We start from the raw sequence: 55,204 nt of genomic DNA, 5'->3' as shown, positions 1-55,204 counted from the left end.
TGCACATCGGCCAGCAGCGGCCCGCCATCGGCGGTAGCGCGACGCTGCTCGAGGTAGGCCGGCAGGCTGGCACCTGGCTGCAAGGCCGGCACCGGGCAGGCGATTTCTTCGCCAACCGCCAGCAGCAGCTCTTCCAGGCGCTTGCGAAGAGTTTCCAGGTTCAGCGGCTTGCTCAGGTAGGCAGTGGGGTGCAGGGGCAACGCCTCATGCACACTGGCACTGTCAATGCGGTTGCTCATGAGGATGAACGGCAACCTCGAGCCTTTGGCGCGTACCTTGCGCAACAGGTCGAGCCCATCGACACCTGCCAGTTCGCGCGCGGCGATGATCAGGTCAGGCTTGCTCGACAGCGCGCTCAAGGCCTGCGAGCCGTCGGCGCAGAGCTGCAGGCGGGCATCACAGCGCACGCTCAGCAGCATTTCGCTGAGCATGTCACGTACCCAGGGGTCGCCCTCGACAATAAGTACGCTTGGTGGGGTGGGGTCTGCAGCGTTCATCGCCAACTCCTGAATAGCCCTGCCACACAGTCCGTCGCAGCTTCCTGAGCAAATCCTCCGACAACGATAGCGCCCCAAGGCTTTCCTGGGCACAAAAAAAACCCGCCGAAGCGGGTTTTTTCTGAAGCACGTCACATCAGGCGAGTTCAGCGAAGCACTCTTCGATGATAGCCAGGCCTTTGTCCAGCAGAGCATCTTCTGCGGTCAGCGGAACCAGGATACGCAGAACGTTGCCGTAGGTACCGCAGGACAGCAGGATCAGGCCCTTCTCGCGAGCCTTGGCGACAACCTGGCCAACGGCAGCTGCGTTCGGGGTGTGAGTGCCTTTCTCGAAGACTTCGACAGCGATCATCGAGCCCAGACCACGGACGTCGCCGATGATCGGGTACTTCTTCTGAATTTCGCGCAGGCCGGTGGTCAGGCGCTCACCCACAGCTTTGCTGCGGTCCAGCAGTTTCTCTTCTTCGAACACTTCGATCACGGCCAGGGCCGCGGCGCAAGCGATCGGCGAACCGGCGTAGGTGCCACCCAGGCCGCCAGGAGCAATGGCGTCCATGTATTCGGCCTTGCCGCACACACCGGCCAGCGGGAAGCCGCCAGCGATGGATTTGGCGAAGGTGGTCAGGTCAGGCGCAACGCCCATCTGTTCCATGGCGAAGAAGGTGCCAGTACGGCCAGCGCCGGTCTGTACTTCGTCGGCGATCAGCAGGATGCCGTGCTGGTCGCACAGGGCGCGCAGGCGCTTCATCAGCTCTTTCGGCGCTGGCAGGAAGCCGCCTTCGCCTTGTACCGGCTCGAGGATGATCGCGGCGATGTCGCGCGGCTCGGCGTCGTTCTTGAAGATGCGCTCGACCGAGGCGATGGCGTCGTCAACGCTGATACCGTGCAGTTCGCTAGGGAACAGAGCGCGGAAGATGCCACCTGGCATCAGGCCCATGCCAGCGGAGTACGGCACGACCTTGCCGGTCAGGCCCAGGGTCATCATGGTACGGCCGTGGTAGCCGCCGGTGAAGGCGATTACGCCAGCGCGGCCAGTGGCGGCACGGGCGATCTTGACGGCGTTCTCAACGGCTTCGGAACCGGTGGTGACCAGCAGGGTCTTCTTGTCGAAGTCGCCTGGGACCAGCTTGTTGATCTTTTCGCACAGCTCTACATAGGGTTCGTAGGCCAGCACCTGGAAGCAGGTGTGGCTGACCTTGGTCAGCTGCTCTTGCACGGCCGCAACCACTTTCGGGTGCAGGTGGCCGGTGTTCAGTACTGCGATGCCGCCGGCGAAGTCGATCAGTTCGCGGCCTTCAACGTCGATCACGGTCGAGTTCTTCGCGGTATCGACGAAGATCGGGTGGATCTGGCCAACGCCACGTGGGACGGCGGCTACACGACGTTGCATCAAGGATTCGTTGGTCTTGCTCATAATGCCCTCATTGCGCCGGTCTGGAGTGGCGCTTTTATTCGGGGGTGGCTGGGAGTGCTCGCGAACAGTATTCGTTGATCGACTGCCGTGAACGCCCTGGCCACCAGGTACTGCGATGTAAAAAAGGCCAGCGAGACGTCGCTCTCGCGCCCCGCTGGCAGAGGTAAAGCCTTTACCGTGCTATCAGACGCTGATGCACAGGTATTTGATTTCGAGGTAGTCCTCGATACCGTACTTGGAACCTTCGCGGCCCAGGCCCGAAGCCTTGATGCCACCGAACGGTGCCACTTCGTTGGAGATCAGGCCGGTGTTGATACCTACCATGCCGTATTCCAGGGCTTCGGCAACACGGAACACACGGCTCATGTCGCGGGCGTAGAAGTACGAGGCCAGGCCGAACTCGGTGTCGTTGGACATGGCGATCACTTCGGCCTCGTCCTTGAAGCGGAACAGCGGCGCCAGCGGGCCGAAGGTCTCTTCCTTGGCGACGGCAGCGGTCTTCGGTACGTCGACCAGAATGGTCGGCTCGAAGAAGTTGCCTTCGATGATCTTGCCACCGGACAGTACCTTGGCGCCTTTGCCAACGGCGTCTTCGATGTGTTCCTGGACCTTGGCGACAGCCTTGCCGTCGATCAGCGGGCCAGTGGTGGTGCCTTCTTCCAGGCCGTTACCGATCTTCAGCTTGGCAACAGCGGCGGCCAGCTTCTGGGCGAACGCGTCGTAGACGCCGTCCTGCACGTAGATACGGTTGGCGCAGACGCAGGTCTGGCCGTTGTTGCGGTACTTGGAGATGATCGCGCCCTCGACCGCCTTGTCCAGGTCGGCGTCGTCGAACACGATGAACGGGGCGTTGCCACCCAGCTCCAGGGAAACCTTCTTGATGTCCTTGGCGCATTCTTCCATCAGCTGGCGACCGATTTCGGTCGAGCCGGTGAAGGACAGCTTGCGGACCAGGGAGTTGCCGGTCAGTTCACCGCCAACTTCGCCAGCGCTGCCGGTAACCACGCTCAGCACGCCAGCCGGGATGCCGGCACGGTGGGCCAGCTCGACCAGGGCAAGGGCGGAGTATGGGGTCTGCGAGGCAGGCTTGAGCACCATGGTGCAGCCGGCGGCCAGGGCCGGGCCGGCTTTACGGGTGATCATGGCGGCCGGGAAGTTCCACGGGGTGATGGCCGCGGTAACACCGATTGGCTGCTTGATGACGATCAGGCGCTTGTCTGGCTGGTGGCCCGGGATGGTGTCACCGTAGACACGCTTGGCTTCCTCGGCGAACCACTCGATGAACGAGGCAGCATAGGCGATTTCGCCCTTGGCTTCGGCCAGCGGCTTGCCTTGTTCGGTGGTCATCAGGCGAGCCAGGTCGTCCTGGTTCTCGATCATCAGTTCGAACCAGCGACGCAGCTTGGCCGAACGCTCCTTGGCGGTCAGGGCACGCCAGGCCGGCAGAGCCTTGTCGGCGGCTTCGATGGCGCGGCGGGTTTCCGCGGTGCCCATCTTCGGCACGGTACCGATGACTTCACCAGTGGCCGGGTTGGTGACCTTGATGGTCTGGCCGTTGTCCGCATCCAGCCACTCACCATTGATGTAGGCTTGCTGGCGGAACAACTGAGCGTCTTTGAGCTGCATGTCGGCTTCCCGAATTGTTGATTGTTGAAAAGCGCCCAAGGCAGGGCATCGAGCGTTTGAAATCTCAAACGAATGCTAAGCGGCTGCTGGGGTGTTGGACAATAGGCTGTTCGAAAAAAAGAACGAATGGTTGAACACCCTGGCGGAAATTTCACATTTCTGTGCCGTAGCAACCGGCCCTATCGCCGGCAAGCCAGCTCCACAGGGACCCCACAAAATTCAGCACCTGTGGGGTCCCTGTGGAGCTGGCTTGCCGGCGATAGGGCCAGTACAGGTTAGACGAACGAGCTGAAGGAAATGTGATGGGAGGACCGACGGCCCTCCCGGAGGGATGGGTCAGAAGGCCTTGGCCAGGTCGATCACCAAGGCTCGGTAACCCACGCTGCCCGGCTGCCGGCTGTGCACCTTCAGCTCCACCAGCACCTCCTGGGTCCCGCGCCGCACCTCGTTGAGCACGGTGGTGGTCAGTTTCTCCGGGGTCAGGAAGTTCACCGACGCCGAGTAAATGAACTGGGTGTCGGTCTCCGGCCGGTAGGCCACCACCGAGGTCACCGGGCTGTACCACTCGTCGCCGCGCTCCTTGCCGTATTCCCACACCTGCTCGACCGTGCCCATGGCCTCGTCGATGCGGTATTCCACCGCCCGACTGTAGTTGCCCGTCAGCCTGGTCGGCGCAAAGTCGCGGCCCCAGCCGTTGTCGAACACGGTCAGCGTGCCTTTGCCGGTCAGCCAGGCGGTGTGCTGTGTCCACGACCAGTCGAAGCCTTCGCTCGCCACCGGCGTCAGCACCTTCTCGCGCAGACGCTCAGGCCAGCCTTGAGGCGAGGCGAGAATCCACTTCACCTGCTTGTCGCGGCCTATCTTCACCACGCCCTGGTGCCGTGCTGAAACGATGATGCTGTCGTCATCGGCGTCGTAGTCGATGGCATTGACGTGTGCCCAGTTACGGCCTGTGCCCACGCCCGGGGTGTCACCAAAGGGCAGGTCACCTTCGGCCAGTTCGTTGGCCAGCCGCTCGTCCTGTTTCTGCACCCCGGCCGGCAATTGGATGGCTGCCTTGCCCAGGGTTTCCAGCAGGTCGCCACGGTACGGGTCGAGAATCTGGTTGAGGTCCCAGAAGTCCAGCACATCACCGGCCTCGTTGACCTCGATGATGTGATCACGGATCGAGCGCACGCGCTTGCCGTCGGGCCGGCGATAGTCGCTGGTGCCCACCCGCAGCAGGTAGGTGCCATTGGCGGTCTCGCGGATTTCATGGGAGAAGTCGGCAAACTTGTCGGGCAGGCTGCGCTGCCAGATGCGCCGGCCCAGCAGGTCGTACTTGGAGTAGGTCTGGCCCTGGCCCCAGATCAGCTTGCCGTCGCGGGTCTGCTGGAAGCCCATGGTGCCGCCCAGGCCATCGCGGCGGTTGGAGTCGTGGATCTGCTCGATGTCCAGGTACCAGCGCACGTCGCCATTGCTGTCGGCGATCCAGTTGTTACCCACCTGGTCCCATTCCGCCGCGCCGCCCAGGGCATTCCACTTGAAGGCGCGCCCGCCCGGGATGTCCCCCTGCAGGTGGTTGAACAGGTACAGGCGCTGTTCAAAACCTGGCGCTACCTTGACTGGCTGCACTTCAGGCAAGGCAGCGGTCTGCCTGGCCACCACCGGCAGGCGCACGGCCGGAGCGTAGATCTGGTACTGCTCGCGGATGCGCTCGCCGTCGAGCTTGTAGGTCACTTCCACCTGGTTGACGTGGTCCGGGTACAGGCCGAATACCGGGATGCCGCCATAGGTCCACAACGAACGGTCGGACACCTCGTAGGCGATGTCCACACCGCGCTCACCCCGGCCCAGCACGCGCACGTGCGCGGCACTCAGGCTGCGCCCACCGTCGCGAATGATCGCGGTCAGCGGCGCCAGGCGATAAGGGTTGACCACCACGTCGCCGAGCAGCGCCTCGTCACGTTCGGGGACCTTGGCGGTCAGGCAGGCGCCCTCAGGCAATACAGGGGTTTCGGTCTTGGCATTCATGGCAAAGCTCCTTGTGCTCAGAAGTCGTAACGGGCGGTGGCGCCGAAAGTGCGCGGGGTACCGAGCACGCCGGCATAGCCACCGTTGGCGGAGTTCCACAGGCTGGTGAAGTAGGTCTTGTCACCGGCGTTCTTCACCCACAGCGACAGGTCCACCACGCCGTCGCCCTGGTCCAGGCGCACACCGGCGGAGAGGTTGACCAGCGCGTAGCTGGGGATCTGGCCGAAATCGGAGTCGTCGATGGTGCCCACCGCCTTGGAGCGGAAGGCGTAGCTGGCGGTGACGTAGGGTTCGATGTGCTCGCTGGCCTGCCACTTGTACTGGGTATTAAGGTTGGCGATGTACTTGGAGGCGCCGACCACCTGGTGGCCGGACAAATCGCAGGTGGCGGTAGCATTGGCCAGGCTCACCTCCGGCGGGCACGGGGCGTCCTTGTACTCGGTGTAGCGCACGTCGTTCCACGAGCCGTTGAAGTTGACCGTGAGGCCGCGCAGCGGCAGCGCCGTGGCTTCGAACTCCAGGCCACGCGAGCGCACGCGTCCGGCGTTGGCCAGGTACTGCACGCGGTTGATCTGGTCGTAGACGTTGGCCTGGTAACCATGCACTTCGGCCCAGAACAGGTTGGTATTGAGTTGCAGGCGGTCGTCGAACAGCGAGCTTTTCAAGCCGAGTTCGGCGTTGTTGACCCGCTCGGTACCGACCAGCAGCGAGTCGGTGCCCAGCCGTGGCGCAGCGCCAACGGTAAGGTTGATGCCGCCAGACTTCTCGCCGTGGGTCAGGGTGGCGTAGCCCAGCAATTGCTCGTTGAAGCGGTAGCTCAGGCCCAGCAGGCCAGAGGGGCTGAAGCTGTACTGGTTGAGGTCGCCTGAATCGTAGGCGCCTACCCGGGCCTGGCGCGCTGCAGCGGCGGCCCCGGTTACTGCCGCACCGCCGGTTGGTGCATCGCGGGTCACCCAGGCGCTCTTTTCTTCATAGGTGCCGCGAACGCCGGCGGTGAAGTCCAGGCGGTCGGTGATGTGCCAGGTGCCCTGGGCAAACAGCGCGTAGCTGTCCGTGTCGATGTGCCCGTTGCCAATGGTGTCGACGTTGGCCAGGGCGCCGGCCGGGGTGAGGTTCCAGATGTCCGCCTGCGGCCCGTAGAAAGTGAAGGATTTGTTGTCCAGGTCCTGCTTGAAGTAGTAGGCGCCCAGCACGTAGTCGAAGGCACCACCGGTGGGCGAAGCCAGGCGGATTTCCTGCGAGTACTGTTTGTCGCGCACCGACACCCCCGCGCTGTAGAACACCGGCACGTTGAGGCCGTCGTCGTTGCGCGGAGTGAAGTCCCACCAGCGGTAGGCGGTGATCGAGGTCAGGGTGAAGTCGTTGGGCAGGGTCCAGTTGGCCTCCACCGAAGTGCCGCCCTGAAACACCGTCACCTGCTGGTCGGCGTCGAAGTTGACCTTGCGGTGCTTGCCCGACACCAACGTCGCGCCGGCCTGGGTGGCCAGGCTTTCGTAGCGATTGACGCCATTGATGGTAGGGCCGGTGCTGTACAAGCTGAGGATGCCGTTGTCGGAGTCTTCTTCGTTGTATTCGCCGATCCAGCGCAGGTTGAAGGTTTCGCTCGGTTTGAACAGCAGCTGGGTACGAAAGCCTTGGCGTTTGCCACCGTTGAGGTCGTCGCCGTTGTGGATGTTCTTCACATAGCCGTCGTCTTCGGTGCGGTAGGCGCTGATGCGCCCGGCCAGCGTGTCGCTGATCGGCCCCGAGAAGCTGCCTTGGGTTTGCAGATAGCCGTCTTCACCAATCGACTGCTGGATGCTGCCCTCGCGGTGGAAGGTGGGCTTGCGCGTGGTGATGTTGAGCACGCCGGCTGTGGTGTTCTTGCCGAACAGCGTACCTTGCGGGCCGCGCAGCACCTCCAGCTGCTCCACGTCCAGCAGGTCGAACACCGCCATGCCGGGGCGGCCGAGGTAGACGTTGTCCAGGTAGATGCCGACGCTGCCTTCCAGGCCATCGCTGGCGGGGTTGTTGCCCAGGCCACGGATCGAAATGCTCGACTGGCGGGCATGAACGTAGGCGACGTTGGTGCTGGGTACCAGTTGCTGCAGGTCCTGCACGCGGTAGATGCGTTGGGTTTCCAGGGTTTCGCTGTCGAGCACGCTGATCGGCGTGGGCACGCTTTGCGCGGTTTCTTCGCGGCGGCGGGCATTGACCGTGACAGTGCCGAGCTTGGCTTCCTGCTCCACCGCCGGGGTGGCGCTGACCGGCTCTTCGGCGAAGCTGGCAGAGGACGCCGCCAGCAGCACGCCGGCAGCCAGGGGTTGCAAGGTGAAACGCGACGCGCGCGCAGGCCAACGGGAAACTCCGGACATGCAAATGCTCCTTGAGGCATGGGCCCTGGCGAGCATTTCCGTTGGCGGAACCGAATCGCGGTCAGTCGGGCTTATATTCTTTTAGGCGATATAAATATTTGTAATTCATATTTTGTGGAATAAGTGACTTCCTTTATAAGGGGGCTAACCCTTGTCAGCAATTGCATTCGACCGAAAGTTTCAATGTAAAAAATGCATATCGATCTCCGTCAGCTGCGCCACTACATCGCCCTTGTCGAGCACCGCAGCTTCGTTGCTGCGGCCGCTGCGGTGAACCTGTCGCAATCAGCGTTCAGCCGCAGCATCCAGACCCTCGAGCACAACATCGGCTGCCGCCTGGTCGACCGCGCCAGCAAGGAGCTGGCGCCGACTCGCCAGGGCCTGCTGGTGCTGGAGCATTCGCGGCGGCTGGTGCATGGGGCGCACAACCTGGTCAACGAGATCCACCAGTTCAATGGTGCCACTACCGGCGTTGTACGCTTTGGCTCCGGCCCGGCGCCGGCAGGGGGTTTGGTACCGCGGGCGGTGGCACGCTTCGTCGCCGAATACCCCGCGGCACGTACCTGCTTCCAGGTGGATAACTGGCAGGCGCTGAACCGCAAGCTGGTTGCCGAGGAGATCGAGTTCTTCGTCGCCGACACCCGCCAGTTCGAGTCTGACCCGGACTACCAGGTGCACAGGCTGGCGCCGCAGCGCTGGCACTTCTGCTGCCGCGTCGGGCACCCGTTGACCGGGCGCGAGAGCGTGCGGGCACGTGACCTGTTCGACTACCCCCTGGCCACGACCTTCCGCCCGCCGAACATCCGCAAGATCCTCAGCGACCTCAGCGGGCGGCAGGATTTTCTGCCGACGGTAGAGTGCGAGCACGGCTATGCACTGCTGAATGTGGTGATGCATTCGGACACCATCGGCATTGCCTGCAATGCCAACTTGCGGCCGTATCAGCGTGACGGGGGATTGGTGGCATTGCAGCTGGCCGACCTGACGGTGGAGCAGGAAGAAGCGTTCTATACCCGTTATGGGGTGGTGAGCCGGGTGGGGTATGGGCTATCGCCGTTGGCTCAGGGGCTGGTCAGGCAGTTGATTGCCTGCGATACCGAGGTGTAGCTGGCGGGGGCTTCGCCCCCGTTTCGCGACACAAGGCCGCTCCTACAAGGGTATGCGATCGCCTGTAGGAGCGGCCTTGTGTCGCGAAAGGGCCGCAAAGCGGCCCCGGCGATATCAGCCTTTACGCGTGGTGCGGCTCAACTGGCCATCCACCCCGACCGGCACTTCACCAGCCAGGGTCACCCGCCGCACCACCCGCGGCTGGGTCCCGTAATCATCCACCGCATAATGCTGCGTCGCGCGGTTATCCCAGATCGCCACGTCCCCCGCCTGCCAGCGCCAGCGAACGGTGTTCTCCAGACGCGTCACATGCCCTTGCAGCACCGCGAACAGGTGTTGCGAATCCGCCAGCGAATAACCTTTGATGCGCTTCACGAAATGCCCCAGCTGCAGCACCCGCTCGCCACTGATCGGGTGCACGCGCACCACCGGGTGCTCGGTCTCGTACACCGTCGAGGTGAACACTTTGCGATAGCGCTCCAGCTTGGCCTGGTCCACATCGGGCTTCACGCTGGCGTAGTCGTATTCGTTGCTGTGCACCGCCCATAGCTTGTCGGCCAGCTCGCGCAGCGGCTCGGGCAGCTCCTGGTAGGCCGTGGCGGTGTTGGCCCACACGGTGTCACCACCGGATGCCGGCGCCACCACGCTGCGCAGGATCGAGGCCTTGGGGTAGGCGTCGACGAAGGTCACGTCGGTGTGCCAGGAGTTGGCCCGCTGACCTTCGGCACCATCGAGCTGCAACAGGTAGCTGGTGCCATCCACCACCGGCACGGTGGGGTGGGCGACCGGCTCGCCGAGCAACTTGGCGAAGGCTTCCTGGCTTTGGTCATCCAGGTGGGTCTGGCCACGGAAGAAGATCACCTTGTGCTTCACCAGCGCGGCCTGGATGGCGTCGAGGGTGGCGGCATCAAGGTCGGCGGACAATTTCACCCCGCGAATTTCGGCACCGATGCGGCCGGCAACCGGGTGGATGTCGAGTTCGAGGGTTTGTGGCGCGGTGGCCAGGGCGGCATTGCTCATGGTCGTGTCCTTGCGGTCATTGTCGGGTTTTCGGGGTTCAGCGGGCGGCCTGCACGGCCTGTTTTTGTTGCAGCGCAACATCGAGGAAACGTGGTTCGATCCAGTCGGCCACCTGGAAGCCACGGCGGATCAGGCGCTCCTTGGCGGCCAGGTCCACACCCTGTTGCAACTGGCCGACGAATTCGGCGTCCAGCCGTGGATCGAAGTAATGGGCCAGGTCTTCCTTGGCCAGGTCGTCATTGAGGATGCTGCGCGGCCAGTTGGCATTGCTGGCCACCAGCTCGACATAGGCCTCGCGGTTGTGTTCGTCGCGCAGCCAGGCGCTGGCCTGTTGCTGGGCATTGACCAGGCGCTGCACCAGCTCGGGGTATTTGCGGATGAAATCGCCAGTACCCAGTAGCACTGCCTGGGTACTGCCGGCGCCTTCCAGGTCACGCGAGTTGACCGGTAGCTCTACCAGCCCGCGTTCGCGCAGCGACAGCAGGTTGGACAGGCCCCAGGTGGCGTCGATCTGCTTGGCGGCCAGTGCGGCATTGGCGGCGTTGAAGTCCAGGTTGATCACCTTCAGCTCGCGCTCGCTAAGCCCCTGGCTGGCCAGGGCGCTGGCGAACGACAGCTGGTTGGCGGTGCCACGGAACACCGCCACGCGCTTGCCTTTGAGGTCGTGCAGGGTCTTGATGCCGGAACCGGGCACCACGCCCAGGTAGCTCTTCACCCCACGTACCCCCGCTGACAGCACGCGGGTATCCAGGCCATTGGCCTTGCCGACGATGGCGGCCAGGTCGCCGAGGTAGGCGAAATCGGCCTGGCCGTTGGCCAACGCTTCGTTCACCACCGGCCCGGCGCCCTTGAAGAAGTGCCAGTCGATGCGAATGCCGTCCTTGGCGAATTCCTTCTCCAGCAGTTGCTGGTCACGCAGCACGTCGACCACCCCACCGGCGCTGGGCTTGCTGCCCGCGCTGAGGTCGGGCACGGCGATGCGGATGCTTGCTGGCTTGGCCGGTTCAGCTGCGTGGGCGCTGAGGGTGAAGGCCAGCCCAAGGGCGGTGATCAGGTGGCGCAGCGGGGTTTTCATGGCAAGGCTCCTTGGCAGGCTGCCACCGGCGATGGCCGGCGCTTTGGCCAGAAGCTAGGCAGGTCTGGCTAGAACCTACAAAGACAGAAAATTCATTCTTCAGTAACTGAATGGCATAAATCAGGCGGCATGCGGGCCTGCGACTGGCTTGCGAAAAGCGCATGGAAAATATGAGGAAAACGCAACGGCGGGGGGCTTCCGTATGCATGAAACGCATGCTCTTATCTCTTGAAAGTCATTTTTCAGAATTTTTAATTCCATAAATGAATAATCTAACAACGTCTTGAGAGATGGCCGATGAATGGAATTCTGAGCAGGAATCGGAGGTGGCTCCGGGGACCGCTGTGCGGCCCTATCGCGACACAAGGCCGCTCCTACAAAGGCCTCGCATACCTGGTGCCTGCAGCAATTGCCGTGCTGTGGGTAGTGGCCAGCCGGGAGCACTGGATGAGCGAGCAGATTCTGCCGGCGCCAGCATTGGTTTGGCAGAGCGCGGTGGAGTTTGGCTCCGGCGAGCTGTGGGGGCACCTGTGGATAAGCTTGCAGCGGTTGTTCTGGGGGCTGGCGGTCGGCATCGGCAGCGGGTTGCTGCTGGGTGTTTGGCTGGGAGCTTCGCGGCGGGCGCAAACGCTGGTGCTGCCGACCTTCGTGGCGCTGGCACAGATTCCTACCCTGGCCTGGATCCCGTTGTTCATGCTGTTTTTCGGGATCGGCGAGCTGCTCAAGCTGGTGGTGCTGGTGAAAGCCGTGGTGGTCCCCGTCACCTTGCACACGCTGGTCGGTGTTCGCGATGCCCAGCCCAAGCTGCGAGAGGCCGCTGCGGTGCTGCGCCTGCCTCGCCATCTACTGTTCCTGCGCCTGCTGCTACCGGCTGCCCTGCCCGCCTTCCTCACCGGCGTACGCCTCGCCCTGGCCACCGGCTGGACCTCGCTGCTGGCGGTCGAACTGCTGGCCTCCAGCGAAGGGATTGGCTACCTGATGGTGTGGGGACGGCAGCTGTTCATGCTCGACCTGGTGCTGCTGTGCATCCTGGTGATCGGCCTGGTCGGCGCACTGCTGGAGCGCGGCTTCTCGGCCCTGGAAAAGCGCCTGCTGTACTGGCCGCAAGCGGCCACAGGGGAGCAGCACCGTGGCCCCGTGCCGCGGGGTTGGCAAAGCCTGCTGCTGCCACTGGCACTGTTGGCCCTGTGGCAGTTCAGTAGCAGTTTTGGCTGGGTAGACAGCAACATCCTGACCTCACCACTTGAAGTGTTGCGCACCCTGCTGACCGGCCTGGCCGATGGTTCGCTGCCGCAAGCCTTGCTGCTGAGCCTGCAGCGCGCTTTGGCCGGCTTGCTGCTGGGCGGTAGCGCTGGCCTGCTGGCCGGTTTGCTGTTGGGGCTTTCGGCCAATGCCGAACGTATCTTCGGGCCTAGCCTGTCGGCGTTGCGTCAGGTGGCGCTGTTTGCCTGGGTGCCGCTGCTCACAGCCTGGTTCGGCCTGGGTGAAGGGGCCAAGCAGGTATTCGTCGGCATGGCTGCGTTCTTCCCGTTGCTGATCGCCACCCAGCGCGGTATCGCCAGCCTCTCGCCACAGCTGGGCGAAGCGGCGCGCACCCTGCGCCTGAACCTGTGGCAACGCCTGCGGCTGCTGGTGCTACCCGGCGCAGCCCCGGCCATTTTTGCCGGCCTGCGCCTGTCGCTGATCTACGCCTGGCTGGGCACCATCGGTGCCGAATACTTCATGCCCTCGGACGGAGGCATCGCCAGCCTGATGATCGGCGCCCAGCAGCTGTTCCGCATGGACCAGGTAATGGCCGCCATGCTGCTGATCGGCCTGGTCGGCGCCCTGCTCGGCACCCTTGGACAACGCCTCGAATCGCGCGCCACGCGCTGGAGAACCGCATGAACGCCTTCAACACCTCGCACCTGCACGCGGCCAACCAGCCCGACGTCACCCCGCCTCTGGTCAACTTCGAGGGGATCGGCAAAGTGTTCAGCGTCGATGGCCAGCCGCTGGAAGCCATCCGCAACTTCAACCTGTCGATCAACCAAGGCGAATTCATCGCCATCGTTGGTGCTTCCGGCTGTGGCAAATCTACTCTGCTGCGCCTGCTGGTGGGGCTGGATACCGACTACAGCGGCAACATCCGTGTGGACGGCCACACTGTCAGCGGCATTGGTAGCGAACGCGGCATCGTGTTTCAGGAGCACCGGCTGTTCCCCTGGCTGAGCGTGGAACAGAACATTGCCCTGGGCCTGGTCAACGAACCGCTCACCCAGGGTGAGCGCGCGCGGCGGGTACACGAGTTCGTGCAACTGGTGGGGCTGGTCGGCTTCGAGTCAGCCTACCCACACCAGCTGTCCGGCGGCATGGCCCAGCGCGTGGCGATCGCCCGAGGCCTGGTAGCCAGCCCGCGTATCCTGCTGCTCGACGAGCCGTTCGGCGCGCTGGATGCGCTGACCCGCCAGCAACTGCAGGACGAGCTGCTGGCTATTCGCGAACGTGCAGGCATCACCACGCTGCTGGTCACCCATGACGCCGAAGAGGCCACCTACCTGGCCGACCGGGTGGTGGTTCTGGAACCGCGCCCGGGGCGGATCAAGTCGGTGGTGGAGATCGACCTGCCACACCCACGGTTGCGTACGGGCGCGGCACTTCACGAGCTGCGGGAGAAGGTGCTGCACCAGGTCACCGGGGATGGCGGCTACCTGACGCCGCCGGTGCGCCGGATCGAAGGGTTGAGGCCGGAGCTGATTGCGCTCTGAGCCTGTGGGAGCGGGCATGCCCCTCCTCATAGAACTACACCGTGTGGGAGCGGCTTTAGCCGCGAACACCAGCGCAGCCGGTGCCATGCACCGCGTTGGATTCTTCGCGGCTAAAGCCGCTCCCACAGGGTACGCGGACCGCTTGCGAATTCAGGTCTCTATGCGACAGCGAATGCCCGCGAAGAAGACTCACAGGGCAATCAGGTCACGCAGGTAAGCCCAAGGGTAGATACCCCGTTCATGCCCATCGCTGAACACCAGCTGCACGCCATATCCTTGCGGCTCGATTTGCACCACGCGCACATCATCGCGCACCAGACTGATGCTCCCCTGCAGCCGTGCCGCTCGGCATTGTGAACAGGGGCAAGCACCGCGCAGGCGGGCATGGCTGAGGCTGTGTTCGCCGTCTTGCCATTGCAGCACCAGTTGCCCGGGCCCGCGCATGTTGCGAATAGCTTGCGGGGCGTTCATCAGTAGGCCCCGCGCAGTTGCGCCATGGCGATCCGCACAGCCTTGCGCACCTCGGGATCGCTATCGGCCTCGGCGGCCTGCAGCACCGGCAAGGCACGCGCCTGGCCCAGCTCACCCAGGGCCAGAGCCGCCTCCTTGCGCAGGTTGGCAATGCCGTGGCCAAGCAACTCGCCAAGCGCGTCCAGGGCCGCAACATGACGCAGCCGCCCCAGAGACCGCGCCGCACGCAGACGTACTTGCCAGAAGTCATCGGCAAGAGCATTTACCAGTGCCGGGCCTGCTGGGGCCAGGCCCACCTTGCCTAGCGTGGTGGCGGCTTCTTCACGCACTTGCCAGGCCTTGTCAGCCAATGCAGCCACCAATGCTGGCACCACCGCGCTGTCGCGGGCGAGCCCCAGCGCACCAATGGCCGCGCGGCGCACCTCGGTGTCCGGCTCGTCTGCGGCAAGCTTTGCCAATGCTGGCAATGCCGGCTGGTGCTTGAGCCAGCCAAGAATACCCACTGCCTCACGCCGGACCGCGGCGTCGCCATCGGCCAGGGCCAGCAGTGCAGGCTCTGCAGCATCTTCCAGGCGCAACTCGCGCAAGGCACGCAGGGCGCTTGCACGGACGAAGGCATCGGCATGCTTGACCCATGGCAGGATCAGCTGACCGTTTTCAAGGCTCTTGAGTTCGCTGAGGCTCTGGGCGGCAGCCAGCCGTACCGGCTCGGCAGCATCGGCCAGCGCAGCACACAGGGCCTGCACAACTTCGGGTTCTTCCCAGGCCTCGAGCAGGCGCGCGGACTCGGCACGCACCTCGTCGGCGACATCCACCAGCAGTGCATCGGTGAGCCATGGCAAGCCATCCGGGTCTTCCAGGTCGGCCAGTTCGATCAGGGCGATGCGGCGCACGCCTGCATCAGCGGCACCAAGGCGAGGCAGAAGAGCAAGGATGTCGGGGTTGTCAGTCGTTCGTTCAGTCATAGCGCGATCCGTAGCGGTGGGTGCTCAGTGTCCGGCAGGCCCAGCGGGGTCAGGCGCGGGAGTTCGCGGCCTTCCTCGTGACGGAGCAAGGCCAGACAGTGACGCTTGAGGTGAGTGAATTCAGGGCTGGTCAGCAGGCTGGCGCGGCGTGGGCGCGGAAACTCCAGGTGCAGGTCTTCGATAAAGCGGCCAGGTCGCGGGCTCATCACCAGGATACGGTCGGCCAGGAACAGCGCCTCGTCGATATCGTGGGTGACGAACACCACGGTGGTGCGGATGCTTGCCCAGATATCCAGCAACAGCTCCTGCATGCGTGCACGGGTTTGCGCATCCAGGGCACCGAAGGGTTCGTCCATCAGCAAAAGGCGCGGTCGGTTGATCAGCACCCGGGCAATCTCGGCCCGTTGCTGCATACCGCCGGACAACTGACTGGGCCAGCGCCCGGCAAAGTCGGCCAGCCCCACCAGTTGCAGCATTTCACGAGCCTGCCGGCGACGTTCGGCGCGGCCCTGGCCCTGCATCTTCAGGCCGAAGGCCACGTTGTCGAGCACGCTACGCCAAGGCAGCAAGGTGTGGTGCTGAAACACCATGCCACGCTGTGGTGACGGCCCGCCAACGGTCTGGCCATCCACGCTCAACTGGCCGCTGCTGGGCACCAGGTGCCCGGCCAGGGCGCCAAGCAACGTCGACTTGCCGCAACCGGAGGGGCCAAGGATGCAGACGAACTCGCCAGGCTCTACGGCAAAGTCCAGACGCTGCACCGCCTCGAATGCTTCGCTGCCGTGCCCCAGTCGAATCGACAGGCCACGCCCGTCGATCCGCCCTGGTGCTGGCTGATAACTGTTCATCAACTGGTCCTCCGCGTGCGGTACCAAGGCGTGGCCAACTCCCCAAGGCGCTTGACCAGGGCGCTGCTGCCCATGCCCAGCACGCCGATCAGCAGCATGCCGACGATGATGTCCGGGTAGTTTTGCAAGGTGTACGACTCCCAGGTGTAGTAGCCGATACCGAACTGTCCGGAAATCATCTCGGCGGTGACCAGGCAGAACCATGAAGTACCCATGCCGATGGCCAGGCCAGTGACGATGCTTGGCAACGCTCCAGGCAACACCACTTCGCGCAGGATCGACCAACGCTCTGCACCGAGGCTGCGCGCCGACGCCACCAGGCGCGGGTCGATGGCCTCGACGCCGTGCACGGTGTTCAGCAGGATCGGGAAAAGCGCGCCAGTGAACGTTATGAACACCATCGACAGTTCCGATGATGGGAACATCAGGATCGCCAGCGGGATCCACGCCACCGCCGGAATCGGCCGCAACACTTCGAGTGGCGGCAGCAGGGTGTCCTCGGCCCATTTCGAGCGGCCGATCAACAACCCCAGGGCCACGCCAATCAGCGCCGCGGCGCCATATCCGGCAAAAACCCGTGACAGGCTACTGCCCAGGTGCGCCAGCAGGGTGCTGGAGGTCAGCAACTGCCAGCCAGCTGCCAGCACCGCCTTCGGTGTGGGGACATAGGTGAACGTCAGCAGCCCGAGGTCCAGCTTCACGCTCGCCGCGACCTGCCAGAACAGCAGGCAGGCCAGCAGCGAAACCAGGCGCACCGTCCAGCGCTTGAGGTTGCAGGTCATGTCGGTGCCTCCCGGTCAGCGCTGGGCGACCAGCTTCTGGTTGGCGCTGACGAAGTCCAGCGCTTCACCGCCATGGGCCTTGGCATACTGCTCGGCCTGGTCCTTGAGCAGGAACGCCGCCAGTTCACCCTTGGCGTTACGCACGAACCAGGCCTGGTTCGCCAGCAACTTGATTCCGCTGTCGGCGGCCTGGGCGTAGATGGCGCGGATGTCCTTGCCCTCGTGCTCCAGCTGGGCCAAGGCGCCAAGCGCGGCCTCCGGCGAAGCGTAGTGGCGGACCTTGCCTTCGCCGCGCACCCAGATCTGTGCCAGGCGGCTGAAGTCGGTGATCGGTTTGCCTGTCAGCGCGTCATTGGCCTTGAGTGGCTGCGGATCGTAGTCTTTCAGCGCCTTGTCGTAGTCCAGGCCAGCCTCCTTGAAGGCCGCACGGATGTATTGGTCGTCGATGAACTTGTCGGTGTCGAGGCCGCGGTCGGTCTTTTTAAGCAGCTTGAGCGTATCGATGGAGGTTGCGACTGCCTGACGGTATTCAGGCTTCCATGTCAGGTCGCGGGTCTGCAGGCCGAGCGGGCCGTGGAACAGGTAATTGACCTCGGCCTCGATGCCGGTGACTTTCTCGATCAACTCGCTGTACTTCTCAGGTTCCGCAGCGATCAGCCGATCGGCTTCGAGGCTGGCGCGCAGGTAGGCGGTGACCACTTCGGGGTATTTCTTCGCATAATCGGCATCGACCAAAGCGCCATGGAAGGTCGGTGCGTTGGCCTGGGCGCCGTCATAGATCTTGCGGGCGAAGCCGCGGTTGGGGAACAGTTCGGCGAACGGCACGAAGTCGGCATGGGCCTCGATGCGGTTGCTACGCAGGGCGGAACCGGCGATTTCCGGCGCCTGGGCGATGATTCGCACATCCTTCTGCGGGTCCCAGCCCTGGGCTGCTACGGCACGCAGCAGCATGCCGTGGGCGGTGGAGGCGAACGGCACGGAAATGGTCCTGCCCTTGAGTTCAGCCAGCGACTGCACGCTGGACGCCGCCGGTACGACGATGCCATTGCCGCTGCCGTGCACGCTGCCCGACAGCACGCTTATGAACAGGCTGCGCTTGCCGGCATCCAGGTGAGCAACACCGTTGAACGACCCGGGGAAGTCGGCCATTGCACCGAAGTCGAGTTTGCCAGCGACCATTTCATTGGTCAGTGGCGCACCGCTGGTGAAGTTCTTCCACTCCACCTGATACTTGGCATCTTTGTATTTGCCGTCATGCGGCAGGTACTTGTCCAGCAGGCCAAGCTCGCGTATCAGCAGGCCACCAGTGGCGCAGTTGATGGTGGTGTCCTGGGTGCCAATGGCGATGCGGATGGTTTCGGCGCTGGCATTCAGGCCAGTGAGCGCCAGCGCGAGGCCGGCCACGGTTGCAACAAGGCGCATGGGTGTTTCCCCTCGAGTCGTTATAAGAGTTGGGTCGTCTCCGCCGCCCGGCTTGGGTGGTGGGAAACGAGGGGCACAGCAGGAGGGCGTCCGGTGGTGCGCCGGATGGCGGGATGAATCAGCGCAGCAGGTATGGGATGTCGACCTTCACCGCACCCGTGGGGCAGTCCTTTTCGCAGGGCATGCAGTACCAGCATTCGTCGAAGGCCATGTAGGCCTTCTGCGTGGCCGGGTTGATGGCCAGCAGGTCCATGGGGCAAACCTCCACGCAGACGGTGCAGCCTTTTTCGGCGATGCACTTGTCTTCGTCGATGGTGACGGGGGCGCTGCTGCGGAAGAAGATTTCTTGCGGCTGGTAGGCCATTTCACGGAGTCCTCGGGGCCTGCGGCCCTCGTTCTTCGAAGTGTTCACACGACACAGCGTCGCCTAGGCTGCATCGGCCTTTACCCGCAGCTGGTCGTAGGCGGTCTGCTCTTGTGCGTCCAACGCAATCAGGTAAGGCTCGACCGCTTTCCTGAAACTGGTCATTTCACCGTTCTCGCCCTTTTTCAGATGGCAATGGCAGAACCACTCGCCATCATTGCGCTCAGGGAAGTCCACCCGGTGGTGGTACAGCCCCCAGCGGCTTTCCTCGCGGAACAGCGAGGCCCGCGCCGCCATCTCGGCGCAATCGCGAATCACCGAAACTTCCATCGCACGCATCAGTTCATGAGGGTTGCTGGCCTTCATCTGGTCCAGGTCACGTTCGATCTCGGCAAAGCGCGCCAGGCCGATTTCCATCTTTTTGGTCACCTTCGGCGGCTGCAGGTAATCGTTGACCATGCGTCTGAGCTTGTACTCGACCTGCGCTGGCGGCAGGCCATGCTGACGCTGCAGCGGGGCAAACACCCGCGCGCGCTCGCGCTCGACCTGTTCGGCATCGACCTCGGCGAATTCGCGCCCGGTCACGTAATGCGCAGCGTTCACACCGGCAAACCAGCCATAGGTGAAGGCCCCGAGCATGTAGTTGTGCGGCACCGCTGCCATATCGCCCGCGGCATACAGCCCTTTGACGCTGGTCTCGGCCTTTTCATTGACCCACACCCCCGACGCCGAATGCCCGGAGCAGAAACCGATCTCCGAGATATGCATCTCGACCATGTGCTGGCGATAATCGGTGCCACGCCCGGCGTGGAACTGGCCACGACTGGGGCGCTCGTTGCTGTGCAAGATCTCTTCGATGTTCTGGATGGTTTCCTCGGCCAAGTGATCGAGCTTGAGGAACACCGGGCCATTGCCGCCCTCGAGTTCCTGATGGAACTCCCACATCATCTGGCCGCTCCAGTAGTCGCACTCGATAAAGCGCTCACCCTTGCTGTTGGCGGTATATCCACCCAGTGGGCCGGTGACGTAGGCACAGGCCGGGCCGTTGTAGTCCTTGATCAGCGGGTTGATCTGGAAGCACTCGAGGTTGGCCAGTTCGGCACCTGCATGGTAGGCCATGGCGTAGCCATCACCGGCGTTGGTCGGGTTCTCGTAGGTGCCCATCAGATAGCCCGACGACGGCAGGCCCAGGCGCCCGGCCGCGCCGCAGGCAAGGATCACCGCCTTGGCCCGCACCACGCGAAACTCGCCGCTACGGCAATCGAAACCCAGCACGCCAGCGGCCGCACCTTCACCATCGAGTAGCACACGAGTGCAGACCATACGGTTGCTGATTTCGACCCGGGCACGCTTGAGCTGACGGTACAGCACCCTTTTGATGTCGTGGCCTTCGGGCATGGGCAGCACGTAGGCGCCCATGTGGTGAACCTTTTTCACCGCGTAGTCGCCGGTCTCGTCCTTCTCGAACTTCACCCCCCAGCGGTCGAGTTGCTCGATGGTTTCAAAGCTGTGGGTAGCGTAGGCATGCACCGTGGCCTGGTTGACGATGCCGTCATTGGCCACGGTGATTTCCTTCGTGTACTGCTCGGGGGTGGCATGGCCTGGGATGATCGCGTTGTTCAGGCCATCCATGCCCATGCTGATGGCTCCGCTGCGCTTGACGTTGGCTTTGTCCAGCAGCAGCACGCGCAGGTTTTTGTCCTGCTCCTTGGCCTTGATCGCCGCCATCGGCCCGGCGGTACCGCCACCGATGACGATGATGTCGTAGTCCTGGGTCTGGATGCTCATGCCTTGCTCCCCTTCTGGCGGTCGATGCGCAGGCGGTACTGGAAAGCATCGCCGCGGTAGTAAAGGTGTTCGAAGTCCAGTGGCGTACCGTCGGCAGCATGGGTCAGGCGCTCGATGCGCATGATCGGCGAGCCTTCTTCAACATCCAGGGCCTGGGTCAGGTCGCTGTCGGCCAGCACGGCATCGATGGCCAGGTCGGCGTGGCCAAGGGCAATGCCGCAGTCGTTTTCCAGGAGCAGGAAAATGTCGCGGGTGACAAGGTCGGCCTTTTCCAGCTTTTCGCCGACGGCCTTGGGCAACCACGTCAGCTCCAGCGACACCGGCTCGCGGTTGATAAGCCGTACTCGGCGGATCTCGGTGACCAGGCTGCCCTCCTCGACCTGCAGCCGCGCGGCCACCAATGCATTGGCTGGCACATGGCGGAAGCTGCGCAGGCGGTTGATCACCTCGTAACCCATTTGCGTCATCGACTCGCCCAACCCCTGCAGGGTACTGACGTTCTGGAAAGCCTTGGGCTTGGCTACGAAGGTACCCTTGCCGTGGATCTTGAAAATCAGCCCTTCCTTCTGCAGATCGCCCAGCGCCTGGCGCACGGTGATGCGGCTGACGTCGAAAGCCTTGCCCAGTTCGCTTTCCGAGGGCATGCGGCTATGCGATGGATAAGTACCGTCGAGGATGCGCTCGCGCAGCAATTCCTTGAGCTGGGTGTAAAGCGGTACCGGGGACAGGGGGAGCAGTTCGGCCATGGGGTCTCTTCGCTGATCGGATACTTGTTATAACAAGTTGTGACCAGAGAATAGAGGGCATAATAACTGCCGTGGAAATATCGATATCGCATATGGATAGATGCGTTTGTGATTGCTTCTGCCGGCCTCTTCTCGGCGAAAGGTAAAAACAGCTACAGATCAAGGCGATGGACGCCATCGGATCAGATGGGTATCATGCGTGCGCGTTGCACTCGTAGCTCAGCTGGATAGAGTACTGCCCTCCGAAGGCAGGGGTCGTGGGTTCGAATCCCGCCGAGTGCGCCATACCCCTCACAAAGCCCGCCTTGCGCGGGCTTTGTCGCTTCTGCAAGACAGTGTCGCCTGCTCGCGTTATTTCGTTTGGCGCTTACTGAAGCCGGCTTTAGTCCTGATGGCTTTACCTGGTTGGATCCATCTGCTTAGAATAGTGGCATTATGCCTCATCCTTCAGATGGATCGTCGCAAGGTTAACCATACCCTCCAGGGAATCAGGAATGAAAATGCTGAAACACTGTCTGGCCTTGACCATCGCCGCCACCCTCGTGGGTTGCCAGGCGACCGGTGAGCAATACCAATCCGATGTGTTCGATGCCAGCCAGGTAAACACCCAGCAGGAAGCCAAGACCGTGAAAATCATCACGGTCTCGCCGACCAAGATCAAGGTCAGCAACGAGAAGAACCAGAAAGCCGCAATGATGGTGGGTGGTGTACTGGGTGCGCTGGGTGGCGCGGCGCTGGGTGCAGGCCACAACAAGGACACCGCGATCATCGGCGGCGTGGCAGGCGGTGGCGCCGGCGCACTGGCAGGGTCCCTGGTCAGCGATACCTCGCTGGTGCCCGGCGTACTGATCGGCTACTCGGAAAACGGCAAGATCTACACCTCCGCCCAGGTTGGCCGCCCGTGCGATTTCGAAGTGGGGGGCATCTCCCTGATGGTCATGACCATCTCCAACGAAACCCGCATCCAGCCAAATGCGACCTGCCCAGATCCGAAAAAGAGCTGAGGCCTGAGCACATGAAGCACATTGTTCTGGGCACCGCCCTCGCACTGTCTGCCGCCACTGCCATGGCAGGCCAGTTCGATCAGCTCTACCAGATCGAACAGCAGACCAAGCAATCCGAAGCCGCCCTGGAAACCGAACGCCTGCGCCAGGCCGCCGCCGCCGAGCAGCGCGCCGAAGCTCGCGAAGCTGCTGCCCGCCAGCAGCGCGCAGCGGCCCAACGTGCCTCCGCGCAGCGTGCCGCCGAGAAACAGCAGGCGCAAGCAGCCGAGCGCAAGCGCGTGCAGACCCGCGAAGAAGCCTACGAGGACGACCTGCGTGCGCTGGAGCTGGAAGAGCGTCGCCTGGCCCTGCAAGCGAAAAAGGCAAAGGTCGCCCGCGCCAACGACTACATCGATGCCGAACTGCGCGACAGCGCTGCACGCACCGACGTGATCCAGTCCAATGCAGACTCCGCACGCAACGTCACCTCGGGCGCCAAGTCGCTGCTCGAGGACGCCGGCAAGGCGGAAGTGAAACGCGCCGGCAGCCTGTTCGGCGAGTAACCATCCAGGTGCGGTCCCGGCCCGCAGGCCGTGACCGCCCGTTGCAGAGACAACATCATGCTACGTCTGATCATGCTGGCCACGGCCGGCCTGCTGCTGAGCGGCTGCCTGCAGGAAGAAGCCAAGTTCCCCACCGTCGACCTGCACGGTCGCCTGGTCGTCGACCAGGAAATGACCGCATCGCGTCAGGCGCAGGGCATCCAGGGCGAGTACTTCAAGCGCGTCCTCAGCGTGAATGGCCAGGACATGGCCTTCAACGACTTCGTCCAGCAGTACTGCCCGGACAGCAATACCCGCAACGAAACCTGTATCAAGGCCTTCCGCATCAAGAAGATCGACGATGTCAGCGGTGCCACGAGGTTCCTGCCCAACGGGCTGTAATCACCGTTGGAAGCACTGGAAAGGCCCCGGCAACGCGCCCGGGGCTTTTTCGTTTGTGCGACATGTCGCGTTTCTGGCACTCCCGTGCCACGGGTCATTGGTGTTAGCGTGGGCGTCTTCCCGTTTCCCGACGGGTAACCCACAACAATGATTAGCGAAGGAATGCGCACAACCATGCACCTGAAAAAACTTACCGCCACCACCCTGCTGCTGGCCAGCATCGGCCTGTTCACCCAACCGGCACAGGCCAACCTTACCCAGCAGCAGTCCGCGGCCATCGTCAAAGCCTTCGACGGCAGCGACCCAAGCGACTTCAAGCAGTTCCTCGGCAAGCTCAAAGGCAGCGACCTGGCCAAGGCCGACAACCTCGCGGCAACCCTGGATGCCTACCTGGCCGGCAAGCCATTGGCCGCCGAGCAGCAGAACGAGATCAACCGCCTGCTCGGCCTGTATACCCGCATCAAGTACGGCAAGGCTGCCAGCGAAACCCTGCGTGAACTGGTGGCCATCCCCACCTTCAACGTCGAAGGCACGCCGCAGCACGAGAACCCCGAGTTCCTCAGGATCGCCGAAAAGATCAAGGCCCTGGCCGACAGCTTCGGCCTGGCTTTCCGCAATATCGACAACCGGGTGTACGAGATTTCGCTGGGCAGCGGTACGGAAGTGGTCGGCATCCATGCCCACGCCGACGTGGTGCCGGTCAACCCGGACAACTGGAAGCTGGCCGATGGCACGCGCCTGGACCCGTTCAAGGTCACCCTGGTCGGTGACCGCATGTACGGCCGCGGCACCGAAGACGACAAGAACGGCATTGTCGTGGCGATGTACGCGCTGAAAGTGGCCAAGGACGAAAACCTGCCGCTGGCCCGCCAGTTCAAGCTGCTGATCGACACCACTGAAGAAACCAGCGGTGATGCCATCCCCTACTACTTCGAGCGCAACCCCACGCCCGACTACAACCTGGCCCTCGATGGCGGCTACCCGGTGGTCATCGCCGAGAAAGGCTACGGCACGATCATGGCCAGCTTCAGCAAGCGCCAGGCCAGTGGCAAGGGTGCCGAGATCGTCAACCTGACCGGCGGCCTGGCCACCAACCAGATCCCGACAACCTCGGTCGCGACCCTGGTCACCGACAACCCGGCGAAGCTGGCCAGCCAGCTGGAAAAAGCCGGCGCCGATTACGTGAAGCGCAATGGCGGCGACTTCAGCATCGCTGCCAAGGCCGATGGCAAGCAGGTGTTGCTCACCGTGACCGGCGTTTCCGCCCACTCTTCGGAGCCGGAGTCCGGGGTCAACCCGGTGGCGCGCATGCTTGGTTTCATCAACGGCCTGGGCAAGGATGTGCCGCTCAAGCACAACCACTTCACCGATGCCGCCCGCTATGCCGCCGACAACTGGGGCCTGGACTACCTGGGCAACAAGCTCGGCGTGGCCTTCAAGGATTCGTTCATGGGCCCGCTGACCGCCTCGCTGACCTTTGTCGGGGTGGATGAAAAAGGCCTGAAACTGGCGGTGAACCTGCGCATTCCGAAAGGCAAGCCAATCGCCACGATCAAGGACGAACTGGCTGACAAGCTGGGCAAATGGACCCGGCAGAGCCATACCTCGGTGGCCTTCGACTACAGCCTGGACGAGCCGATGTACCGCAACCCCGAAGGCGAATGGGTCAAGGCCTTGCTGGACGTTGCCACCGAGAACCTGGGCATGAAGCACGAGTTCGGCACCTCGGCGGGTGCTACCTCGGTACACGACCTGCCTAACGGCGTGCAGTTCGGCCTGGCCATGCCGGATGTGAAGTACACCGGGCACAACGACAACGAGTTCAAGACCGTGGAGCAGTTCATGCTGGACTTGCAGGTGGTGAGCGAGATGGTGGCGCGGATCGGGCAGATGCCGAAGCTCTGAGCCAACTCTACCGGCCTCTTCGCGGCTAAAGCCGCTCCCACCTCGACCGCATCGGCCTCGAGCCAGGTGCTATCCCTGTGGGTGTGGCTTTAGCCGCGAAGAGGCCGGCACAGGCGACAACTCATGACGTTTTTCAATCGACTCGATGCCGTTTCCTGCATTGCCGTGCAGAGCGCCGTGCCGGATGCTTTATTTACTCCGAGACATCGCTTTTTCCCCAGCAGAGGCCCGTATGAAGACCGTCGAACAAATCCTCAAGACCAAGTCCCAGCATCAGACCGTGTACACCATCGGCCCGGATGACTCGGTACTCGACGCACTGAAAATGCTGGCGGAAAAAAACGTCGGTGCGCTCCCGGTGGTCGAGGCCAACCAGGTGGTGGGTATCGTCAGTGAACGGGACTATGCGCGCAAACTGGTGCTCAAGGGCCGCTCGTCCGCCGCCACCCCTGTGCGCGAGATCATGAGTGCGCCGGTGGTCACCGTGGAACCGAAGCAGAAGCTCGACTACTGCATGAACCTGATGACCGACCGCCACCTGCGCCACCTGCCGGTGGTCGACAATGGCCAGCTGCTCGGCCTGCTGTCGATCGGCGACCTGGTCAAGGAAACCATCGCCGAACAGGCCAGCCTGATCCTGCAACTGGAGCAATACATCCGCGGTGAATGAAGCGCCTCAATGGTAGGCGCGCTCCAGTTCGTCCAGCTGATGGTCGAAGCTGCGCAGGCGCGCCGACCAGGTGTACACCAGCACTTCCAGATCCCGATTGAGCACGGCAGTGTTGCCATTGCCGCTGCGGGTTGGTTCGCCCAGATCCAGCTGGTAGCGTTCACGGGCCATGGCCTGGGCCACGCTGGACAGGTCGCGGGCATTGGCCAGCCAGTGGTGGTGGTGGTCATGAATTTCGCGGTCGAGCAAGCGGCACTGGCGTTTCAGGGCATCCAGGCTCTGCTCCAGCGGCGTGCCCTTGAGCTCGCCCATGACCTCTTCGAAGGTGCGCCCCGAATGCCAGTAGCTGCCCCAGAAGTAGCGGTCGAACACCGTCTCGACGCGGCGCAGCGCAACCTTGGTGTTCCAGATGGTCAGCAACGTTCGCCCCTGCACCACCTCGCGCTTGTTCAGGTGCAGTTGCTGCCAGGCGATCCAGGCCAGCGCCACCAGTGCAACCGCCACGGTGACGGCGGCAGCGGCATACAGGAAGTGCACTGCCTGGTTCATCTGTTGCGATTGCCTGATGCCGTAGAAGTAACTGGCCGTCAGGGTGCCCAGGATCGTCACGGAGCACCAGAAACCCGGTGCGTAGGGATCTTTCATCGCGCTATCCCCTTGTTGTTTTCCTGAGCATAGCAACGGCCAATCACTCGTCAGGTGCCACTCGGCGCTTTATTTTCGAGGGCGGCGCAACGCTTCGTTGAGTTGATCGAACGGCTCCGCCCAGTCGGCATCCTCATTGATGCTGTCGTTGAGAAACTCGCGCTGGGAAGCGGTCCAGAACGGCGCATCCACCAACTTGATGTCGTTCTTCAGCGGCGAGTGGCTGGCGATGAACTGATCGATGCTCACCGCATCGTCAGGCAGGCCCAGTTGTTTGAACAGCTCGGCAAAGGGATGAATCGGCGCTTCCATGGTTCCTCCTGAGAGCCAGGCAAGCCGTCCACGACGCCCGCCCGGCATTGGTGTGAAAACATCAGCACAGCTCGCGCACTTCGGCGTGCGGCACCAGTTTCATGTACTGCTCCATGCTCATGTGGATCAGGTGATCGTGGTCACCCGCTTCCAGGTAGACATCGCCCTGGCGGGTCAAGCTCGGGTCGACCAGCATTTTTATCTGGTAGGCATCGCCAAGGGCCGGTACGGCACCGCGCTCGCAGTCGCCGAACAGGCTCGGCAGGCCGCTTTCACGGGTCAGTTGCCAGGCCCCGGACATGCGCACCTTGGTCATGTCCAGATGCCGGTTGGCCGGTAGAACGGCCATGATGTAGTTGCCATGACGGTCATCGAGCATCACCGACTTGGCGACCCGCTCGGCGGGCACGCCGGCCGTACGGGCCGACTCCAGGCTGGTGGCCGAATGTGGATGGGGAATGATGTCGTAATCGCAGTTGGCCTTGTCCAGGCGATCCTGCAGGGTCTTTGCCATACGCATGATGCACCTCCGGTTTCGCCCCCCAATTTCCAATTTTAGGCCGGGTACCAGCAGGCAGGGCTAAACTTGTGCAATAGAGGCAAACGAGGTGACGACAGGTGATCGCCCGCTGCTGGCGCTGGCTGTTGCTGGTGTTGCTGCTTGGCATTACGCCAGGCGGTCAGGCAGCGCCTGGTGCAGTCTGGGTGCTGGGTGTCGATGACGCCATCGGCCCTGCCAGCGCAGACTACCTGGTGCGCAGCCTCGACCAGGCCAAGGCACAGGGTGCACAACTGGTGGTTATCCGCATGGACACCCCGGGCGGGCTGGACAGCGCCATGCGCCAGATGATCAAGGCGATTCTCGCCAGCCCAGTGCCGGTCGCAACCTTCGTCGCCCCCAGCGGAGCCCGCGCCGCCAGCGCCGGCACTTATATCCTCTATGCCAGCCATGTCGCGGCCATGGCGCCCGGTACCAACCTGGGGGCCGCAACCCCCGTGCAGGTCGGTGCTCCGCCAGGCACGCCCAAGGATGACAAGGCCAAAGGCAGCGATGACGATACCCTCGCGCGCAAGCAGGTCAACGATGCGGCGGCCTACATCCGTGGCCTGGCACAGCTGCGCGGGCGCAATGCCGACTGGGCGGAGAAGGCCGTGCGCGAGGCGGTCAGCCTGTCCGCCAGCGAGGCCTTGAGGCTTGACGTTATCGACCTGATGGCCGATGACCTGCGTGACCTGCTGCACAAGCTCGATGGCAAAACGCTCACTGTCGCTGGCCAGCCCCTGCAACTGCAGACCGCCGGCGCCAACCTAGTCGAGCACCTGCCGGACTGGCGCACACGGGTGTTGGCGGTCATCACCAACCCCAGCGTGGCGCTGATTCTGATCATGATCGGTGTGTACGGCCTGCTGCTCGAATTCATGAACCCCGGCTCGACGGTCGGCGGCGTGGTAGGCGGTATATGCCTGCTGCTGGCGCTATATGCCCTGCAGCTGTTGCCGGTGAGCTTCGCCGGGGTGGCGCTGATATTGCTCGGCATCGCCTTCATGATCGCCGAAGCCTTCCTGCCCAGTTTCGGCGTGGTCGGCTTTGGCGGCATTGTCGCCTTCGTGGTCGGCGCGCTGATCCTGATCGACACCGATGCCCCTGGCTTCGGTATCCCGCTGGCCCTGATCGGCATCCTGGCGGTGCTCTCGGCGCTGCTGATCGGCGGTGTGCTGGGCATGGCGCTCAAGGCCCGCCGACGGGCGCTGGTCAGCGGTGACGCCGGCCTGGTCGGCAGCCTGGTCACCGTCACACAGGTGATGGCGGGCAACCCGTTCTGTGGCTTTGTGCTGGCCCAGGGCGAGCAATGGCAAGCGCAGTGTGCAACGCCAATGCAAGCGGGCCAGAACGTGCGGGTGACCGCGCGCCATGGCGTCATGCTGGAAGTGAGCGCCGCCGCGCCCGCGGCGCAAGGAGAATGACCATGTTCATGCAATTGGGCTTCGGCGCGGTGCTGATCGTGCTGGCGATGCTGTTGCTGTCGGCGTTCCGCATCCTGCGCGAATACGAGCGCGGCGTGGTGTTCCAACTGGGGCGCTTCTGGCAGGTGAAGGGGCCGGGGCTGATCCTGCTGATCCCGGTAATCCAGCAAATGGTGCGGGTGGACCTGCGCACCGTGGTGCTGGATGTACCACCTCAGGATGTGATCACCCGCGACAACGTCTCGGTCAAGGTCAACGCCGTGCTCTACTTCCGAGTGCTCGACCCGCAGAAGGCGATCATCCAGGTCGAGGATTTCCTCGTGGCGACCAGCCAGCTGGCCCAGACCACGCTGCGCGCGGTGCTCGGCAAGCACGAACTGGATGAACTGTTGGCCGAACGCGAGCAACTGAACTCGGACATTCGTCAGGTGCTTGATGCACAGACCGATGCCTGGGGTATCAAGGTGGCCAACGTCGAGATCAAGCACGTCGATCTCAACGAATCGATGGTGCGCGCCATTGCCCGCCAGGCCGAGGCCGAGCGTGAACGTCGGGCCAAGGTGATCCATGCCGAAGGTGAGTTGCAGGCGTCGGAGAAGTTGATGCAGGCGGCGCAGATGCTGAGCAAGGAGCCAGGGGCGATGCAGTTGCGCTACATGCAGACGCTGGGGACGATTGCCGGGGACAAGAGCTCGACCATCGTCTTTCCGCTGCCGGTGGATTTGCTCAAGGGGTTGGTGGACAAGCAGAAATAGAGGTGGCCCATTCGCGGGCAAGCCCGCGAATGGCCTACATACGGTCTGTCAGACTGGCGCGCGACGCAGAGTCGCCAGGAAGGTGGCCGCGCCAATGAACAACCCGGCGAAAGTCCGGTTCAAACGCTTCTGCTGTTTGGGCGTACGCAGCAAGCGCAACACCCGCGCAGCCAACCCGGTATACCCCGCCATCACCAGCATATCCACGGCGACCATGGTCACGGTGATCGCCACATACTGGGGCAACAGCGGTTCATGCGGATTGATGAACTGCGGCAGCACCGCCAGCATGAACACCAGCGCCTTGGGGTTGCTGACGTTGACCAGGAAACCACGGAACACCAGGCTAAGCGGTTTGCCGATCGGACGCACGGCGGATTCATCGCTCATGTCCAAGGGCAGCGCACGCCACTGTTTGTAGGCCAGGTAGACAAGGTAGGCGACACCGAACCATTTGATGATCTGGAACGCCGTGGCCGAGGCAGCCAGAACAGCACCGACGCCGGCGGCGATGATGGCGATCTGCAGGATCAGGCCCAGTTGCAGGCCCAGGGCGTTCCAGTAACCACGCCAGAAACCGTATTGCAGGCCACTGGACATCGAGGCAATCGCCCCGGCGCCGGGCGAAAGGCTGATCACCCAACAGGCGGCAAAGAAGCCCAACCACACTTCCATCGACATCACACACCTCGCTCGGACATATGTTGCAAAACGTTAAGCTAAGGTGTTGGTGAAAAAATAACCAGTGTTTTTTGGGGTATTTGAGGCTTTGAGTTGGTTGTGTTGGGGGATGTCCGCCATGGCACTTTCAGCGCCTGGGAGATCGAGCGCCGCCCGCGCGGCGCTTCGCGGGGCAAGCCCGCTCCCACATTTGTTGCAACGTGGCCATGTCTGGGAAAGCGGCGTTGTCCGCCTTGGTGCGCGACTTGAGACATGTGAGGCGGCACCAGCGCCAGCCTAGAAATAGAGCTGGCCCAACAAGGCTGACAACCATGGCCTGACAGGTTCGGCACGTTGCAACAAATGTGGGCGCGGGCTTGCCCCGCGAAGCGCCGCGCGGGCGGCGCTCGATCTCACAGGCGCTGAAGGCCTCAAGGAGAACACCTATCAGCCCCCAACACCATCTCACCCCTTGCTCACGACAGCGCCTCGAGCTCGGCCTGCATGCTTTCGAGGGTTTCCAGCGCTTCCATCCAGGCCTCTTCCAGTTCGCCTTCGCGCTGCTTCAGCTTGGTCTGGCGCGCCAGCAGGTCACGCAACTCGTCCTTGCGCGACGCGTCGTAGAGGCCACCATCACCCAGCGCGGTCTCGATCTCGGCCAGTTGCGCGTGCACCTGGTTGAGCTCGGCTTCCAGCTTGTCGGCAGCCTTCTTGTGCGGTGCCAGTTGCTGACGCAAGGCTGCGGCAGCCTGGCGTTGGGCCTTCTTGTCGGTCTTGTCCGGGTTGACCGGGGTGGTACTGGCCGGCGCGCTGCGCTGGCGGTACTCGACCAGCCAGCGGCTGTAGTCGTCCAGGTCACCATCGAAGATGTCGACCTTGCCGTCGGCCACCAGCAGGAAGTCGTCGGTGGTGCTCTTGAGCAGGTGACGGTCGTGCGACACCACCACCACGGCACCGGCAAACTCCTGCAGGGCCATGGTCAGCGCCAGGCGCATTTCCAGGTCGAGGTGGTTGGTCGGTTCGTCGAGCAGCAGCAGGTTCGGTCGCTCCCAGGCGATCAGGGCCAACGCCAGGCGGGCCTTCTCACCACCGGAGAAGTTCACCACCGGCTCGTCGACGCGATCGCCATGGAAGTCGAAGCCGCCCAGGAAGTCGCGCAGGGTCTGCTCACGCTCGGTGGGAGCAATGCGCTGCAGGTGCAGCAGCGGGCTGGCCTTGTCGTCCAGAGAGTCCAGCTGGTGCTGGGCGAAGTAGCCCACGGCCAGGTTCTCACCTCGCACCAGGCGCCCCGACAATGGCTCGAGCTCGCCAGCGAGGTTCTTGATCAGGGTCGACTTGCCAGCGCCGTTGGGGCCGAGCAGGCCAATGCGCGCACCGGGGGTGAGCTGCAGCTTGACCTTGTCGAGGATCGCCTTGTCACCGTAGCCCAGCCGGCCTTCGGACAGGCTCAGCAGCGGGCTGGAGATTTTCTGCGACTCGCGGAAAACGAAGTCGAACGGCGAATCGACATGCGCCGCCGATAGCTCCTCCATGCGCTCCAGGGCCTTGATCCGGCTCTGTGCCTGGCGGGCCTTGGTGGCCTGGGCCTTGAAGCGGGCAATGTACTTTTCCATGTGCGCACGCTGGGCCTGCTGTTTCTCGTAGGCCTGCTGCTGTTGCGCCAGGCGCTCGGCCCGGGTGCGCTCGAAGGCAGTGTAGCCGCCCTTGTACAGGTTCAGCTTGCGCTGCTCGACGTGCAGCACATGGTCGACCACGGCATCGAGGAAGTCGCGGTCGTGGGAGATCAGCAACAACGTGCCGGGGTAGCCCTTGAGCCAGTCCTCCAGCCACAGGATAGCGTCCAGGTCCAGGTGGTTGGTGGGCTCGTCGAGCAGCAGCAGGTCGGAGGGGCACATCAGGGCCTGGGCCAGGTTCAGGCGCATCCGCCAGCCACCGGAAAAGTCGCCGACGCGGCGGTCCATCTGTTCGTTGGTGAAACCAAGGCCGGCCAGCAACTTGCGTGCGCGGGCGTCGGCGGTATAGCCGTCGGCGCTATCCAGCTCAATGTGCAGGCGCGCCAGGGCGGTACCGTCGTGGGCCTGCTCGGCCGCAGCGAGTTCGGCCTGGACCTTGCGCAGGCGCACGTCACCGTCGAGCACATAGTCCACGGCTAGGCGGTCGAGGGTATCGACCTCCTGGCGCATGTGGGCGATGCGCCAGTCACCGGGCAGCTGGCAATCGCCGGCATCGGGCGACAGCTCACCGCGCAGCAAGGCGAACAGGCTGGATTTTCCGGCGCCGTTGGCGCCGATCAGGCCGGCCTTGTGACCGGTGTGCAGGGTCATCTCGGCGCCTTCTAGCAAGCGCTGCGGACCACGCTGTAAAGTGAGGTTGGATAGTCTGATCATGATGGTCGCGGAGTCTACCAGCTTCCTCGGCCCATAGCGCGAGTGGAACCATGCACACCGACCTGTGGAATCACGCCCTGGCCCTGTACGCCAGGCCCGGCGTGGAAGCCGCCTGCCTTGAACTGCAGGCGCTGGGTGGCGATGTCTGTCTGCTGCTGTGCGCAACCTGGCTGCAGGCGCGTGGCGTGGCCGTGCGGGACGAACGCGTACAGGCATTGCGCGAGGTTACCGAGCCCTGGCAGCGCGAAGTGGTCAACCCATTACGTAGCTTGCGCCAACATTGGCGAGCAGCAGCGCAAAGTGATGCGCAGCTGGCGGCGTTGCGTGAGCAGGTGAAAGGGTTGGAATTACAGGCCGAGAAAGCCTTGCTGGAACGCTTGCAGGAGCGTTCGCGACAATGGCCGGCAAGCGCCCATGAGCCCATGGACGACTGGCTGGCCCGGCTGGCGCCGGACCAGGCCCGCCACCACGACGCGCTGGTTGGATTGCGCGTCGCGGCGGCAGCGCTTCAGGACGCCGAAGACGGTGCCTGAGCCGGGGTGCTGGCAGGTGCCGATGGCGCTACCGAAGCTGCCGGGGTGGCCGAGTTGGTCGCGGCGGCCGGAGTGCTGGCGGCTGGCGTAGCCGGTTTGGCTTCGGCTGGCTTGCTGGCAACAGGCTTGGCGGCGGGTTTGGCGGCCGTACGTGCTGGGGCCTTGGCGGCAGCTGGTTTCGCGGCCGGCTTGGCAGCAGCGGCTTTGGCTGGCGTTTTGGCCGCCGCTGGCTTGGCTGCAGGTTTAGCGGCTGCGGTGGCTTTGGCTGCTGGCTTGGCTGCAGGTTTGGCAGCAGCAGTGGCCTTGGCGGCTGGCTTGGCCGCAGGTTTGGCAGCAGCAGTAGCCTTGGCAGTTGGCTTGGCTGCAGGTTTGGCAGCAGCAGTAGCCTTGGCGGCTGGCTTCGCTGCAGGCTTGGCAGCAGCAGTGGCTTTGGCAGCTGGTTTGGCTGCAGGCTTGGCAGCAGCAGCGGCCTTGGCGGCTGGCTTGGCCGCAGGTTTGGCAGCAGCAGTGGCCTTGGCGGCTGGCTTGGCTGCAGGTTTGGCAGCAGCAGTGGCCTTGGCGGCCGGCTTGGCTGCAGGTTTGGCCGCAGCAGCCTTGGTGACGGGTTTGGCGGCTGCCGGTTTGGAGGTCTTGGCAGCACGCTGGTCAAGCGCCTTGGCTGCAGCTTCGCGAACCTTGCCTACACCTTGGGCCAGCTTGAGGCTGTCCTGGGCATCGCGCTTGAGTTGCTGAATATAAGAACGAGTCTGGGTTTGACGTTCCTTGAGGGAGTCGAGCAGTTCTTCAAGTTCGCCAATGACTTTTTGCGCCTTGGTCTGCGCCTTGGCTTTACCTGCCTTGGCCGCGTCTTGCAGTTTCAGGCGACCGTTGTGCAGTTTTTCCTGGGCCTTGCCACGCTGCTTTTCCAACTTGGCCAGCAGTTTTTCCGCATCAGCCAGCGCTTGCGAGCAGGCATCTTCCAAGTGTTCGAGCAAGCTGCCCGAAAGTTGCTGGAGCAGGTGTAACGGCGTGCTTACTGGCTTCTTTTTAGCCGACATGGTTTACCTCCTGGCTGACGAGATTGCGGCTCATACTATGCTTCTGCTGCTACCGCCGCTAGGGCATGTTGACAGTATTGTTTACGCCGCGTTGCATGCCTGGGCAAAGTTGTTATCTTGCAGCTCCGAGCAAGTGTAGTTGCTGAATAAATCATTGCTGATATTTGGCAGTTATCTGTATTGCACAGCACTCCTGTAGGAGCGGCCTTGTGTCGCGATGGGCTGCGGAGCAGCCCCTTGATTTCAGCACCACCGCAGATATTGCCGGGGCTGCTTTGCAGCCCTGTCGCGACACAAGGCCGCTCCTACAGGGACCGCGAGCACACAATACAAATCGGAACACTGGCATACTTCCCCGCTCATTGGCGCAGGAACTGACCATGCCTCGATATCTTCTTTTAGGTTTATGCCTGCTGGCACCCATAGCCCTGGCCGACAGCGAAGAACATGACCTCGCCTACAGCATCGGCGCCAGCCTGGGTGAGCGGCTGCGCCAGGATATGCCGGGCCTGCAGTTGGATGCGCTGGTAGAAGGCCTGCGCCAGTCCTACCAGGGGCAACCGCTGAAACTCGACAAGGCACGCATGCAGGCTTTGCTCCAGCAGCAGGAAGCACAGGAAGGCGATGCCGCCATGCAGAAGCTGCAAGCTGCCGAAACACGCTTCATGGCCAACGAGCGTGGTCGTTATGGCGTGCACGAACTACCGGAGGGTGTGCTCTACAGCGAACTGCAAACAGGCACGGGCGCGCAGCCCAAAGCCGGTGGCAAGGTGCAGGTGCGCTATGTGGGCAGGCTGCCAGACGGCTCGGTGTTCGACCAGAACCAGACGCCCCAGTGGTTCAGCCTGGACTCAGTCATCGAAGGGTGGCAGGTGGCCTTGCCAAAAATGCACGCTGGCGCCAAATGGCGCCTGGTGATCCCGTCGGCGCTAGCGTATGGCGCCGAGGGTGCGGGCGACCTGATTGCACCCTACACCCCCCTGGTGTTCGAGATAGAACTGCTGGCGGTTGGCGACTGACGCCAACACTCACGCCGGTAATGCGCCTTCTTCCTTGTGCGCGTTGTGCAACACTTCGATCAGGCAGTCTTCCAGTTCGAAGCGCTCGTGCAGCAGGCCACCCAGCTTGCCCAGCTTTTCGGCAAAGCGCTCGGTGTTTTTGCACTCACCCTTGGCGCAATGGTCATTGAAGGCCAATGCGACCTGAGTACTGTCGTTGATCCGTGGGTTGATCTCTTCGGCCAGCTTCAGCGCCTTCTCGTCGCCGAAGGCCTTGGCCTCACTGACCAACTGCTCGCAGACTTCGAAATGCCACGCCGAAACGTAGTCAACGAGGAGCGCGCAAAAGTCCCCGTTCGTGTCCTTGTCGGCGAAGGCCGGCTTGGCATCGCGCAGCGCGCGGAAAGCCTGCACCAGTTCCTGGCGCTCCTCCAGCCAGCGGTCGATCAGTTTGTGAACCCCACCCCAGCGTTCCTGAGCGTTCTGACAACTATCGAGCATGGCGATCTCTTCCCTTCTGGGTAGATGCCGCTGCACCTCGCACCACGACCGTGCAGCACAAAGGTGACATCAGCAGGCGGCATCGAGCAGTTGTGTTTTCGGTATGCGTGCAGGGAGATTATTCCCGCGCGTGCTGCCCTTCAAGGTACGCAGCGGACAAAGTTCATACAAGTGTTTAATACCCAGTTACACGGCCATTGGTCGTGCCAATGGTGCAACCTTGCGCCAAGTCATGTTCTCGCCAGGGTGCGGAAACGATACGCCAGCAGGCAACTCAAGGGCAGCATTGCCAGCAGCAGGAACGCCAACAGGCTCCACTCGGGCAGGGTCAGGTCGAGGAAGCTCCAGGTCAGCGAGTTGCAATCCGGGCCGCCGAACAACAATTGCCGGGCTGCCTCGCCCCAGGATTGCTCGATCAGCCGCCCGAGCGGCACCGGGCAGACAGCGATGGCCCCGTCATCCCCCTGCAACCACACATGTCGCGCTGCCAGCAACGCCCCGGCCAGCGAACAGCCCAGCGTCGCCCGCGCATAACAACGAATGCCCGCCGTACCCGGTGCCTGCAGCACTGCCGCCAGGCACAGCATTGCGTACACTCCAAGCAGCAACCGCTGGCTGAAACACAACGGGCAGGGCACCAGCCCGAGGACGCTTTCCAGGTGGAAGGACGCAGCCAGTACCGCCAGTGCAGCAAGGCAGGCAGGTAGGAAAAAGGTGCGCAAACGGGCCGGCAGCATGGGCGGTGAAGGTCCCGGGATAATGAAGAGGCTTGAAACGGTAGAGGAAAGAAGCGCTTTGTTTCAAGGCGCGACAGTAAGGACAAGTCGCTGAATCGCTAAGGAAATTTCCAACCATGCGGTAGGAAACGTCTGAAGAAATGGACTGCAGATCTAACTTACACAGAGAGAAAAGTTACCCGCCCCCGAAGCCCGCACCTTTGCGCGGGCCCTGGGGTAGGTCAGGCGCGTACGCCTTCGGGCAAAGGCAGGGCCAGCAGGCGCTCGTCCAGCAGGCCGAGGCCCTCTTGGAACAGCTGGTTGCTGCGCTCGGTCTCGCCAAGGCCGGCGAGCAGGCGCGCCAGCTCGGCACAGGCCTCGGGGTTGCGTTCCATGCGCAGGCTGCTTTCCAGATAGTCCCGTGCCTTGCCCCACAAGCGGTTCTGCAGGCTCAGACGGCCCAGGGTTAGCAGCAGGCTGGCATCTTGCGGGTGGGCCTTGAGCCAACCTTCGGCTGTTTGCAGCTGGCGCGCCGGGTCATCACCGCGCACCAGGCCGTACAGGCGTGCCAGATGGCTTTCGTATTCACGCTTGAGAGCGGTGCGAAGCACTTGTTCCGCTTCGCTCTGGGCGCCCACCTGACGCAATTGCTCGGCATAGGCCAGCACCAGTTGTGGCTCCTGGCGCTGGGCAGCAGTCAGTTGCTGCCAGGCGCGCTCCAGAGCCTGACGGGCGCTTTGCGCATCCTCGCCACGGGTGGTGGCCAGGCTCAGGTTCTGGCCCCAGGCACGTTGCTCCAGGGCAGCCAGCTCGGCGGCCGGCAGCACCTTGCCCTTGCGCAGGTCAGGCAGCAGGCGGATCAGGGCAGACCAGTCGCCGCGTTCCAGGTGCAGGCGCTGCAGTAGGCGCAACACCTGGCCGTTGTGCGGGTGGCGCTCCTGCATCGCCAGCAGGGTTTCCAGCGCGCCGTCGCTTTCGCCACGGTCCATCTGCAATTGCGCATGGGTCAGGGCAATAGCCAGCTCCGCTTGCGGCTGGCGCTCCAGAGCACGTTCCAGCAGGTTGTCGCTGTCTTCGGTTCGGCCTTGCTCGTTGGCGGCACGCGCGGCACCAAGGTAATACAGCAACGGCTGGCGCTCGGCCTCGGCGGCACGGTGCAGATGGCGCTGGGCACTGGCCCAACGGCCCTCGGCGAGGTCCAGCTGGCCCTGCTCGATGGCCAGACGAACACGCCGGCTGCGATTACGCCGCGACCACGGGTTGACCACGCCACTGGAAGTCAGCACCAGGCCGACCAGGTAGCGCACCAGCCACAGCAACAGCACCACAACCAGCAAGCCGGCCAAGGCCGCCCACAGCCCCGACTGGTAGCGGAAGCTGCCATAGGAGATCAGCACGTAGCCGCTGTGCTTGGCGACCGCGATACCTAGCGCCGCGGCGACCACGATCGCCAGCACGGCCAGCAGGTAGACACGCTTCATGGCTTGCCCCCTTCAGCATCGGCCGGCAGGTGGCGGCGCTGGATATAGGCCTGCACTGCGGCCAGACTTTCGCTGAGGTCAGGGGTAACCACCGACACCGGCTGTTCGGCCAAGGCATTGAGGCTGTCAAGCATGGCCTTGCTTTGCGGGTTGTCGGCGTTGAAGTTGGCCAGCAGCACGCTGCGGGCGTCGTCCAGCGCCTGGGTGTAGACCTTGCTATCGCCATTGAGCGCTGCCCACTGGGCCTGCTCGATGGTCAGGCTCAGGGCCAGGCGCAGCTGGTTCAGTTGCTGCCCGGCCAGCAGCGGACGCACGTTGTCATCGGCGTTGAAGTCGATCTGGAAGTACTTGGAGATTTCGGCCCACCATTGGGACAGGCGACTGGCGCCATCACCGTCGGCGGTGAGCGCGCCCATGGCATCGGCATTGGTGTCGAACTCTGGCGACTGGGCGCTGAGTTGCTGCACCAGCTCGCGCTGAGCGGCGAGTTTCAGGAACAGGCCGGTACGGTCCGGCTGCTGAGTGCTGTTGAGCGTGGCCAGGCTGCGCGCCAATTGCTCACGGGCGGCGAAGGCACCCGGATCGCTCTGCTCGCGCAGGATCTCGTCCGCCCCCTCGACCAAGGCCTTGGCACTGGTGATGTCCTGCAGCGCCGACAGGCGCAGGGTGGCCAGGCGCAGCAGGTGCTCGGCCTCGGCCAGGCGCCATTCCTTGCGGCTTTCGCCCAGTATGGTTTCCAGGCGCTGGCTGAGACGTTGCTGGTCGCCCTGCAGCTGTGCCACCAGGCGGCGGCGGTCTTCCAGCTCGCTGGCCGCCGGCAGGCTGGCCAGTTGCGCGCTGATCTGCTGCTCACGCTGCTGCAGGGCCTCGGCGCGCTGGTTCAGCGCCTCGATGTGCTGGCCCTGGTTGAATTCGCTGCCTTGCAGTTGACGCACCTGCCAGACACCCCAGCCACCTACCGCCACCCCGGCCGCGCCCAACAGCAGGGCCAGCGTTGCCAGGCCACTGCCGGAGCGCTTGGCAGGTGGGGTGGTGACGGGTTCCGCCGGCGCCTGTGCCGACGGCTGATCGTTATTGGACAAGACAGTCTCGCTCACGTATCCATCCTTTGCATGGGGGCGCATCGCGTTCAGCTTAGCGCCTTAAGAGGCAGGTGCAGCGCTGCGCTGCACGGCTGCCAGCAAGGCCGTGGCACTGGCGCCACGGCAATCCACAACCTGTTGGGCCCCGGCGGCCCTGGCCTGATCGGCAACCCGAGGGCTGGGCACGAACAGCGGCAGACGCGCCAGCTGCGGCCAATCGGCGCCGGCCATCTGCTGCAAGTGTTCAAAACCCTGCCCACTGCTGACCACCAGGCCATTGAGGCGTTCCGCTTCGATGCGGCGCATCAGGGTGCCCGCCGGGTAAGCCGGCAGGCAGCGACGATACAGTTCCAGATAATCGACACTAGCACCTTGCTCTGCAAGACGCTCTGCCAGCAGTTCGCGACCTCCCACACCACGAACGATCAAGATCCGCGGTGCCGGCACGGCAACTGCCTGGCGCAGGGCTGGCAGCGCCAGCAACGCTTCGCTGTCATCGCCGCGTGGCGGGACGCTCACCGCCACGCCTGCACCCTGAAGCACGGCGGCGGTCGCCTCGCCTACGGTGAACCAACCTTGCATGGGTGGCCGCAGGCCGGCCTCGGCCAATTGCTCAAGCAACAAACGGGCTGCCGGCTTGCTTACCACGATGATCGCCTGGAAGGCGTGCAGGCCTTCCAGCAACAGGCGTTGCTGGTTGTCCACAGCGACGGGCTCGATTGCCAGCAGCGGCAGGCAGCTGCTGGCTACCCCCGCCGCTGCCAGGCTTTGCGCCAGTGCCGCACAGTCCTCGGCAGGCCGGGTCAGCAACAGGCGCCACGAACTCACGGGTGGCCGGCCTCGCCGTAGACTTCCTTGAGGATGGCCTCGGCGCCCTGCCCCAGCAGGTCCTCGGCCACCTGCACGCCCAGGCTTTCGGCGGCAGTACGTGGTGCGCGGGCATCGGCCACCAACAGGGTACCGCCGCTGGGCTGGCCTACCAGGCCACGCAGCCACAGCTGGTCACCTTCAAGCACCGCATAGCAGGCAATCGGTACCTGGCAGCCACCATTCAGGCGCTTGTTCAGGGCACGCTCGGCCACCACCCGGTCGGCAGTATCGGCATGGTGCAGCGGTGCCAGCAGTGCATGGATTTCGTGGTCGGCACTGCGACATTCGATACCCACCGCACCCTGGCCGCCTGCCGGCAGGCTGTCATCGACGCTGATGGCGGAAGTGATGCGGTCCTCGAAACCCAGGCGAATCAAGCCGGCAGCGGCAAGGATGATAGCGTCGTACTCACCGGCATCTAGCTTGGCCAGGCGGGTGTTGACGTTGCCACGCAGGAAGCGGATTTCCAGGTCCGGGCGACGCGCCAGCAACTGGGCCTGGCGACGCAGGCTGGAGGTACCGACGATGCTGCCGGCAGGCAGCGCATCGAGGCTGTCAAAGGTATTGGAAACGAAGGCATCGCGCGGGTCTTCGCGCTCGCAGATGCAGTACAGGCCCAGGCCTTCGGGGAAGTCCATGGGCACGTCCTTCATCGAATGCACGGCGATGTCGGCTTCGTTGTCCAGCAGGGCGGTTTCCAGTTCCTTGACGAACAGGCCCTTGCCACCGATCTTTGCCAGCGGCGCGTCGAGCAGCTTGTCGCCACGGCTGACCATGGGCACCAGGGTCACCAGCAGACCGGGGTGGGCCTGCTCGAGGCGGGCTTTGACGTATTCGGCCTGCCACAGGGCCAAGGCACTTTTACGGGTGGCAATGCGGATTTCGCGAGTGGACATGGAACGCCCCAATCCAGAGAAATGCTGTCGATGATAACAGCATCGCCGGTATCGCTAGCAGATGTGGATCAGGATCCTGTGCTTACCTGTACCGCCCAATCGCCGGCAAGCCAGCTCCCTCAGCCGTGCAAGGCTCAAGGCTGACACTATACCTGTGGGAGCTGGCTTGCCGGCGATTGGGCCGGTACAGGCTCAGAGGGTTTGCATCATCTTGCGCACACCGGCCACATGGCGCCGGCTGACGGTCAGGGCGTCACCGTCCAGGCCTTTCAGGTATAGCTGGAAATGCCCCAGCGGCGTGCGCTGCAGGCGTTCGATACGCTCACGGGCGACCAGGGCATTGCGGTGGATACGCACGAAGCGTTCGCCAAACTCGTCTTCCAGGGCCTTGAGCGGCTCGTCGAGCAACACTTCCCCGGCCTCGTGGCGCAAGGTCACGTACTTGTGGTCGGCAATGAAATAGATGACCTGGGGCAAAGGGATCAGCTCGATGCCTTTGCGCGTGCGGGCACTGATGTGGCTACGCGGGCCGCCGCCTTCGTTGGCCGGCCTGGTGAGCGCCGCCAACTGGGCGCGGTTGGGCTTTTCGGCCTTGCGCAGGGCATCGCGCAAGGCCTGGGCCTGGAAAGGTTTGGTCACATGGCTGAGGGTACTGTCCTTGAAAGCCTCGGCACCGTATTCATCGTCCCCGGTGCAAAACACCACCGCCGGAGGCGCCTCGCGCTCGCACAAGCGAGCAGCAACCTGCAGGCCATCCAGGCCTGGCATGCCGATGTCCAGCAGGACCACATCGGGCTTAAGGCTTTCGATCAGCGCCAAGGCCTCCTCGCCGTTGGTGGCGCTAGGCTCCAGCACGGTGTAACCCTCCAGTTCGCCGAGCAGCCGGCTAAGGCGCTCACGGCCTTGGGGTTCGTCATCAACGATCAGGACATTCATAATTGCGCTGGATTCCTGAATGAGTCTCGCACAGGTATAGCGTAGACAGGTATGGTTCGAGCGACACTAAGGTCACGCTCTAGACCGGTGCGAAGGCCAAAGATTCACTCGGCCGGCAGATTCACTGCCAGTCCTCCTGTCCAACTGTAGACGGTCCGTGGAACACTGCCGTTCATTCCTGCAAATCCTTCTCTATCGTTTTCCGCGCAATTCTGTCGACCAGCGCCCTGCGGCGGCCGGCCCAAACCCTGCTATCATCGGCGCCACTTTTTCGTTCACGCCTGCAATGAGTGAATCCATGAGCACCGACAAGACCAATCAGTCCTGGGGCGGCCGCTTCAGTGAACCCGTCGACGCCTTCGTCGCCCGTTTCACCGCCTCGGTCGATTTCGACAAGCGCCTGTACCGCCACGACATCATGGGTTCGATCGCCCATGCCACCATGCTGGCGCAGGTCGGCGTGCTCAGCGATGCCGAGCGCGACACCATCATCGATGGCCTGAAGACCATCCAGGGTGAGATCGAAGCCGGCACCTTCGACTGGCGCGTCGATCTCGAAGACGTGCACATGAACATCGAGGCACGCCTGACCGACCGTATCGGCATCACCGGCAAGAAGCTGCACACCGGCCGTAGCCGCAACGACCAGGTGGCCACCGACATTCGCCTGTGGCTGCGCGACGAAATCGACCTGATCCTGGCCGAGATTACTCGCCTGCAGCAGGGCCTGCTGGAGCAGGCCGAGCGTGAAGCCGAAACCATCATGCCCGGCTTCACCCACCTGCAGACGGCACAGCCGGTCACCTTCGGCCATCACCTGCTGGCCTGGTTCGAAATGCTCAGCCGCGACTACGAGCGCCTGGTCGACTGCCGCAAGCGTGCCAACCGCATGCCCCTGGGCAGCGCCGCGCTGGCAGGCACCACCTACCCGATCGACCGCGAGCTCACCTGCAAGCTGCTGGGCTTCGAAGCCGTGGCCGGCAACTCGCTGGACGGCGTGTCGGACCGCGACTTCGCCATCGAATTCTGCGCCGCCGCCAGTGTGGCGATGATGCACCTGTCGCGCTTCTCCGAAGAGCTGGTGCTATGGACCAGCGCGCAGTTCCAGTTCATCGACCTGCCAGACCGCTTCTGCACCGGCAGCTCGATCATGCCGCAGAAAAAGAACCCGGACGTGCCGGAACTGGTACGTGGCAAGAGCGGCCGTGTGTTCGGCGCCCTGACCGGCCTGCTGACCCTGATGAAAGGCCAGCCGCTGGCCTACAACAAGGACAACCAGGAAGACAAGGAACCGCTGTTCGACGCCGCCGACACCCTGCGCGACTCGCTGCGTGCCTTTGCCGACATGATTCCGGCCATCAAGCCCAAGCACGCCATCATGCGTGAAGCGGCCCTGCGCGGCTTCTCCACCGCTACCGACCTGGCCGACTACCTGGTACGCCGTGGCCTGCCGTTCCGTGACTGCCATGAGATCGTGGGTCACGCGGTGAAGTATGGCGTGGAAACCGGCAAGGACCTGGCCGAAATGAGCCTGGACGAACTGCGCCAGTTCAGCGACCAGATCGAGCAGGACGTGTTTGCCGTGCTGACCCTGGAAGGCTCGGTGAATGCCCGTAACCACATTGGTGGTACCGCACCGGCGCAGGTGCGTGCGGCCGTCGCCCGCGGCAAGGCGCTGCTGGCTTCGCGTTAAGGCCTCAAGGCGAGGGCTTTGCCCTCGATCGCCGGCAAGCCAGCTCCCACAGGTATGGCGTGACCCTCAAGGTAAGCGCTGTAACTGTGGGAGCTGGCTTGCCGGCGATGGGCTGCGAAGCAGCCCCAGCTTTTAGCGTTTACCGCTGCGAATCATCTCCATGAAGGCCGGCATCGCCGCCTCCTTGTCCGCCACGATCCGCGCCATGTGCGGGTTGTCACCCATCAGCTGCAGCAACGCCTTGGCCTGCGGGAAGTCCGCCAGGAAGTCGATGTTCAGCACCTTCTTGCCCACCGCGTAGGCCAGGTCGACCGAGAAGCAGAACATCAGGTCTGCCAGGGTCAGTTGCTCACCCGCCACATAGGGGGCGAAGCGGCCGTTACGCTTGAGCGTGGCAAAACCGGCCAGCAGATCCGCGCGAGCTTTTTCCTTTATCAGTGGCTCGACCTGCATGCCAAAGAAAGACTCGGCATAGCAGGTACGCGCCGGCAGCTCGATGTAGAGCTCGATTTCCTTGAGCAGCTCACGCACCTTGGCCTGCCCGAACGGGTCGGCAGGCAGCAGCGCCTTGCCGCCCTGGGTCTGCTCGATATAGTCGAGAATCACACTGGTTTCGCTGAGGAAGCCGTGTTCGGTCTGCAGCACCGGCACCTTGCCTCGCGGGCTCACTTCCAGCGCCTGTGGCGCCTGGCCGCCATAGAAGATGACTTCTTCGAAGGGCAGGCCTTTTTCCAGCAGGGCCAGCTTGACCATGTTGTAGTAGTTGCTGACCGAGAATCCATGAAGCTTGAGCATGAGGTAACAGCCTCCAGGCCGTAAGGGGTTGGCCCGGCTTTTATAGACCGTACGACCGCCCCTGACCAGCGTCATGCACCCTGTCAATGCCCGGGCATTGCCGCCACGGGCGTGGCACACTGTGCATCCCATCACAGGAGTACCGCCATGAGCGAGCCCACCGAAATCGACAATGACGACGACGAAGCCTTCGCCGAGGCAACGCTGACCCAGGCTATCGAGAACCAGATAGAAAGCGGCGAGCCGCCTGCGGCCAAGGCCACCTTCAACAAGCTGACCCTGGTTGGCTATGAGCGTGAAGACATTCTCAACCTGATGGCCCATGTGCTGGCCTTCGAGATCGACAACATGCTGGTGGAAGACCGCGCGTTCAACAGCGAGTGGTATGAAAGCGCGCTGCGGGCGCTGCCAGAGTTACCACCTGAGATGGATCAAGGCGAGGACGAATAACCCGGCTACACTCGAAGATCAGGCACCGTAGAACGGTGCCGTCATCCTTGTCTGGAAGTCAGGAGTCGCCATGCCTTTTACCCCCGATCTGATTGCTGAACTGGAAGTACTTTCGCTGTTCAAGCACGACAGCAGCCAGGAAGGCATCAAGATTCACAAGAACGCTTCCCCTGCCCTGGTAGCCGCCGCGCAACGCCTGCATGAAAAGGGGCTGACCGATCAACCTGATGGCGGCTATCTGACCAGCCTGGGTCATGACGCTGTCGAAAGTGTCCAGTTGCTGCAGAACATTCTCAAGGCGCCACAGCCGGCCTGAACTGATAATGCCAGGGGCTGCCTTGCAGCCCATCGCCGGCAAGCCGGCTCCCACAGGTACAGCAAATGGCTTGAAGCCGATGCGGTCGGAGTGGGAGCTGGCTTGCCGGCGATGGACCGCAGCGCGGCCCTAATCAGTTGGCCGCTGCCCTGCGCCTTTCCGCCAGGCGCGAGCGCCCGTACAGGAACACGATGGCCAGCAAGGCCAGCGCCTGCGCCGAAAGCGAGTAGGCGTCAGCGTGAACCCCCAGCCAGTCGAACTCGAAGAACGCCACCGGCCGCGTGCCAAGTACCCCGGCCTCTTGCAGCGCCTTCACGCCATGCCCGGCGAACACCACCGACAAGGCACATAGCAGCGCGGCGTTGATACTGAAGAACAGCGACAGCGGCAGCTTGGCCGAGCCACGCAGGATTACCCAGGCCAACCCCACCAGCAGCACCAGCGCCGTGGCGCCACCCGCCAGCACCGCCTGGTGCCCGGCTGGGCCGGCCTGCAGCCACAGGGTTTCGTAGAACAGGATCACTTCGAACAGTTCGCGGTAAACCGAGAAGAACGCCAGCACGGCAAAACCGAAACGTCCGCCACCACTGACCAGGCTGCTCTTGATGTAATCCTGCCAGGCGGCAGCATGGCGGCGGTCGTGCATCCACACGCCAAGCCACAGCACCATCACCGCGGCGAAAAGCGCCGTGCAGCCTTCCAGCAGCTCGCGCTGGGCGCCACCAACGTCGATCACGTAGGCTGCCAGCGCCCAGGTTGCGAAACCGGCCACCAGCGCCAGGCCCCAGCCGATGTTGACGCTGCGCACCGCCGACTGCTGGCCGGTATTGCGCAGGAAGGCCAGGATCGCCGCCAGCACAAGAATCGCCTCCAGGCCTTCGCGCAGCAGGATCAGCAAGCCGGATACAAAGCTCAGCGACCAGCTCAGGCCATCGCTGCCCAGCAGTTTGGAAGCCTGCTCGAGCTTGGCCTTGGCTTCGCTCAGGCGTTGCTCGGCCTGGGCCACGGGCAAGCCGTCCTGCAGCGACTGACGGTAGGCCATCAGCGATTTTTCGGTGTCCTTGCGCGTCTGGGTGTCGATGTTGTCCAGCGAGCTTTCCACCAGCTCGAAGCCTTCCAGGTAGGCCGCTACTGACAGGTCATAGGCCTGGTCGTGATCACCTGCGCGGTAGGCCGCCAGGCTCTTGTCCAGAGTGCTGGCGGTGTATTCGAGCAATTGCGCCGGGCCACGTTTGACCTGCGGCGGCTGCGCGCGCTGGGCGCGGAACGCCTCCACGGCCGTGGCACCTTCGCTGGCGGCGACTTCGGCCGGGGTCTGGCGGGCCAGGTCGGCGATGTTCCAGGTCTTGTCGCCTTTGCCGGCTTCTGGTTTGGCGGTGAAGCTGGCGATGTAGGCAGCCACATCCCAACGCTGGCGGTCGTCCAGCTGGTCGGCAAACGAAGGCATCTCGGTGCCATCGATGCCTAGGGCCAGGGTGTTGTAGAGGTCGAACAGGCTCAACTGGTCGAGGCGCGATACATCGCGCAGGTTGGCGGGTGCAGGCTCCAGGCCCACGCCGGCCGGGCCGTCGCCGGCGCCAGTTTCGCCGTGGCAGATCGAGCAGTTTTGCGCATACAGCGAAGCGCCACGGGCCGGGTCCGGGGTAATCACCGGAGCCTGACTGACCTCATAGGCTACCGCCAGGCGAGCACCCAGCTGGCGGGCCTGCCTGGCAACAGCCGGGCCGTCCTGGCGCTGGTCGATGGCCTGGCGCAGCGCCTGGACGCCCTGCTCCAGGGCTGCTTGTTCAGCATGCGCAGGCAGGCCTTTGACCAAGTCGGCCAATACCGCGCTGAACTCCTGCTGCTCGCGGTATTCACCATCGTCGATCACCTTGCCGTCTTGCACGGTGGGCGGGTAGTCGGCGCCAATGTAGTCCAGCAGGTGCAGGGCCTTGGTGGCCTCGGCGGGGGCTTCGGCCAGCGCCAGGGTGCTGCACAGCGCCAGCACCGGGCCGAGCAAAATAACCGGCAGCCAGGCAAGCAGACGGGAACGGGTTTTCATGGCCAGTCTCGAAGGGAATGCGAAAGAGAACATTGTTCACTCCCACTTTGCTTCACTCAAGGGTGCTGGGCGGATTTCATGAAAAATCTTGGTACAAATCAGATGAAGAGGGGGGGATGCGCTGAACCTGCGGGAAATTCTGTCTTGTGTTGCCGGTTCGGGCCTCATCGCTGGCAAGCCAGACTCCCACAGGTATTGCACATGGCTTGAGGGAGATGAGGTCGAGGTGGGAGCTGGCTTGCCGGCGATAAAGGTTGCGCCGATGTCACTGGAAACACCGGGTACCAATTGATTGGTTATTCGCAGATCCATAGCCACTAGCCTGAGGAGCAAACCATCAGGAGACAGGGAACATGGATCGTCCCCACTCAGACCAGTTACGGCTTGGCCGTTTTTCGGAAACCAGTCGATTGTATCTGCTTACCAGCACAACCCTCGACCGGGCCCCAATATTCAATGACTTTCACTCGGCCCGCTTTCTGGTTGCCGAGTTGCGCCAGGCTGAAGAGGAAGGTGCCGTCAGATCGCTGGCCTGGGTGGTGATGCCAGATCATTTTCATTGGCTGGTCGAGCTTGGACCGGGCAGCCTGAAGCGCTTGATGCGCAGGGTGAAATCTCGCAGCACCATGATGATCAACAGGTATCAAGGGCGAAGCGGCCAGCTCTGGCAGAAGGGATTTCATGACCGGGCATTGCGCCGGGAGGAGGATGTGCAGGCGGTGGCGCGGTACATCGTCATGAATCCGAAGCGGGCAGGATTGGTCGCGAGGGTGGGGGATTATCCGCATTGGGATGCAATTTGGCTTTGATGGGGCTTTGCCTTTTGCCTGTCAGGGCCCTATCGCCGGCAAGCCAGCTCCCACAGGGTACACATCAGGCCTGTGGCAGGCGCTGACCTGCCTGGGCCTCATCGCCGGCAAGCCACACAGGTAAGTCACAGGACTCGATAGCAGTGGCGTACAGGTGTGGGAGCTGGTTTGCCGGCGATGGGCCGCATAGCGGCCCCGGGGTCTTTAGGGTTATTGAAGAACCTTGTTCATCCCCCGCTCCATATCATCGATCAAGGCCTTGGCCATCTCGCTTAGTATCCGCGCAGCGCTACCGGCAATGCGGTCGTTTTCCATTTCCGCTTCGGTGGTCAGGTGGCGAATACAGCCCAGCAGCACAGATAGCTGCGAGAAAGCATGGCTGAACGGCACATTTGGCTGCAGGCGGAACAAGTCGAAGGTTTCCACTCCTGCGGTTGCAGAGTCTCTGGGGTCATTGCTCATCGAGTCGCTCCTTGATCGTGGCGGGTTGCATGGGTGCGGTCGCACACGGCATTGATCAGGCGGCAGAGCAATCGAATATTCATGCCCATGGCATTGCGCGTGTCGCCGGGAGGGTTGTCGAGCAGGACTGTGGTGGTGTGGTCGATCGTCAGGGTGAGAGCGCTGATCAGCTCTTCGCAGTCTTTGGGGCTGAGAGGATCGATTAGTGAGAGCGCGGGAGGGTCGAGCAGAAGCAGATCGGTAACTGGTGGATCGGGGACGAGCTTGTTCATGGCAGAACTCCGTATGGGGGATTGAACTGCTCTCCTCCTTGTCTCACGAAGTTGGGTGGCAGTCGTGCACGGTGTGAGACACGGGACATACGGTAACCCCGGCCAGACCGAAGCCTGTCCGCACACGACCGCCATAAAGCGGTGCTACCGAATGAAATCCGGGTGTCTCACGCCCGATCGCCTTGCGAGGCGACCCCACGACAGTATTCCGGGAACACTTTCCAGCCAAGACAGCACCTTCCGACAGGTGCTGTAGGATAATTCGACAGGGCATCCGAACTGAAGCATTTGGTTTCAGGTTCGGAAATGTCTTACGACGCCTCAGTTCGGTGCGGGTTGAAAACGGCAAGGCCTGGCCCTCATGGTCCAGCCACCGATTCAGGCGAGCTTTTCCTTCACCGTGAAATCCACTTCCAGATCGGCATTGGCCAGCAGATTTACCAGGGCATCCAGGGAAAACTTGTCAATCTTCCCATTCAAAAGCTCACTCAAGCGCGGTTGAGTGACATGTAGCCGACGCGCCGCATCCTTCTGAGGTAGATCCCAGGCACGCACCGTCTTGACCAAAATCCGCATCAACTGCGAGCGCAGCCGAAGGTTGTCGGCCTCTTCTGGCGTATCAGCCAACGCGTCCCATACAGATGCCGAGCGTTCATTCGCCATTGTTGATCACCTCTCAGTCCAGCGACTTGAAACGGGCTTTCGCCACATCAATATCGCGCTTATCCGTCTTTTCAGTTGTCTTGCGGAATGCATGCAGGACATAGACAGCCTCCGGGCGGTTCACAACATAGAACACGCGAAAAGCACCGTCTTTACACTTGATGCGGATCTCCCGCACACCCTGCCCCACATTCTCCATCGACTTCCAGTCGGTAGGTTCTTCACCGGACTGGATCAAGTCCAGCTGATACCCAGCCCGCTGCCTCGCCGCTGGTGGGAACCTGCGCACATCATCCTTGCTGCCGCCTACCCATTCGATAGGCTTCTGACCGTCCCACATGCCGCATACCCCTTCGCCATTGCTCCAATCGCCAGCTGCGCTTGCGCCTCATGCCTCACCCGTGTGTTTGGTCATGCCGCTGCACCTTTCTGGCGTACATGGCAATGCACAGATTCCAGGAGCCTGCACACAAATTATATCGATACCGATATAACATCAAGCCTGTAAATGTCCATTATCGACACCTACTAGAACAGAAAGGAATGGGCAACAGAAGTGAGGCAACTCACCTGAAAAGGCGAGCCAAGGACATTAAACCTGGTGTGCTTCCCAGCCAAGACAGCACCTTCCGAGAGCTGCTGTAGGATAATTCGACAGGGCGTCCGAACTGAAGCATTTGGTTTCTGGTTCGGAAATGTCTTACAGCTCTAGAACCTAGGCGAGGGCTTTGCCCTCGATCGCCGGCAAGCCAGCTCCCACAGGGTACGCACCAACTTCGAGGCATGTACAAGCCGGCTACAACAGGTGCACCACAGGCCTCAAAAGCGGTGGAGTACCTGTGGGAGCTGGCTTGCCGGCGATTTGGCCTCAAGGCTTGGCGGTGCCCTTCCAACCCCCACCCAACGCCAGGAACACACCAATCTGCCCCTGAGCCACTTGGCTATTGGCCGCTGCCAGCTGCGCGCGCATGTCGGTGTAGGTGCGCGTCGCCTGCAGGTCGGCCAGGAACGATTCACGCCCCGCCTGGTAATACCGGTGCGTCTGGTCCGCCGCTTCCTTGGCCGATTTCTCAGCCTCGGCCAGCGCGTCACGCCGATCCAGCAAGGCGCTGTACTGCGCCAGGCGGGTCTGGGTCTCGCGAATGGCGTTCAGCACTACCCCATCAAAATTCGCCAGGGCTGCCTGGGTCGAGGCTTCGGCCATGCGAATGCGGGCACGGGTGCCGTTGGTGGGGATGGTCCAGCTGATCTGCGGGCCAAAGCCCCAGCGGTTGGTCGACGGATCACCGAGGTTCTCGAGAATACCGATGGTACCAACCTGGGCGCCGATGCTGATGTCCGGGTACAGGGCACCAGTCGCCACGCCAATGTAGGCGGTGGCAGCGGCCAGCTGCCGTTCGGCCTGGCGCACGTCTGGACGGCGCTTGAGCAACGCCGCGCCATCGCCCACCGGCACCAGCTGGTTCAGGTGCGGCAGCTCGGCACAATCGGCAGTGCCGGCAGGCAGCTGATCAACCGGTTTTGCCAACAAGGCAGCCAGTGTGTACATACCGGTCTCGCGCTCCGCCTTGAAGCGTGGCAGTTCGGCGCGCAAGGATTTGAACTGGGTCTGCGAGCGGGTGACCTGGGTTTCGTCGCCACGCCCGGCATCACGCAGGCGCTGGTTGAGCTTCACGCTCTGCTCCTGCAGGTCGAGCGACTCGCGGGCAATGTGGTATTCCTCGTTGGCCGAGCACACCTGGGTGTAGGCCTTGACCACATCCGCCACCAGGGTGATGCGGGCGGTATCGGCGGCGGCCTGCACTGCGTCGGCATTGGCCTTGGCCGCCTCGGTGCCACGCTTGAAAGTACCCCACAGGTCGAACTGGTACGAGGCACTGATGATGGCTTCGCCGATGTTGGCCACCGGCACTTTCTCTGGCAGCAGGAAGGCCTCGCCCGATTCCTGCAGGCGCTGGGCGCCAAGTTTGACGCCGCCGTTGAAGCCACCTTGCGACTCAGCCACTTCGACCTGGGCGCGCGCCTTGGCAATGTTGGCGGCAGCCACGCGCAGGTCGGTGTTGGCACTCAGGGCCTGGCGCACCAGCTCGTTCAGCCGTTGATCCTGATAAAGCTGCCACCAGTCCTCGGGCACCGGCGCCGATACCACACTGTCGGCATCCTGGCGCAACGGGCCGTTCAGGTCGCTGCGTTGCACCGCCGCGTCCTTCGGCACCTCATAGTCGGGGCCGACCATCATGCAGGCCCCCAACGACAGGCACAGCCCCGCCAGGATCAGCTGTTTCATGGGCGCTGGCCCTCGATGATCGACACCGTGGCGGTTCGCCCGGCAATCATGCGGAAGTCTTGCGGCACTTCATCAAAGGCGATGCGCACCGGAATACGCTGGGCCAGGCGCACCCAGCTGAATGCGGGGTTGACGTTGGGCAACAGGTTGGCGCCACTGCTGCGGTCGCGGTCTTCGATGCCGGCGGCGAAGCTTTGCACATGGCCACGCAGGCGGGTGTTGTCGCCCATGACGCGAATGTCCACGGCATCGCCGATGTGGATACCGCCAAGCTTGGTTTCCTCGAAGTAGCCATCGACGTGGTACGAGGCGCTGTCGACCACCGAGAGCACCGGGCGGCCGGCGGTGACGAATTCGTGATTACGCGGTGCACGGTCGTTCAGGTAACCGTCCACCGGGCTGCGCACCACCGAGCGGTCGAGGTTTAGCTGGGCGGTATCGACGGCCACCTGCGCCTCGCTGACGGCAGAGCGGGCACGGGCCTCGCGGGACTGGCTTTCTTCCAGCTGCTCGGCGGCCACCAGATTGCCCAGCTTGCGGTTGCGCTGCGCTTCGCGGGTGGCCTGGGCCAGGGTTTCCTGGCGCTCGCCCAGGGTCGCCTTGGCCTGGCGCAGGGCCAGGGTGAAACGGTCCTGATCGATGGTGAACAGCACATCGCCGCGCTTGACGGTCTGGTTGTCACGCACCTCGACCTTCTGGATCAGCCCGGACACGTCCGGGGCAATCTGGATCACGTCGGCGCGGATGTGCCCGTCGCGGGTCCATGGGGCGAACATGTAGTACACCACCATCTGCCACACGAGCACGGCGGCGAAGGTCACTACCAGCAAGGTCAGGACCACGCGGCCCAAGGTCAGCAAAGGTTTTTTCATGGCAGCATCAGGTTTCGGCAAAAGTGGTCCACCGCACCAAGCAGCACGGCATACAGGGCAACGTTGAACAACGCCCGGTGCCAGACCAGGCGGTAGAAATGCAGACGCACCAGCACCGCGTGCACCCCGAGGAACAGCAGGTAGGTGCCAAACATCATCACCAGCAGCGTGGGCAGGAATACCCCACTGATATCCAGTTCACCAATCACAGGGGCGCTCCGTCGAGGCCGGGGGGCAGTTGCGGTTGTTCGGCTGGTTCGAGCATCACCTCCACGCCCGGCAGCAGCGCCAGGCGCAGGCCGCTCAGCGCGTGCAGCAGGTGGGTACGGGCATCGCCGCGCTCGTACAGTTCATCCAGGTTCAGCGCCAGGCGCGCGCGCTCCATGTTGCGCAGCAGCGCGGCCGGGGCGTGCAGGCGCTCGCCGGCACGCAGGCAGGCGGCGTAGTGCGCGCCAACTTCCTCGACCACTGTGTTCAGGCGCTCGCGAGCCTGCTGCCCGGCACGCGGCATATAGGCCAGCAGGTCGAGCAGGTTCAACCCCACGCGCAGGTCGCGCAGTGCCACCCCGCTGTCCTGGCCGGTTTGCGACAGACGCGGCAGATGCTGCATCAGGCGGTCTAGCATCTGCACGCCGACCTGGCGGTGCTCGGCCAGGGTGGCCGGCTCGGTCATTTCAACGATGTCGCGCCAGGCGAAGCGGGTCATGCGCTTTGCCGCCAGCTCCACACCGAACGGTCGCATCACCAAGGTCCAGATGAAGGCGAACAGCAGCCCCACGGGGCCAGCCAGGTTGGAATTGAGGAAGGTGAAGAAGTCAGCGTCGTAGGCACCCTGGATGCTGATGAAGGTCGAGGTGTTGACGATGGTCAGCAAGGTACCCAGGTAGAAGCGCGGCTGCACGGTCAGGGTGCCAACGCAGATGAACGGCACGGCAAAGGCCAGCACCAGCATCGGGAAATCGTGCAGGTTGGGCAGTATCAGGAACAGGTAAAGGCTGGAGAAGATGACCGACATCAGCGTCCAGAAGAAGAACCTGTAGATCTGCGGCGCCGGGTCGTCCATGGCGGCGAAGAAGCTGCACGACACGGCGGCGAGGATCACTGCGCTGGCGCCGTCGTTCCAACCCAGGCCAATCCACAGGCCGCAGGCGACAACGATCGCCAGTACGGTTGAGGCCACCGAATACAGCATCAGGCCACGGTCGAAGAACGCCGTCAGGCGGCCCAGGCGCCAGTGGCGGTACACCGCGCGCCAGGGTTTGGAGTCGTCGCTGCGCAGGGCATGTTGCAGGCTGCAGCAGTCCTGCCACAGGTCGGCCCATTCGGTCAGGCGGTACAGAGCGTTGGACAGTAGCAGTTCGGCGCGCTGGTCGAGGGCAGCGGCGCCCGGCTGCAGGCGCTCGATCTGTTCGTGCAGGGCGGTCCAGCGGGCGACCGAGGCGCTGTCGACAGTGCCCTTGAGCCATTCGCGGGCGGCATCGAGCAACGGTTGCAACTGGGCGAACTGTGCCGGGGCGCGGCCTTCGAGGGCGACCAAGGCGTCGTCGAGGGCATCGATCACGGGCAGCAGGTGGATCATGCGCCCGCGCAACTCGCGGGCATTCTTCAGGGTGTGCGGACCGGCACCTTCATGGCCGAGCTGGCCGATCATCAGCTCCAGCGAGTTGAAGGTGGCAACCATCGCCCCGCGCATGCCGCCAACCTGGTCTGCGCTGGCTTGGCGGGCCAGGTAGGTGTCGCTATAGCGGATCGCCTCGGTGAACCAGCTACCAGTGGCACCGACTACAACCGGCGCCAGCCGGCGTGGCCAGAAGATCGCCCCGACCACCGCCGCGCAGACGATCCCCAGGCAGATTTCCTGGGCGCGGGAAGACGCCACGTCGAACACAGCAAGCGGGTTGTCGACCACCGCCAAGGCAATCATCGGCAAGGTGTAGCCGGCTAGCATCAGCACGTAGTTGTTGGCGGTGCGCAGGTTCAGCGAAAGGAACAGCAAGGTGCCGGTCCACAGGGCGATGGCGATGCTCAGCAGCAACGGCGACTGCACCAGCGGTGGGACCAGGAAAATCGCCCCGCCGGTGCCGAGCAGCGTGCCCACGGCACGGTACAGGGCCTTGGAGCTGGTGGGGCCAAGGAACGGGCTGGAAACGATGTACACCGTGGCCATGGCCCAATAGGGGCGCGGCAACTGCATGAGCAGGGCGATGTACAGGGCGATCATGGAGGCGGCAAAGGTACGCACGCCATAGAACCAGTCGCGGGCCGGGGGCACCGAGCTGAAGAAACCGCTCATGCTGTCCCGCCTGTGTTGCCCAGGCCGGCGGCTTCGAAGGCACGCAGCACGCGCAAGGCGGCTTCCAAATCGGCCTGGTCGATGCCATGCAGCACCTCGCGGCGCAGGCGCACCAGTTCGGCTTCGATGGACTCGGCCAACGTGCGGCCTGCGGCGGTCAGGCTCAGGGCCTTGGCGCGGCGGTCCAGCGGGTCCTCGCTGCGGCATACCAGGCCGGCCTTGCACAGTTGGTCGAGCAGGCGCACCAGCGACGGGCTTTCCAGGCCGGCGGCCTGGGCCACGGCCACCTGATGCACGCCGTCACCCAGGCGCACGATCATCAGCAACGGCGCGGCGCAGGCCTCGGAAATGCCGTAACCGGTCAGGGCGGTATGGCAGATGCGCCGCCAATGGCGGGCGGCAACCACCATGCCGCTGCTGACTTGCAGGCGCAGGAGATCAAGGGACATGACAGGAACCAAGGATATTCATAGTTTGCTAACTATCAATATACGCCTTTGCCTCCCCCTTTCGTCAACCGGGGGTGACGGATAGCCTGGGTGAAATGTTGTTCATGCTTTTGTCTTACTGGCCCTTTCGCGGGCTTGCCCGCTCCCACAGGGACCTCCCTCACAGGACCTGAAGTTTGTGCAATTCCTGTGGGAGATTCTATGGTTTTCAGCAAGCCAGTTTCTCGCCTTTGGTGACATATTCGTCCTGATTTTTCATCAGGGCGAATGCCACCCGCGCGAGC

Annotated in this window: 55 protein-coding genes and 1 tRNA gene (1 of these 56 cut by a window edge); 17 read left to right on the top strand and 39 right to left on the bottom strand. The window is 63.3% G+C overall.

Going from position 1 to position 55,204, the window contains the following annotated elements; translation table 11 throughout:
• The 5 genes from CAG18_RS23690 to CAG18_RS23670 all read right to left on the bottom strand — a co-directional run.
• Positions 1-497, bottom strand: partial view of a response regulator gene (locus tag CAG18_RS23690; RefSeq protein WP_085721684.1) — the 5' end (the start) only. The gene continues 763 nt to the left of window position 1, outside the view; the window shows 497 of its 1,260 coding nt (coding positions 1-497); it begins with the start codon at positions 495-497; its stop codon lies beyond the left edge, outside the window.
• Positions 498-633: 136 nt separating this feature from the next.
• Complete coding sequence (gene gabT, locus CAG18_RS23685) at positions 634-1,911, bottom strand: 4-aminobutyrate--2-oxoglutarate transaminase (RefSeq protein ID WP_085721683.1); 1,278 nt, start codon at positions 1,909-1,911, stop codon at positions 634-636.
• A gap of 183 nt (positions 1,912-2,094) precedes the next feature.
• The gene (gabD, locus tag CAG18_RS23680) at positions 2,095-3,537 is read right to left on the bottom strand and encodes an NADP-dependent succinate-semialdehyde dehydrogenase (protein WP_015268576.1); all 1,443 of its coding nucleotides are present in this window, start codon (positions 3,535-3,537) and stop codon (positions 2,095-2,097) included.
• A gap of 336 nt (positions 3,538-3,873) precedes the next feature.
• Positions 3,874-5,550 (bottom strand): aryl-sulfate sulfotransferase, encoded by a 1,677-nt coding sequence (locus tag CAG18_RS23675; RefSeq protein WP_085721682.1) that lies wholly within the window; start codon positions 5,548-5,550, stop codon positions 3,874-3,876.
• 17 nt (positions 5,551-5,567) lie between these two features.
• On the bottom strand, positions 5,568-7,940 hold the full coding sequence (locus CAG18_RS23670) for a TonB-dependent receptor (RefSeq protein WP_371807323.1): 2,373 nt from the start codon (positions 7,938-7,940) through the stop codon (positions 5,568-5,570).
• Between the two features lie 156 nt (positions 7,941-8,096).
• Here CAG18_RS23670 and CAG18_RS23665 point away from each other — a divergent pair, with 156 nt between their 5' ends.
• Complete coding sequence (locus tag CAG18_RS23665; RefSeq protein WP_085721680.1) at positions 8,097-9,011, top strand: LysR family transcriptional regulator; 915 nt, start codon at positions 8,097-8,099, stop codon at positions 9,009-9,011.
• A gap of 114 nt (positions 9,012-9,125) precedes the next feature.
• Here the strand turns inward: CAG18_RS23665 and CAG18_RS23660 are convergent, their stop codons facing one another.
• Complete coding sequence (locus CAG18_RS23660; RefSeq protein WP_085721679.1) at positions 9,126-10,031, bottom strand: TauD/TfdA family dioxygenase; 906 nt, start codon at positions 10,029-10,031, stop codon at positions 9,126-9,128.
• A 37-nt stretch (positions 10,032-10,068) separates the two neighbouring features.
• On the bottom strand, positions 10,069-11,106 hold the full coding sequence (locus CAG18_RS23655; protein WP_085721678.1) for an ABC transporter substrate-binding protein: 1,038 nt from the start codon (positions 11,104-11,106) through the stop codon (positions 10,069-10,071).
• A 297-nt stretch (positions 11,107-11,403) separates the two neighbouring features.
• On the opposite strand from CAG18_RS23655, the gene CAG18_RS23650 reads away from it, so the two are divergent.
• Together CAG18_RS23650 and CAG18_RS23645 are read left to right on the top strand one after the other, a co-directional pair.
• Entirely contained in the window at positions 11,404-12,993 is a 1,590-nt protein-coding gene (locus tag CAG18_RS23650; protein WP_225903914.1) for an ABC transporter permease, read from the top strand.
• A complete protein-coding gene (locus CAG18_RS23645; protein ID WP_085721677.1) occupies positions 12,990-13,853 on the top strand; it encodes an ABC transporter ATP-binding protein in 864 nt (287 codons plus the stop codon). Before CAG18_RS23650 ends, CAG18_RS23645 begins: the two co-directional genes overlap by 4 nt.
• Before the next feature lie 189 nt (positions 13,854-14,042).
• On the opposite strand, the gene CAG18_RS23640 is transcribed toward CAG18_RS23645, so the two are convergent.
• The 8 genes from CAG18_RS23640 to CAG18_RS23605 form a co-directional block, all read right to left on the bottom strand.
• Positions 14,043-14,324, bottom strand: coding sequence for a gamma-butyrobetaine hydroxylase-like domain-containing protein (locus CAG18_RS23640; protein ID WP_085721676.1), 282 nt, complete (start codon positions 14,322-14,324; stop codon positions 14,043-14,045).
• Complete coding sequence (locus CAG18_RS23635; RefSeq protein WP_015268567.1) at positions 14,324-15,289, bottom strand: HEAT repeat domain-containing protein; 966 nt, start codon at positions 15,287-15,289, stop codon at positions 14,324-14,326. Before CAG18_RS23635 ends, CAG18_RS23640 begins: the two co-directional genes overlap by 1 nt.
• On the bottom strand, positions 15,286-16,137 hold the full coding sequence (locus CAG18_RS23630) for an ABC transporter ATP-binding protein (protein ID WP_085721675.1): 852 nt from the start codon (positions 16,135-16,137) through the stop codon (positions 15,286-15,288). Before CAG18_RS23630 ends, CAG18_RS23635 begins: the two co-directional genes overlap by 4 nt.
• Entirely contained in the window at positions 16,137-16,919 is a 783-nt protein-coding gene (locus CAG18_RS23625) for an ABC transporter permease (protein WP_085721674.1), read from the bottom strand. Before CAG18_RS23625 ends, CAG18_RS23630 begins: the two co-directional genes overlap by 1 nt.
• 15 nt (positions 16,920-16,934) lie before the next feature.
• Positions 16,935-18,341 (bottom strand): ABC transporter substrate-binding protein, encoded by a 1,407-nt coding sequence (locus CAG18_RS23620; protein ID WP_085721673.1) that lies wholly within the window; start codon positions 18,339-18,341, stop codon positions 16,935-16,937.
• A 118-nt stretch (positions 18,342-18,459) separates the two neighbouring features.
• On the bottom strand, positions 18,460-18,705 hold the full coding sequence (locus CAG18_RS23615; RefSeq protein ID WP_008096634.1) for a ferredoxin family protein: 246 nt from the start codon (positions 18,703-18,705) through the stop codon (positions 18,460-18,462).
• Between the two features lie 63 nt (positions 18,706-18,768).
• Positions 18,769-20,493, bottom strand: coding sequence for a fumarate reductase/succinate dehydrogenase flavoprotein subunit (locus CAG18_RS23610; protein ID WP_085721672.1), 1,725 nt, complete (start codon positions 20,491-20,493; stop codon positions 18,769-18,771).
• The gene (locus CAG18_RS23605; protein WP_015268562.1) at positions 20,490-21,239 is read right to left on the bottom strand and encodes a GntR family transcriptional regulator; all 750 of its coding nucleotides are present in this window, start codon (positions 21,237-21,239) and stop codon (positions 20,490-20,492) included. Before CAG18_RS23605 ends, CAG18_RS23610 begins: the two co-directional genes overlap by 4 nt.
• Positions 21,240-21,447: 208 nt before the next feature.
• On the opposite strand from CAG18_RS23605, the gene CAG18_RS23600 reads away from it, so the two are divergent.
• The 6 genes from CAG18_RS23600 (at position 21,448) to CAG18_RS23575 (ending at position 25,741) form a co-directional block, all read left to right on the top strand.
• A tRNA-Arg gene (locus CAG18_RS23600) sits at positions 21,448-21,524 on the top strand.
• A gap of 215 nt (positions 21,525-21,739) precedes the next feature.
• On the top strand, positions 21,740-22,243 hold the full coding sequence (locus tag CAG18_RS23595) for a hypothetical protein (protein WP_015268561.1): 504 nt from the start codon (positions 21,740-21,742) through the stop codon (positions 22,241-22,243).
• A gap of 11 nt (positions 22,244-22,254) precedes the next feature.
• Entirely contained in the window at positions 22,255-22,785 is a 531-nt protein-coding gene (locus CAG18_RS23590) for a DUF5384 family protein (RefSeq protein ID WP_015268560.1), read from the top strand.
• 57 nt (positions 22,786-22,842) lie between these two features.
• A complete protein-coding gene (locus CAG18_RS23585) occupies positions 22,843-23,166 on the top strand; it encodes a hypothetical protein (protein ID WP_015268559.1) in 324 nt (107 codons plus the stop codon).
• A 174-nt stretch (positions 23,167-23,340) separates the two neighbouring features.
• On the top strand, positions 23,341-25,071 hold the full coding sequence (locus CAG18_RS23580) for a dipeptidase (RefSeq protein ID WP_085721671.1): 1,731 nt from the start codon (positions 23,341-23,343) through the stop codon (positions 25,069-25,071).
• A 232-nt stretch (positions 25,072-25,303) separates the two neighbouring features.
• Positions 25,304-25,741 carry a CBS domain-containing protein gene (locus tag CAG18_RS23575; protein ID WP_015268557.1) on the top strand — a complete coding sequence of 146 codons (438 nt, stop codon included), beginning with the start codon at positions 25,304-25,306 and terminating at the stop codon, positions 25,739-25,741.
• A gap of 6 nt (positions 25,742-25,747) precedes the next feature.
• Here the strand turns inward: CAG18_RS23575 and CAG18_RS23570 are convergent, their stop codons facing one another.
• From CAG18_RS23570 to CAG18_RS23560, 3 genes are all read right to left on the bottom strand, one after another.
• Positions 25,748-26,386, bottom strand: a complete 639-nt coding sequence (locus CAG18_RS23570; RefSeq protein WP_015268556.1) for a hypothetical protein — start codon at positions 26,384-26,386, stop codon at positions 25,748-25,750.
• A gap of 69 nt (positions 26,387-26,455) precedes the next feature.
• The gene (locus CAG18_RS23565) at positions 26,456-26,698 is read right to left on the bottom strand and encodes a DUF2789 domain-containing protein (RefSeq protein WP_015268555.1); all 243 of its coding nucleotides are present in this window, start codon (positions 26,696-26,698) and stop codon (positions 26,456-26,458) included.
• Between the two features lie 61 nt (positions 26,699-26,759).
• Complete coding sequence (locus CAG18_RS23560) at positions 26,760-27,218, bottom strand: aminoacyl-tRNA deacylase (RefSeq protein WP_015268554.1); 459 nt, start codon at positions 27,216-27,218, stop codon at positions 26,760-26,762.
• Positions 27,219-27,316: 98 nt separating this feature from the next.
• Between CAG18_RS23560 and CAG18_RS23555 the strand changes: the two genes are divergently transcribed.
• Entirely contained in the window at positions 27,317-28,663 is a 1,347-nt protein-coding gene (locus CAG18_RS23555; protein WP_085721670.1) for a nodulation protein NfeD, read from the top strand.
• A gap of 2 nt (positions 28,664-28,665) precedes the next feature.
• A complete protein-coding gene (locus tag CAG18_RS23550) occupies positions 28,666-29,418 on the top strand; it encodes a slipin family protein (RefSeq protein WP_015268552.1) in 753 nt (250 codons plus the stop codon).
• 48 nt (positions 29,419-29,466) lie between these two features.
• Here the strand turns inward: CAG18_RS23550 and CAG18_RS23545 are convergent, their stop codons facing one another.
• Positions 29,467-30,099 carry a LysE family transporter gene (locus CAG18_RS23545; protein ID WP_015268551.1) on the bottom strand — a complete coding sequence of 211 codons (633 nt, stop codon included), beginning with the start codon at positions 30,097-30,099 and terminating at the stop codon, positions 29,467-29,469.
• Between the two features lie 455 nt (positions 30,100-30,554).
• Positions 30,555-32,465 carry an ATP-binding cassette domain-containing protein gene (locus CAG18_RS23540; protein ID WP_015268549.1) on the bottom strand — a complete coding sequence of 637 codons (1,911 nt, stop codon included), beginning with the start codon at positions 32,463-32,465 and terminating at the stop codon, positions 30,555-30,557.
• Positions 32,466-32,515: 50 nt separating this feature from the next.
• Here CAG18_RS23540 and CAG18_RS23535 point away from each other — a divergent pair, with 50 nt between their 5' ends.
• Positions 32,516-32,998 (top strand): TIGR02444 family protein, encoded by a 483-nt coding sequence (locus tag CAG18_RS23535; RefSeq protein ID WP_085721669.1) that lies wholly within the window; start codon positions 32,516-32,518, stop codon positions 32,996-32,998.
• Here the strand turns inward: CAG18_RS23535 and CAG18_RS23530 are convergent.
• Positions 32,974-34,035: an AlgP family protein gene (locus CAG18_RS23530; RefSeq protein WP_085721668.1), complete on the bottom strand. Its 1,062-nt coding sequence runs from the start codon at positions 34,033-34,035 to the stop codon at positions 32,974-32,976. The two genes, CAG18_RS23535 and CAG18_RS23530, sit on opposite strands and share 25 nt — an antisense overlap.
• A 380-nt stretch (positions 34,036-34,415) precedes the next feature.
• On the opposite strand from CAG18_RS23530, the gene CAG18_RS23525 reads away from it, so the two are divergent.
• Positions 34,416-35,054 (top strand): FKBP-type peptidyl-prolyl cis-trans isomerase, encoded by a 639-nt coding sequence (locus CAG18_RS23525; protein WP_015268546.1) that lies wholly within the window; start codon positions 34,416-34,418, stop codon positions 35,052-35,054.
• Between the two features lie 9 nt (positions 35,055-35,063).
• Here CAG18_RS23525 and CAG18_RS23520 read toward each other — a convergent pair whose 3' ends face one another.
• The 7 genes from CAG18_RS23520 to CAG18_RS23490 form a co-directional block, all read right to left on the bottom strand.
• On the bottom strand, positions 35,064-35,534 hold the full coding sequence (locus tag CAG18_RS23520; RefSeq protein ID WP_015268545.1) for an Rsd/AlgQ family anti-sigma factor: 471 nt from the start codon (positions 35,532-35,534) through the stop codon (positions 35,064-35,066).
• 230 nt (positions 35,535-35,764) lie between these two features.
• Positions 35,765-36,271 carry a disulfide bond formation protein B gene (locus tag CAG18_RS23515; RefSeq protein WP_015268544.1) on the bottom strand — a complete coding sequence of 169 codons (507 nt, stop codon included), beginning with the start codon at positions 36,269-36,271 and terminating at the stop codon, positions 35,765-35,767.
• Positions 36,272-36,492: 221 nt separating this feature from the next.
• Positions 36,493-37,731 carry a heme biosynthesis protein HemY gene (locus tag CAG18_RS23510; protein WP_015268543.1) on the bottom strand — a complete coding sequence of 413 codons (1,239 nt, stop codon included), beginning with the start codon at positions 37,729-37,731 and terminating at the stop codon, positions 36,493-36,495.
• Positions 37,728-38,828: a uroporphyrinogen-III C-methyltransferase gene (locus CAG18_RS23505; protein ID WP_085721667.1), complete on the bottom strand. Its 1,101-nt coding sequence runs from the start codon at positions 38,826-38,828 to the stop codon at positions 37,728-37,730. Before CAG18_RS23505 ends, CAG18_RS23510 begins: the two co-directional genes overlap by 4 nt.
• A 45-nt stretch (positions 38,829-38,873) precedes the next feature.
• Complete coding sequence (locus CAG18_RS23500; protein WP_085721666.1) at positions 38,874-39,641, bottom strand: uroporphyrinogen-III synthase; 768 nt, start codon at positions 39,639-39,641, stop codon at positions 38,874-38,876.
• Positions 39,638-40,579, bottom strand: coding sequence for a hydroxymethylbilane synthase (gene hemC / locus CAG18_RS23495; RefSeq protein WP_015268540.1), 942 nt, complete (start codon positions 40,577-40,579; stop codon positions 39,638-39,640). Before hemC ends, CAG18_RS23500 begins: the two co-directional genes overlap by 4 nt.
• Before the next feature lie 192 nt (positions 40,580-40,771).
• Positions 40,772-41,515 carry a LytTR family DNA-binding domain-containing protein gene (locus CAG18_RS23490; RefSeq protein WP_015268539.1) on the bottom strand — a complete coding sequence of 248 codons (744 nt, stop codon included), beginning with the start codon at positions 41,513-41,515 and terminating at the stop codon, positions 40,772-40,774.
• A 298-nt stretch (positions 41,516-41,813) separates the two neighbouring features.
• On the opposite strand from CAG18_RS23490, the gene argH reads away from it, so the two are divergent.
• Complete coding sequence (argH, locus tag CAG18_RS23480; RefSeq protein ID WP_015268538.1) at positions 41,814-43,208, top strand: argininosuccinate lyase; 1,395 nt, start codon at positions 41,814-41,816, stop codon at positions 43,206-43,208.
• 132 nt (positions 43,209-43,340) lie between these two features.
• On the opposite strand, the gene CAG18_RS23475 is transcribed toward argH, so the two are convergent.
• Positions 43,341-44,003, bottom strand: a complete 663-nt coding sequence (locus CAG18_RS23475; RefSeq protein WP_015268537.1) for a glutathione S-transferase — start codon at positions 44,001-44,003, stop codon at positions 43,341-43,343.
• A gap of 147 nt (positions 44,004-44,150) precedes the next feature.
• On the opposite strand from CAG18_RS23475, the gene CAG18_RS23470 reads away from it, so the two are divergent.
• On the top strand, positions 44,151-44,453 hold the full coding sequence (locus tag CAG18_RS23470) for a hypothetical protein (protein WP_015268536.1): 303 nt from the start codon (positions 44,151-44,153) through the stop codon (positions 44,451-44,453).
• 70 nt (positions 44,454-44,523) lie between these two features.
• Complete coding sequence (locus CAG18_RS23465; protein WP_015268535.1) at positions 44,524-44,769, top strand: TIGR02647 family protein; 246 nt, start codon at positions 44,524-44,526, stop codon at positions 44,767-44,769.
• A gap of 133 nt (positions 44,770-44,902) precedes the next feature.
• On the opposite strand, the gene CAG18_RS23460 is transcribed toward CAG18_RS23465, so the two are convergent.
• A complete protein-coding gene (locus CAG18_RS23460; protein ID WP_085721665.1) occupies positions 44,903-46,846 on the bottom strand; it encodes an FTR1 family protein in 1,944 nt (647 codons plus the stop codon).
• Positions 46,847-47,166: 320 nt separating this feature from the next.
• Between CAG18_RS23460 and CAG18_RS23455 the strand changes: the two genes are divergently transcribed.
• Positions 47,167-47,622, top strand: a complete 456-nt coding sequence (locus CAG18_RS23455; protein WP_015268533.1) for a transposase — start codon at positions 47,167-47,169, stop codon at positions 47,620-47,622.
• 210 nt (positions 47,623-47,832) lie between these two features.
• Here the strand turns inward: CAG18_RS23455 and CAG18_RS23450 are convergent, their stop codons facing one another.
• The 9 genes from CAG18_RS23450 to CAG18_RS23410 form a co-directional block, all read right to left on the bottom strand.
• Positions 47,833-48,084, bottom strand: a complete 252-nt coding sequence (locus tag CAG18_RS23450) for a DUF3077 domain-containing protein (protein ID WP_025337270.1) — start codon at positions 48,082-48,084, stop codon at positions 47,833-47,835.
• Positions 48,081-48,356 carry a hypothetical protein gene (locus CAG18_RS23445; protein WP_085721664.1) on the bottom strand — a complete coding sequence of 92 codons (276 nt, stop codon included), beginning with the start codon at positions 48,354-48,356 and terminating at the stop codon, positions 48,081-48,083. The genes CAG18_RS23450 and CAG18_RS23445 overlap by 4 nt, the downstream gene beginning before the upstream one ends.
• A gap of 378 nt (positions 48,357-48,734) precedes the next feature.
• A complete protein-coding gene (locus CAG18_RS23440) occupies positions 48,735-49,019 on the bottom strand; it encodes a helix-turn-helix domain-containing protein (RefSeq protein WP_003260206.1) in 285 nt (94 codons plus the stop codon).
• A 13-nt stretch (positions 49,020-49,032) separates the two neighbouring features.
• Positions 49,033-49,359 carry a type II toxin-antitoxin system RelE/ParE family toxin gene (locus CAG18_RS23435; protein WP_054573368.1) on the bottom strand — a complete coding sequence of 109 codons (327 nt, stop codon included), beginning with the start codon at positions 49,357-49,359 and terminating at the stop codon, positions 49,033-49,035.
• Positions 49,360-49,887: 528 nt separating this feature from the next.
• Positions 49,888-51,306, bottom strand: coding sequence for an efflux transporter outer membrane subunit (locus tag CAG18_RS23430; protein WP_054573367.1), 1,419 nt, complete (start codon positions 51,304-51,306; stop codon positions 49,888-49,890).
• On the bottom strand, positions 51,303-52,178 hold the full coding sequence (locus CAG18_RS23425; protein WP_039614279.1) for an HlyD family secretion protein: 876 nt from the start codon (positions 52,176-52,178) through the stop codon (positions 51,303-51,305). Before CAG18_RS23425 ends, CAG18_RS23430 begins: the two co-directional genes overlap by 4 nt.
• A complete protein-coding gene (locus CAG18_RS23420; protein WP_003255905.1) occupies positions 52,175-52,387 on the bottom strand; it encodes a DUF1656 domain-containing protein in 213 nt (70 codons plus the stop codon). Before CAG18_RS23420 ends, CAG18_RS23425 begins: the two co-directional genes overlap by 4 nt.
• Complete coding sequence (locus CAG18_RS23415) at positions 52,384-54,471, bottom strand: FUSC family protein (RefSeq protein ID WP_085721663.1); 2,088 nt, start codon at positions 54,469-54,471, stop codon at positions 52,384-52,386. Before CAG18_RS23415 ends, CAG18_RS23420 begins: the two co-directional genes overlap by 4 nt.
• Positions 54,468-54,920, bottom strand: coding sequence for a MarR family winged helix-turn-helix transcriptional regulator (locus CAG18_RS23410; protein WP_054573365.1), 453 nt, complete (start codon positions 54,918-54,920; stop codon positions 54,468-54,470). The genes CAG18_RS23415 and CAG18_RS23410 overlap by 4 nt, the downstream gene beginning before the upstream one ends.
• Positions 54,921-55,204 lie beyond the last annotated feature (284 nt).

The sequence above is a fragment of the Pseudomonas sp. B22(2017) genome (genome assembly GCF_002113105.1).
Lineage (GTDB): Bacteria > Pseudomonadota > Gammaproteobacteria > Pseudomonadales > Pseudomonadaceae > Aquipseudomonas > Aquipseudomonas asiatica.
The sequence above is the reverse complement of the archived record's forward strand: the minus strand, read 5'-3'. Positions and strand labels throughout refer to the sequence as shown.

Bases quoted from the DNA above. Each gene is read 5' to 3' on its own strand.
- CAG18_RS23535 (WP_085721669.1), top strand. From the start codon at position 32,516: ATGCACACCGACCTGTGGAATCACGCCCTGGCCCTGTACGCCAGGCCC.
- gabD (WP_015268576.1), bottom strand. From the start codon at position 3,537: ATGCAGCTCAAAGACGCTCAGTTGTTCCGCCAGCAAGCCTACATCAAT.
- CAG18_RS23550 (WP_015268552.1), top strand. From the start codon at position 28,666: ATGTTCATGCAATTGGGCTTCGGCGCGGTGCTGATCGTGCTGGCGATG.
- CAG18_RS23660 (WP_085721679.1), bottom strand. From the start codon at position 10,031: ATGAGCAATGCCGCCCTGGCCACCGCGCCACAAACCCTCGAACTCGAC.
- CAG18_RS23665 (WP_085721680.1), top strand. From the start codon at position 8,097: ATGCATATCGATCTCCGTCAGCTGCGCCACTACATCGCCCTTGTCGAG.
- CAG18_RS23615 (WP_008096634.1), bottom strand. From the start codon at position 18,705: ATGGCCTACCAGCCGCAAGAAATCTTCTTCCGCAGCAGCGCCCCCGTC.
- CAG18_RS23625 (WP_085721674.1), bottom strand. From the start codon at position 16,919: ATGACCTGCAACCTCAAGCGCTGGACGGTGCGCCTGGTTTCGCTGCTG.
- CAG18_RS23435 (WP_054573368.1), bottom strand. From the start codon at position 49,359: ATGTGGGACGGTCAGAAGCCTATCGAATGGGTAGGCGGCAGCAAGGAT.
- CAG18_RS23445 (WP_085721664.1), bottom strand. From the start codon at position 48,356: ATGAACAAGCTCGTCCCCGATCCACCAGTTACCGATCTGCTTCTGCTC.
- CAG18_RS23515 (WP_015268544.1), bottom strand. From the start codon at position 36,271: ATGCTGCCGGCCCGTTTGCGCACCTTTTTCCTACCTGCCTGCCTTGCT.
- CAG18_RS23450 (WP_025337270.1), bottom strand. From the start codon at position 48,084: ATGAGCAATGACCCCAGAGACTCTGCAACCGCAGGAGTGGAAACCTTC.
- CAG18_RS23465 (WP_015268535.1), top strand. From the start codon at position 44,524: ATGCCTTTTACCCCCGATCTGATTGCTGAACTGGAAGTACTTTCGCTG.
- CAG18_RS23415 (WP_085721663.1), bottom strand. From the start codon at position 54,471: ATGAGCGGTTTCTTCAGCTCGGTGCCCCCGGCCCGCGACTGGTTCTAT.
- CAG18_RS23630 (WP_085721675.1), bottom strand. From the start codon at position 16,137: ATGAACAGTTATCAGCCAGCACCAGGGCGGATCGACGGGCGTGGCCTG.
- CAG18_RS23525 (WP_015268546.1), top strand. From the start codon at position 34,416: ATGCCTCGATATCTTCTTTTAGGTTTATGCCTGCTGGCACCCATAGCC.
- CAG18_RS23635 (WP_015268567.1), bottom strand. From the start codon at position 15,289: ATGACTGAACGAACGACTGACAACCCCGACATCCTTGCTCTTCTGCCT.
- CAG18_RS23570 (WP_015268556.1), bottom strand. From the start codon at position 26,386: ATGAAAGATCCCTACGCACCGGGTTTCTGGTGCTCCGTGACGATCCTG.
- CAG18_RS23580 (WP_085721671.1), top strand. From the start codon at position 23,341: ATGCACCTGAAAAAACTTACCGCCACCACCCTGCTGCTGGCCAGCATC.
- CAG18_RS23410 (WP_054573365.1), bottom strand. From the start codon at position 54,920: ATGTCCCTTGATCTCCTGCGCCTGCAAGTCAGCAGCGGCATGGTGGTT.
- CAG18_RS23460 (WP_085721665.1), bottom strand. From the start codon at position 46,846: ATGTTCTCTTTCGCATTCCCTTCGAGACTGGCCATGAAAACCCGTTCC.
- CAG18_RS23510 (WP_015268543.1), bottom strand. From the start codon at position 37,731: ATGAAGCGTGTCTACCTGCTGGCCGTGCTGGCGATCGTGGTCGCCGCG.
- CAG18_RS23475 (WP_015268537.1), bottom strand. From the start codon at position 44,003: ATGCTCAAGCTTCATGGATTCTCGGTCAGCAACTACTACAACATGGTC.
- CAG18_RS23650 (WP_225903914.1), top strand. From the start codon at position 11,404: ATGAATGGAATTCTGAGCAGGAATCGGAGGTGGCTCCGGGGACCGCTG.
- CAG18_RS23675 (WP_085721682.1), bottom strand. From the start codon at position 5,550: ATGAATGCCAAGACCGAAACCCCTGTATTGCCTGAGGGCGCCTGCCTG.
- CAG18_RS23470 (WP_015268536.1), top strand. From the start codon at position 44,151: ATGAGCGAGCCCACCGAAATCGACAATGACGACGACGAAGCCTTCGCC.
- CAG18_RS23545 (WP_015268551.1), bottom strand. From the start codon at position 30,099: ATGTCGATGGAAGTGTGGTTGGGCTTCTTTGCCGCCTGTTGGGTGATC.
- CAG18_RS23455 (WP_015268533.1), top strand. From the start codon at position 47,167: ATGGATCGTCCCCACTCAGACCAGTTACGGCTTGGCCGTTTTTCGGAA.
- CAG18_RS23530 (WP_085721668.1), bottom strand. From the start codon at position 34,035: ATGTCGGCTAAAAAGAAGCCAGTAAGCACGCCGTTACACCTGCTCCAG.
- CAG18_RS23425 (WP_039614279.1), bottom strand. From the start codon at position 52,178: ATGAAAAAACCTTTGCTGACCTTGGGCCGCGTGGTCCTGACCTTGCTG.
- CAG18_RS23540 (WP_015268549.1), bottom strand. From the start codon at position 32,465: ATGATCAGACTATCCAACCTCACTTTACAGCGTGGTCCGCAGCGCTTG.
- CAG18_RS23565 (WP_015268555.1), bottom strand. From the start codon at position 26,698: ATGGAAGCGCCGATTCATCCCTTTGCCGAGCTGTTCAAACAACTGGGC.
- CAG18_RS23620 (WP_085721673.1), bottom strand. From the start codon at position 18,341: ATGCGCCTTGTTGCAACCGTGGCCGGCCTCGCGCTGGCGCTCACTGGC.
- CAG18_RS23585 (WP_015268559.1), top strand. From the start codon at position 22,843: ATGCTACGTCTGATCATGCTGGCCACGGCCGGCCTGCTGCTGAGCGGC.
- CAG18_RS23430 (WP_054573367.1), bottom strand. From the start codon at position 51,306: ATGAAACAGCTGATCCTGGCGGGGCTGTGCCTGTCGTTGGGGGCCTGC.
- CAG18_RS23610 (WP_085721672.1), bottom strand. From the start codon at position 20,493: ATGAGCATCCAGACCCAGGACTACGACATCATCGTCATCGGTGGCGGT.
- CAG18_RS23655 (WP_085721678.1), bottom strand. From the start codon at position 11,106: ATGAAAACCCCGCTGCGCCACCTGATCACCGCCCTTGGGCTGGCCTTC.
- hemC (WP_015268540.1), bottom strand. From the start codon at position 40,579: ATGTCCACTCGCGAAATCCGCATTGCCACCCGTAAAAGTGCCTTGGCC.
- argH (WP_015268538.1), top strand. From the start codon at position 41,814: ATGAGCACCGACAAGACCAATCAGTCCTGGGGCGGCCGCTTCAGTGAA.
- CAG18_RS23670 (WP_371807323.1), bottom strand. From the start codon at position 7,940: ATGCTCGCCAGGGCCCATGCCTCAAGGAGCATTTGCATGTCCGGAGTT.
- CAG18_RS23590 (WP_015268560.1), top strand. From the start codon at position 22,255: ATGAAGCACATTGTTCTGGGCACCGCCCTCGCACTGTCTGCCGCCACT.
- CAG18_RS23440 (WP_003260206.1), bottom strand. From the start codon at position 49,019: ATGGCGAATGAACGCTCGGCATCTGTATGGGACGCGTTGGCTGATACG.
- CAG18_RS23645 (WP_085721677.1), top strand. From the start codon at position 12,990: ATGAACGCCTTCAACACCTCGCACCTGCACGCGGCCAACCAGCCCGAC.
- CAG18_RS23640 (WP_085721676.1), bottom strand. From the start codon at position 14,324: ATGAACGCCCCGCAAGCTATTCGCAACATGCGCGGGCCCGGGCAACTG.
- CAG18_RS23575 (WP_015268557.1), top strand. From the start codon at position 25,304: ATGAAGACCGTCGAACAAATCCTCAAGACCAAGTCCCAGCATCAGACC.
- CAG18_RS23605 (WP_015268562.1), bottom strand. From the start codon at position 21,239: ATGGCCGAACTGCTCCCCCTGTCCCCGGTACCGCTTTACACCCAGCTC.
- CAG18_RS23520 (WP_015268545.1), bottom strand. From the start codon at position 35,534: ATGCTCGATAGTTGTCAGAACGCTCAGGAACGCTGGGGTGGGGTTCAC.
- gabT (WP_085721683.1), bottom strand. From the start codon at position 1,911: ATGAGCAAGACCAACGAATCCTTGATGCAACGTCGTGTAGCCGCCGTC.
- CAG18_RS23490 (WP_015268539.1), bottom strand. From the start codon at position 41,515: ATGAATGTCCTGATCGTTGATGACGAACCCCAAGGCCGTGAGCGCCTT.
- CAG18_RS23595 (WP_015268561.1), top strand. From the start codon at position 21,740: ATGCTGAAACACTGTCTGGCCTTGACCATCGCCGCCACCCTCGTGGGT.
- CAG18_RS23560 (WP_015268554.1), bottom strand. From the start codon at position 27,218: ATGCGTATGGCAAAGACCCTGCAGGATCGCCTGGACAAGGCCAACTGC.